Annotated in this window: 52 protein-coding genes (1 of these 52 running past the window's edge); 39 read left to right on the top strand and 13 right to left on the bottom strand. The window is 57.3% G+C overall.

Annotated elements, in window-relative coordinates; genetic code table 11:
* Positions 1-1,186, top strand: partial view of an ABC transporter permease gene (locus EGH23_RS21400; protein ID WP_220582026.1) — the 3' portion only. 44 nt of this gene lie to the left of the window's left edge; 1,186 of the gene's 1,230 nt are visible here — the last part of the coding sequence; its start codon lies off the left edge, out of view; it ends in the stop codon at positions 1,184-1,186.
* A 453-nt stretch (positions 1,187-1,639) separates the two neighbouring features.
* Positions 1,640-2,269 carry a homing endonuclease associated repeat-containing protein gene (locus tag EGH23_RS21395; RefSeq protein ID WP_220582025.1) on the top strand — a complete coding sequence of 210 codons (630 nt, stop codon included), beginning with the start codon at positions 1,640-1,642 and terminating at the stop codon, positions 2,267-2,269.
* Positions 2,270-2,351: 82 nt separating this feature from the next.
* On the opposite strand, the gene EGH23_RS21390 is transcribed toward EGH23_RS21395, so the two are convergent.
* Positions 2,352-3,602: a hypothetical protein gene (locus EGH23_RS21390; RefSeq protein WP_220582024.1), complete on the bottom strand. Its 1,251-nt coding sequence runs from the start codon at positions 3,600-3,602 to the stop codon at positions 2,352-2,354.
* 898 nt (positions 3,603-4,500) lie between these two features.
* On the opposite strand from EGH23_RS21390, the gene EGH23_RS21385 reads away from it, so the two are divergent.
* From EGH23_RS21385 to EGH23_RS21375, 3 genes are all read left to right on the top strand, one after another.
* On the top strand, positions 4,501-5,382 hold the full coding sequence (locus tag EGH23_RS21385) for a ParA family protein (protein WP_220582023.1): 882 nt from the start codon (positions 4,501-4,503) through the stop codon (positions 5,380-5,382).
* Positions 5,382-5,768 carry a DUF7970 domain-containing protein gene (locus EGH23_RS21380; RefSeq protein WP_220582022.1) on the top strand — a complete coding sequence of 129 codons (387 nt, stop codon included), beginning with the start codon at positions 5,382-5,384 and terminating at the stop codon, positions 5,766-5,768. Before EGH23_RS21385 ends, EGH23_RS21380 begins: the two co-directional genes overlap by 1 nt.
* Before the next feature lie 313 nt (positions 5,769-6,081).
* On the top strand, positions 6,082-7,314 hold the full coding sequence (locus EGH23_RS21375; RefSeq protein ID WP_220582021.1) for a phage integrase SAM-like domain-containing protein: 1,233 nt from the start codon (positions 6,082-6,084) through the stop codon (positions 7,312-7,314).
* A 355-nt stretch (positions 7,315-7,669) separates the two neighbouring features.
* Here EGH23_RS21375 and EGH23_RS21370 read toward each other — a convergent pair whose 3' ends face one another.
* The gene (locus EGH23_RS21370; RefSeq protein WP_220582020.1) at positions 7,670-8,632 is read right to left on the bottom strand and encodes a C-terminal binding protein; all 963 of its coding nucleotides are present in this window, start codon (positions 8,630-8,632) and stop codon (positions 7,670-7,672) included.
* A gap of 119 nt (positions 8,633-8,751) precedes the next feature.
* Here EGH23_RS21370 and ggt point away from each other — a divergent pair, with 119 nt between their 5' ends.
* Positions 8,752-10,368 carry a gamma-glutamyltransferase gene (gene ggt, locus EGH23_RS21365; protein WP_220582019.1) on the top strand — a complete coding sequence of 539 codons (1,617 nt, stop codon included), beginning with the start codon at positions 8,752-8,754 and terminating at the stop codon, positions 10,366-10,368.
* Positions 10,369-10,431: 63 nt separating this feature from the next.
* The gene (locus tag EGH23_RS21360; protein WP_220582018.1) at positions 10,432-10,929 is read left to right on the top strand and encodes a halocyanin domain-containing protein; all 498 of its coding nucleotides are present in this window, start codon (positions 10,432-10,434) and stop codon (positions 10,927-10,929) included.
* 358 nt (positions 10,930-11,287) lie between these two features.
* On the opposite strand, the gene EGH23_RS21355 is transcribed toward EGH23_RS21360, so the two are convergent.
* The 3 genes from EGH23_RS21355 to EGH23_RS21345 form a co-directional block, all read right to left on the bottom strand.
* On the bottom strand, positions 11,288-12,052 hold the full coding sequence (locus EGH23_RS21355; RefSeq protein ID WP_220582017.1) for an IclR family transcriptional regulator: 765 nt from the start codon (positions 12,050-12,052) through the stop codon (positions 11,288-11,290).
* A 155-nt stretch (positions 12,053-12,207) separates the two neighbouring features.
* Positions 12,208-12,945 (bottom strand): succinate dehydrogenase/fumarate reductase iron-sulfur subunit, encoded by a 738-nt coding sequence (locus EGH23_RS21350; RefSeq protein ID WP_220582016.1) that lies wholly within the window; start codon positions 12,943-12,945, stop codon positions 12,208-12,210.
* Between the two features lie 25 nt (positions 12,946-12,970).
* Entirely contained in the window at positions 12,971-14,728 is a 1,758-nt protein-coding gene (locus tag EGH23_RS21345) for an FAD-binding protein (RefSeq protein ID WP_220582015.1), read from the bottom strand.
* A 117-nt stretch (positions 14,729-14,845) separates the two neighbouring features.
* Between EGH23_RS21345 and argH the strand changes: the two genes are divergently transcribed.
* Positions 14,846-16,348 carry an argininosuccinate lyase gene (gene argH, locus EGH23_RS21340; protein WP_220582014.1) on the top strand — a complete coding sequence of 501 codons (1,503 nt, stop codon included), beginning with the start codon at positions 14,846-14,848 and terminating at the stop codon, positions 16,346-16,348.
* Between the two features lie 44 nt (positions 16,349-16,392).
* Here the strand turns inward: argH and EGH23_RS21335 are convergent, their stop codons facing one another.
* The gene (locus tag EGH23_RS21335) at positions 16,393-16,650 is read right to left on the bottom strand and encodes a hypothetical protein (RefSeq protein ID WP_220582013.1); all 258 of its coding nucleotides are present in this window, start codon (positions 16,648-16,650) and stop codon (positions 16,393-16,395) included.
* Positions 16,651-16,713: 63 nt separating this feature from the next.
* Positions 16,714-17,481, bottom strand: a complete 768-nt coding sequence (locus EGH23_RS21330) for a sulfite exporter TauE/SafE family protein (protein ID WP_220582012.1) — start codon at positions 17,479-17,481, stop codon at positions 16,714-16,716.
* 225 nt (positions 17,482-17,706) lie between these two features.
* Between EGH23_RS21330 and EGH23_RS21325 the strand changes: the two genes are divergently transcribed.
* Genes EGH23_RS21325 through EGH23_RS21315 form a run of 3 tightly spaced genes read left to right on the top strand, consistent with a single transcriptional unit; the run spans position 17,707 to position 20,208 of the window.
* Positions 17,707-18,030 carry a UxaA family hydrolase gene (locus EGH23_RS21325; protein WP_220582011.1) on the top strand — a complete coding sequence of 108 codons (324 nt, stop codon included), beginning with the start codon at positions 17,707-17,709 and terminating at the stop codon, positions 18,028-18,030.
* Between the two features lie 5 nt (positions 18,031-18,035).
* Complete coding sequence (locus EGH23_RS21320) at positions 18,036-19,208, top strand: UxaA family hydrolase (protein ID WP_220582010.1); 1,173 nt, start codon at positions 18,036-18,038, stop codon at positions 19,206-19,208.
* A 1-nt stretch (position 19,209) separates the two neighbouring features.
* Entirely contained in the window at positions 19,210-20,208 is a 999-nt protein-coding gene (locus EGH23_RS21315) for an Ldh family oxidoreductase (protein ID WP_220582009.1), read from the top strand.
* A gap of 8 nt (positions 20,209-20,216) precedes the next feature.
* Here the strand turns inward: EGH23_RS21315 and EGH23_RS21310 are convergent, their stop codons facing one another.
* Complete coding sequence (locus tag EGH23_RS21310; RefSeq protein WP_220582008.1) at positions 20,217-20,660, bottom strand: universal stress protein; 444 nt, start codon at positions 20,658-20,660, stop codon at positions 20,217-20,219.
* A gap of 222 nt (positions 20,661-20,882) precedes the next feature.
* Between EGH23_RS21310 and EGH23_RS21305 the strand changes: the two genes are divergently transcribed.
* Complete coding sequence (locus EGH23_RS21305) at positions 20,883-21,953, top strand: TAXI family TRAP transporter solute-binding subunit (protein WP_220582007.1); 1,071 nt, start codon at positions 20,883-20,885, stop codon at positions 21,951-21,953.
* 164 nt (positions 21,954-22,117) lie between these two features.
* Here EGH23_RS21305 and EGH23_RS21300 read toward each other — a convergent pair whose 3' ends face one another.
* Positions 22,118-22,438 (bottom strand): hypothetical protein, encoded by a 321-nt coding sequence (locus tag EGH23_RS21300; protein ID WP_220582006.1) that lies wholly within the window; start codon positions 22,436-22,438, stop codon positions 22,118-22,120.
* A 193-nt stretch (positions 22,439-22,631) separates the two neighbouring features.
* Between EGH23_RS21300 and EGH23_RS21295 the strand changes: the two genes are divergently transcribed.
* The 6 genes from EGH23_RS21295 (at position 22,632) to EGH23_RS21275 (ending at position 28,201) form a co-directional block, all read left to right on the top strand.
* Complete coding sequence (locus tag EGH23_RS21295; RefSeq protein WP_220582005.1) at positions 22,632-22,994, top strand: succinate dehydrogenase/fumarate reductase transmembrane subunit; 363 nt, start codon at positions 22,632-22,634, stop codon at positions 22,992-22,994.
* A complete protein-coding gene (locus EGH23_RS21290; RefSeq protein ID WP_220582004.1) occupies positions 22,991-23,311 on the top strand; it encodes a hypothetical protein in 321 nt (106 codons plus the stop codon). Before EGH23_RS21295 ends, EGH23_RS21290 begins: the two co-directional genes overlap by 4 nt.
* Positions 23,312-23,327: 16 nt before the next feature.
* Complete coding sequence (locus EGH23_RS21285; protein ID WP_220582003.1) at positions 23,328-25,271, top strand: TRAP transporter permease; 1,944 nt, start codon at positions 23,328-23,330, stop codon at positions 25,269-25,271.
* 148 nt (positions 25,272-25,419) lie between these two features.
* Positions 25,420-25,554 carry a hypothetical protein gene (locus EGH23_RS26935; RefSeq protein ID WP_268899496.1) on the top strand — a complete coding sequence of 45 codons (135 nt, stop codon included), beginning with the start codon at positions 25,420-25,422 and terminating at the stop codon, positions 25,552-25,554.
* 1 nt (position 25,555) lies between these two features.
* A complete protein-coding gene (locus EGH23_RS21280) occupies positions 25,556-26,554 on the top strand; it encodes a YeiH family protein (protein WP_220582002.1) in 999 nt (332 codons plus the stop codon).
* Positions 26,555-26,842: 288 nt separating this feature from the next.
* Entirely contained in the window at positions 26,843-28,201 is a 1,359-nt protein-coding gene (locus tag EGH23_RS21275; RefSeq protein ID WP_220582001.1) for a class-II fumarase/aspartase family protein, read from the top strand.
* A 703-nt stretch (positions 28,202-28,904) separates the two neighbouring features.
* Here EGH23_RS21275 and EGH23_RS21265 read toward each other — a convergent pair.
* Entirely contained in the window at positions 28,905-29,615 is a 711-nt protein-coding gene (locus EGH23_RS21265) for an IS5/IS1182 family transposase (protein ID WP_220581999.1), read from the bottom strand.
* Positions 29,616-29,806: 191 nt separating this feature from the next.
* Between EGH23_RS21265 and EGH23_RS21260 the strand changes: the two genes are divergently transcribed.
* The 3 genes from EGH23_RS21260 (at position 29,807) to EGH23_RS21250 (ending at position 32,627) form a co-directional block, all read left to right on the top strand.
* Entirely contained in the window at positions 29,807-31,768 is a 1,962-nt protein-coding gene (locus tag EGH23_RS21260) for an archaea-specific SMC-related protein (RefSeq protein WP_220581998.1), read from the top strand.
* A gap of 54 nt (positions 31,769-31,822) precedes the next feature.
* Positions 31,823-31,987, top strand: coding sequence for a DUF1931 domain-containing protein (locus EGH23_RS21255; protein WP_220581997.1), 165 nt, complete (start codon positions 31,823-31,825; stop codon positions 31,985-31,987).
* Positions 31,988-32,066: 79 nt separating this feature from the next.
* Positions 32,067-32,627: a TATA-box-binding protein gene (locus EGH23_RS21250; RefSeq protein WP_220581996.1), complete on the top strand. Its 561-nt coding sequence runs from the start codon at positions 32,067-32,069 to the stop codon at positions 32,625-32,627.
* Between the two features lie 24 nt (positions 32,628-32,651).
* Here EGH23_RS21250 and EGH23_RS21245 read toward each other — a convergent pair whose 3' ends face one another.
* A complete protein-coding gene (locus EGH23_RS21245; protein WP_220581995.1) occupies positions 32,652-33,083 on the bottom strand; it encodes a hypothetical protein in 432 nt (143 codons plus the stop codon).
* A gap of 301 nt (positions 33,084-33,384) precedes the next feature.
* Here EGH23_RS21245 and EGH23_RS21240 point away from each other — a divergent pair, with 301 nt between their 5' ends.
* The 8 genes from EGH23_RS21240 to EGH23_RS21205 all read left to right on the top strand — a co-directional run bounded on the left by EGH23_RS21240 (position 33,385) and on the right by EGH23_RS21205 (position 45,601).
* Positions 33,385-33,771 (top strand): hypothetical protein, encoded by a 387-nt coding sequence (locus EGH23_RS21240; RefSeq protein WP_220581994.1) that lies wholly within the window; start codon positions 33,385-33,387, stop codon positions 33,769-33,771.
* Between the two features lie 6 nt (positions 33,772-33,777).
* Entirely contained in the window at positions 33,778-34,812 is a 1,035-nt protein-coding gene (locus EGH23_RS21235) for a TraC-like domain-containing protein (RefSeq protein WP_220581993.1), read from the top strand.
* Between the two features lie 161 nt (positions 34,813-34,973).
* Complete coding sequence (locus tag EGH23_RS21230) at positions 34,974-37,049, top strand: VirB4 family type IV secretion system protein (protein WP_220581992.1); 2,076 nt, start codon at positions 34,974-34,976, stop codon at positions 37,047-37,049.
* Positions 36,976-41,241, top strand: a complete 4,266-nt coding sequence (locus EGH23_RS21225) for an ATP-binding protein (RefSeq protein ID WP_220581991.1) — start codon at positions 36,976-36,978, stop codon at positions 41,239-41,241. Before EGH23_RS21230 ends, EGH23_RS21225 begins: the two co-directional genes overlap by 74 nt.
* Positions 41,238-42,131: a bifunctional DNA primase/polymerase gene (locus EGH23_RS21220; RefSeq protein ID WP_220581990.1), complete on the top strand. Its 894-nt coding sequence runs from the start codon at positions 41,238-41,240 to the stop codon at positions 42,129-42,131. Before EGH23_RS21225 ends, EGH23_RS21220 begins: the two co-directional genes overlap by 4 nt.
* On the top strand, positions 42,128-43,633 hold the full coding sequence (locus EGH23_RS21215) for a primase-associated protein (RefSeq protein WP_220581989.1): 1,506 nt from the start codon (positions 42,128-42,130) through the stop codon (positions 43,631-43,633). Before EGH23_RS21220 ends, EGH23_RS21215 begins: the two co-directional genes overlap by 4 nt.
* 1,006 nt (positions 43,634-44,639) lie before the next feature.
* Positions 44,640-45,152 carry a winged helix-turn-helix domain-containing protein gene (locus EGH23_RS21210; protein WP_220581988.1) on the top strand — a complete coding sequence of 171 codons (513 nt, stop codon included), beginning with the start codon at positions 44,640-44,642 and terminating at the stop codon, positions 45,150-45,152.
* Entirely contained in the window at positions 45,149-45,601 is a 453-nt protein-coding gene (locus EGH23_RS21205) for a toxin-antitoxin system TumE family protein (protein ID WP_220581987.1), read from the top strand. Before EGH23_RS21210 ends, EGH23_RS21205 begins: the two co-directional genes overlap by 4 nt.
* 480 nt (positions 45,602-46,081) lie before the next feature.
* Here the strand turns inward: EGH23_RS21205 and EGH23_RS21200 are convergent, their stop codons facing one another.
* Entirely contained in the window at positions 46,082-46,315 is a 234-nt protein-coding gene (locus EGH23_RS21200; RefSeq protein ID WP_220581986.1) for a hypothetical protein, read from the bottom strand.
* Positions 46,316-46,541: 226 nt separating this feature from the next.
* On the opposite strand from EGH23_RS21200, the gene EGH23_RS21195 reads away from it, so the two are divergent.
* The 8 genes from EGH23_RS21195 to EGH23_RS21160 all read left to right on the top strand — a co-directional run bounded on the left by EGH23_RS21195 (position 46,542) and on the right by EGH23_RS21160 (position 54,861).
* Positions 46,542-46,793 (top strand): DUF8069 family protein, encoded by a 252-nt coding sequence (locus EGH23_RS21195; RefSeq protein WP_220581985.1) that lies wholly within the window; start codon positions 46,542-46,544, stop codon positions 46,791-46,793.
* Between the two features lie 91 nt (positions 46,794-46,884).
* Positions 46,885-47,220, top strand: a complete 336-nt coding sequence (locus EGH23_RS21190; protein WP_236044998.1) for a DUF7344 domain-containing protein — start codon at positions 46,885-46,887, stop codon at positions 47,218-47,220.
* Positions 47,221-47,387: 167 nt separating this feature from the next.
* Complete coding sequence (locus EGH23_RS21185; protein ID WP_328766729.1) at positions 47,388-49,259, top strand: ABC transporter substrate-binding protein; 1,872 nt, start codon at positions 47,388-47,390, stop codon at positions 49,257-49,259.
* A complete protein-coding gene (locus EGH23_RS21180) occupies positions 49,256-50,224 on the top strand; it encodes an ABC transporter permease (RefSeq protein WP_220581983.1) in 969 nt (322 codons plus the stop codon). Before EGH23_RS21185 ends, EGH23_RS21180 begins: the two co-directional genes overlap by 4 nt.
* Complete coding sequence (locus tag EGH23_RS21175; protein WP_220581982.1) at positions 50,224-51,396, top strand: ABC transporter permease; 1,173 nt, start codon at positions 50,224-50,226, stop codon at positions 51,394-51,396. The genes EGH23_RS21180 and EGH23_RS21175 overlap by 1 nt, the downstream gene beginning before the upstream one ends.
* Complete coding sequence (locus EGH23_RS21170) at positions 51,396-52,448, top strand: ABC transporter ATP-binding protein (RefSeq protein ID WP_220581981.1); 1,053 nt, start codon at positions 51,396-51,398, stop codon at positions 52,446-52,448. The genes EGH23_RS21175 and EGH23_RS21170 overlap by 1 nt, the downstream gene beginning before the upstream one ends.
* Complete coding sequence (locus tag EGH23_RS21165; protein WP_328766749.1) at positions 52,348-53,727, top strand: ABC transporter ATP-binding protein; 1,380 nt, start codon at positions 52,348-52,350, stop codon at positions 53,725-53,727. The genes EGH23_RS21170 and EGH23_RS21165 overlap by 101 nt, the downstream gene beginning before the upstream one ends.
* Positions 53,728-53,901: 174 nt before the next feature.
* Positions 53,902-54,861, top strand: coding sequence for a zincin-like metallopeptidase domain-containing protein (locus EGH23_RS21160; protein WP_220581979.1), 960 nt, complete (start codon positions 53,902-53,904; stop codon positions 54,859-54,861).
* A gap of 221 nt (positions 54,862-55,082) precedes the next feature.
* On the opposite strand, the gene EGH23_RS21155 is transcribed toward EGH23_RS21160, so the two are convergent.
* Positions 55,083-55,880 carry an alpha/beta fold hydrolase gene (locus EGH23_RS21155; RefSeq protein ID WP_220581978.1) on the bottom strand — a complete coding sequence of 266 codons (798 nt, stop codon included), beginning with the start codon at positions 55,878-55,880 and terminating at the stop codon, positions 55,083-55,085.
* A 394-nt stretch (positions 55,881-56,274) separates the two neighbouring features.
* Between EGH23_RS21155 and EGH23_RS21150 the strand changes: the two genes are divergently transcribed.
* Together EGH23_RS21150 and EGH23_RS21145 are read left to right on the top strand one after the other, a co-directional pair.
* The gene (locus EGH23_RS21150; protein WP_220581977.1) at positions 56,275-57,213 is read left to right on the top strand and encodes a DUF6610 family protein; all 939 of its coding nucleotides are present in this window, start codon (positions 56,275-56,277) and stop codon (positions 57,211-57,213) included.
* A gap of 55 nt (positions 57,214-57,268) precedes the next feature.
* Positions 57,269-57,409 (top strand): hypothetical protein, encoded by a 141-nt coding sequence (locus tag EGH23_RS21145; RefSeq protein ID WP_220581976.1) that lies wholly within the window; start codon positions 57,269-57,271, stop codon positions 57,407-57,409.
* Positions 57,410-57,671: the final 262 nt, after the last annotated feature.

The following is a 57,671-nucleotide window of genomic DNA, read 5'->3' as shown; positions in this document are numbered from 1 at the left end:
TGCACAGCTACGCCACGAACGAACCCGAACAATACTTGCGGTATTAGGTGTCGCAATGGCGGTACTGGCATCAGTTCTCCTCGTAAGCGTCGGTCTCGGTGTCATGAATACGGGCGAGGAGAAATTCACCCAGGCAGGTCGAGATATTTGGGTGACTGGCGGCCCCGTTGAACTCCGACCGGGCACTGTCGGTGGGTTCGAAAATTCGCTCATTGATGCTCATTCACTTGAGGCAGAATTAAGAGCGCGTGAGGACATTAGAACAGCACATGTCCTCATCTTTCAGACGCTCTATATTAGCACAAACAACGAGGACTTCGAGACGGTTATCGGCGTCGGCGCCCAGACACGAGGGCCGAACGTAAACTACGTTGCTGGTGGTGGCGTTGAGGGGGGCGATGCCCATTACGCCGATGGCAGTTACGATGGACCGATGCAACATGAAGTAGTCATCGACCAGCGAACTGCCAAGCAATACAATCTCTCTGTCGGCGATACAGTTTATCTCGGTGGGACACTGGCAACGGCTAGTAATAACAGATTCACTGTTGTGGGTATTTCGGGCACCTATTCGCAGTTCGTCGGCGCCCCCACAGTTGTAATGCCCCCCAGTGAGATTCAGGAGATCACTGGCACGACAGCCAGTGATCGGGCGACGATGATTTCAGCGAAGGTTGCAACTAATGCAGACCCTGAGTCGACGGCAGCAGAGCTGCGGAAGGTCTATCCAGGGTATACCGTCCGAACGAATCGTGAGCAGTTACAGGCGACGCTTCAAAACCAATCCGTTGTTCTCGCAAGCGGACTGAGTCTTGTTATAATGGCCGTCGTCGCTGGTATACTCTTATTGACGAATCTGCAACTCTCATTCGTTGCCCGCCATCGTGAGACGTTTGGTGCACTTACCGCCATTGGGACCTCACAACGATCCTTAGCTGTGATACTACTCGCGAATACCCTTACCGTTGGAATACTTGGCGGCGTAGTAGGTATTGGACTTGCTGTTCCTAGCATCTGGGGGGTAAATCAAATTGCTGCCGCATTAAGTGGCTTTGAAGACGTTGTCTCTCTCTCAGAGCAGGTGTTAGTAGCTGGGTTTAGCGTCGCATTTGTCGTGAGCGCGATTGGAGGAGTTGCCGCAACATGGTACCTTTCTCGTCTTTCACCACTATCTCAGCTTCGGTGACTTTTACGAAATTACGAAATTGAGTCTGTTTTAAACAACTCTGCGGCACTCGGCCTATCGGTCTGCGAGGAGAGAATCCCGCCGTTTACGGCGAGGAGGATGTCACCGGTCTGTATCAAACCATTCTTCATACTCTTCGCAGTTGTCACACTCAGCTCGAGTTGACCACTCCTCATGCTCCTGTTCCTCTGGCGGTACTTTGAATATTTTCACGCCGAGTGACCCACATTCGGGACATTGTGATGGAATCCCCATAACCCTTAGATAAAACTGATAGTATGCCATCATAAAAGTAATTCCCTCCCTACTCGGCATACTGCTCCGAATCCCACCGCTACAGTCGATCGATGAAAGACCAATTGATGGTTGTCTAAATATATTGATATAAGCGAAAAATCAAAATTGATAATATAGGGGTCACATTTATGCTTTCCAAGACTAGTTCAGCTATAAATGACGGTACGTGAAGAACTAATTGCGGAACTCAAACGACTACAGGCTGAAACCGGCCGAACGCCGACAAAAGCGCTTATGGTGGGAAAGGGGAAGTTCGACCCTGAGCAGTATCGCGAACAATTTGGGTCATGGGAAGAGGCACTCCGTGTAGCTGGGTTCGATCCAGAAGCTCGTGATCGGGAGCGATATGATACGCTCTCACAACTTGACCAAGAATCTCAAACGAAGATACAGATGTTGTTAGAGTCGAATGAGTACGAACTCTTCTTTCGCGGTCAATTATTAGCTGAAGTTAATCGACTTGCTGTCGAATTAGACGAGGCTCCATCGATAACTGATTTGCGGAAATATGGACGCTACTCAGATAATAATTACTTCAAGTACTTCGGATCGTGGTCAGAAGCCATCAAGGAAATAGGGGTTTCGCCAAACGAAGTACCCACACGTATTTCCGATCTTGAATTGCTTGCTGAACTCCGACGAGTAGCAGAAGCAATCGATGCCAAGCCTCGGACTAAGGACATCCGTGAACGAGGCAAGTATTCCGTCCAAACCTACTATTCTCACTTTGAGTCTTGGGACGCAGCGTGTGAGCAGGCTGGTATCTTGTCAACTACCGGCGGCTGAAAAGGGTTGTCCACTGTGGCAGGAATGTTGCCTCCGGGGAATCATAGACTGGCTGAGACTCCCACAGAGGAAACTCCGTCGTTCACCTGTCGTCGGTGTGTGCCGAGTCGGTAGCTGGAGTCTCGAAAACATTGGCTAGCGAATCTTTGAATTCAGTGAGTTCCTGGATGTTTGTCCGAAGATCAGATAGTTCTGCACGCATGGAAGCGATATTATTACTCATCTCAGATAGGTCATCTTCAAGGCTACGAGTGGTTTCACGAATATCTTGGACATCGTCATCAATCCGGGAGACTCGGCCATCAAGTGTCTCAATTTCAGCCTTGAGTGTATCACCCTGCTTCGCTACGGTGGTATCAATACGCTCGACTTTCTTATCGAGGTCGTCTCTGACATTATCGAGTTCCCTGTCAAACCTACCACGGGCCTCATCTAGCCGCTGGTCTAGGTCATCCGTTTTTTGATGGAGGTCTTCGACGGCTACATTCTGTGTCTCTTGTACTGTCTCAATCTCTGTTTGGACTGACTGGAGACCAGCTTCGAGAGTGGTAAGGTCATCTTCTATTCGGTCGATGAACTCTGGAGCGGGTCCGTGTTTGTCTATGAGGTCCTCTAAGGCAGTCGCATAGGCAGCAAACTCATCGACACGAGCGCTGAGCCAGTCGAGTCGAGCGTCAACACTTCGTCGAGGATCTAAGTTGTCTTCAGGTGTGGTAGAATCTGAACATGTCTCGTCGTCCTGAGTCGATGACCGAGGATCAGTGAGCTCGATCGGTTTGACGTTGGCAGGTGCCTCAGTCTGATTCGTTACTTCTTGATCGCCTTTCTGTTTACCTGCAGTCTGTTCACTCTCGTCGTTGTCATTGGCTTGTCTGATCGCTTCCTTAATAGCAGCTGAAGATGCATCTGTCCTGTCCCACCCTAAGGTGTCTGTCGATGAGGATTCAGAGTCGACTGCCGTATCCATTGAAAACTGCGCAGGAGATGATTCTGACAACGTAGACTCTTCGGATTCGGTTCCCGGTATGTTGTCACTATTGTCACAAGCGGTACCTGACCGTGTGAAGGCAGCAGGCTGCACCTCCTGTAGGTTGGGATCATTGAACGTTATCTCCTCTATGTGTTCAGCTAGCTTGATCCCGTAATGAACCGTAGCCGGCTCATCGTCAACGATCTGTGAGATTGACGCCTGCTGCGAGGATATCTCACCCATCGCCGGCTTATCTTTGTGTCTGAAACCACCCGTCTCAAATTCTACATTATCTGGAAATTCTTCAACGACGTGAACTAATACTTGATTTTGGTGGCTTGACTCGATTGTTACAGTCCCCATGATCCAGCTATCTTCGTAAGTGAGAGTACGCGTCACTGCAATATCGTCATCTGATACAGTTGTTTTCTTATTCCGAATGCTTATATTGTCCATCCCAATATACCCATTTACACATGTTGTTTGAAGATACATAAATACCGACCAGTATATTCTGAGGCTGAGAATGGTCTACAGAAGAAACAAGGCGAGTGCCTCGGGGCTTGACCCTGAGGCGGTTCGCAACAATAGAGCCAAAGATACCTCCCCACACCCCGTGTGCGATATGAAATTCGATCTTTCGAGTACCCTCTTCAAAACTGAGTTTCAGGAAAACAGTACAAGAGACGCTCTTCCGCAGATACAGTAGTTTTCAGGCGGAGTAGACCGGGGTGGTTCATCCCATCTATCAGGGGCTTTGATGTCTCTCTTGTCTTTAGAAGTCTGGTCGTCGTTGAGACTCGTCACCAGCGTTTCGACCGCGACGACCGCGTCCGCATGGACTGTCTCCACCTGCTCGTCGTCGGGATTGATATCTTGCAGTGTCTCTAGTGCTCGCTTTGCTCGATCAGCGTTATTCCTGTGCTAACCAACAATATCCGGATCAACAGGCGTTGTGCACGCTCCTGGCCACTCTGTGTTGGTTAGCTTGATAGCTACCACAGCACACCACTGTTTTCACCAATGTAGTTCTCGAGCCGTAGGTAGCTTGGGTAGCTTAGGCAAGTTAGGCAACTCAGGTAAATCAGGTGGTTGACCCTAATTTGGCACCTAATCTACCTTAGGCTACTTAGGTAGCTTGTATATCTGAGCTGAGTCAGGATATTAGGGTGGCTTGGGTGCCTAATCTAACTCATGCTGTTGGGATACCTTGGGTGACTAAGGCACAATAGCTAAGTCACCTAAGGTAGACTGACTGACTATGGCCGAGAACCAACCTGAACCGCGTGCTGTCGCGGTCGGCGTGCTGAAAGGCGGCTTCGGCAAGACAACGACTGCGATCAACCTCTCGCGGGAACTCGCGTATCGAAACGAACGCGCGTTGCTTGTGGATCTCGACGACAATGGCCACATGACATTAATTCTCGGTGAAGATGAAGCATACCGAGGGGAGCGATGGGGGACGAACCATGCCGCCGATGTCCTTCTCGACGGTGATGACCCATCACAGTACATTGTCAACATCGCTGAGGGGTTGGACCTATTCCCTGCCCACGTTGAGCTGGAAGATGTCCAATCTGGGCTCAAGGAGGCGACAATGGGAACGACCCGCCTCAAACAGGAGCTCGTTGACGAGGTCCTCGGCGATGCATACGATTACGTTGTAATCGACTGTCCGGCTAACAGGGGGAAGCTGAACGATAATGCGATGTACGCGACGGGGAATATCATCATCCCATTGCGACCCGAGAACGGCTACGAAACGGGTCTTAGCAACACGGTTCAGCGACTCGTCATGGAGGCCCGCGAATACTTCGACCTCGATATTCTTGCAGTCACACCGACCGACCTCTCCACTCGGATCGACCAAGATACGCGCGACCGTGCATTGCTACAGGAGATGACGACGCGCGAGGCCGTTGCGAAGCACGTCCCAAACTATGCCTATCTCTCAGCAGACGACTGGGATGCCATTGATAATGGCAACTACGCTGGCTCCCTACCTGGGATTCGCCACCGGGCAGCGATAGACAACGCGAATGACGAGGGGGTCCCGCTCCGTGATTACGATAGCGAATGCGATCAACTCGCTGCCTACGACGAATTGGCACAGATAGTTGAGCAAGGGGAGGTGGTTCGCTAATGGGATTCGACGACCTCAACGATGCTATCAGCGAGCAGGACGCCAACGAAGAGGAATCTGCAGACGACAGCTCTGGCTCCGATGAAACCCAAGCAAAACGCATGACTGAGACCACTTCAGACACGCCAAAATCAACGGAGACGACAGATGACTGGAAGCGTCAACCGGCGTTTCCATACGACGACGCATCGCAGGAGGCAATTTATCCACGTTCGAGCACCTGGGACGAGTTTGAGGATGTTCTCGACTTCGAAGTTAAACGTGAGCTCCGAGATGCGGGTATCCGTGATATCCCGAAGCGAGAGTACCATGATGCACTGCTGAAACTCGCCACGGAGGAGCCAGAACGACTCGCAAAATTGGTTCTCGAAGCACGTCAATCCTAAATCTCTATTTTTCACGTCTGACGCTGTCTAGAGGCATATCGTATCTAGAAGAATATGAGCCAATTTAGTATAGCGGAATATAATTTATAGAATGGCACAAGTCTGAAATTCAACGGGTAGTAGGCTCTAGATGCCTGAATACTGGCGAAGTCTCGGCCCAAGTAGCTGGTCGTGATTACACTGGTAATCACGACCAGCTTTTAGTACCCCCACGCCGTCCGGTAAGCACGAATGCTGCAACCCACTCAGGACGCCGCTTTACTCGGGGGAGAGCCGCCGAGACCGGGCTCGCAGGAACAGGGGGGCTTGGACGGTGTCTGACCGAGGACTCTCAACATCGCTTGCGGACAGCTTCGAGCGATACCTCCAGGACAAGGGAAAGGGGCGCGGTGGCGACGGCGGGAACTATCGACGTAACGCGGCACGTGAACTCGAGCGGTTCGTCGAGTGGGCTGCCGGCGACCGCAGTGACGGTGACTGGACCGGAATCGTCCCTGACGATGTTGACGGGGAACCTACCTTCGAAGAGCTCGACGAACGCGTCTTCCGAGAGTATGCTCGCCATCTCGCCGGCGATCGAGGACTCAAGCAGAATACCGTACAAACCTATTACCGCTATATCTCTGCGTGGTGTGGCTGGTGCGTCAATGAGGGGTACCTTGAAGCGCACTACGCCCAGCGGGCGAGTGCGATGGCGCCGCTGCCCGAGGACGACGGTCGCAAGCCTGGCGACCAGCAGGCCTGGACGTCCGAGCAGCGCCACGAGCTCACTCGACACGTCGACAAGCAGGCGCGTGAGGCCATTGAAACGTATACAACACTCCCGGAAGATACTGATCCCCTCGATAAGCAGCGAGCGCGATACACCGCTCTGAAGGCGGCTCGTGACCGGGCACTCGTGTTCGTGCTCGCGTACACAGCTGTCCGTGTCGGTGAATTGCTTCGGGATCCGAATGATCCACGCCGGCGCGGAGTTCGGTGGGAGGATCTCTCGCTTGAAGATGGGAGTATGGATGTCTACCGAAAGAAACAGCAGTGGGATGCCGCCAGTCTCCCCAACCCAGTGATTTCGCCGCTGCGGAGCTATCGAAAGCTAATGGACCCACCGACTGAGCGCTGGCCAGTGTTCCCAACGTTTGACCAGCGGACACTTGCAACGCTCGTGCAGGACGAACTGGCTGACCGCGGGGAACGCCCGAGTGCAATCGACGAGCGACGTGACAAGTACGCTCGCGACCTGTTACTGGCGCTTGGGGTGGACGCTCGACCGCCCTCGATTACAACGGATGGAGCACGGTCGATTCTTCAGCGGCTCTCAGATGCGGCAGCAATTGCCATCAACCATCCGAAACACGACTATCTTGCACCGCATGGTGGGCGACGGGGAATGGGTGAAGTGCTTGTCCGTGCGTTCGGGTATACGGTTGCCGCCCGTTATCTCGACAACTCCGAGGAGATGGTACGAGAGCGGTACTCACATATCGAAGCCGGGGAGCTAGGGGATGTTGCGACAGAAGCCCTCAATGAGATCGATCCTGACGTATAAGTAGCGAGTCGAATAGCGATTCTACTTTTCACTTCGCACTCGCCCTGCTTGTTCTATTCGGTCGTGTCAGGCACTGTTTAGGACTGATGACTCCCCCGCTCCTGAATGGCAACAGCGACATCACAGAAATAAGGCTGTGGATAGATATCAGGAGACACTCTGAGATATGGCGAGTGAGTACAATGGTATTCCTAGAAACGATCGACTTGGACTGAATCATCCAGCTCGTTGAGGATTTCGCAGACTATGCCGAGTATCTCGTGGTTCGAGCCGTCGGTATGGGTTCGTATAATCAGATGGGGTGCTGAAAGGACTGTTGCGGGGAAAAACACAAAACAGCGAGCGGCAGTTGCGCCTAGTTCACGACGTTGTACGGCTCCTCACCCAAGAGTACGGATCGGACGATGTCGGTGACGGTACAGCGGCGCTGGTCGTTGGCTTCCTCGCTGTACCACGCGACGTGGGGCGTCGTGAACGCCTTCGGGTGGTCTCGAAGCGGGTCATCCTCGGCGGGCGGTTCCCCGGGGAACACGTCAAGGCCAGTGCCGGCGATCTCGCCGGCTTCGAGCGCGTCATAGAGCGCGTCGGTGTCGACGATCGGGCCGCGCGCGACGTTGACGAAGTAGGCGTCCTCGCGCATGCGGGAGAACGCGTCGGCGTCGAACAGCTCGCGCGTATTGGGCGTCAGCGGGGAGTGGACGGTGACGAAATCGGCCCGCTCTAGTACCTCTTCGAACTCGACGAGGTCGGCGGGGTCGTCGGCCACGTCTTCCGCGGAGAGGAACGGGTCGCTGGCGATCACGTCAGCACCGAGAGCGTCGGCGCGCTCGCCGACGGCGCGGCCGATAGCGCCGTAGCCGACGACGCCGACCGTCCTGGTCGAGAGGCGGTGGACGGGCGCGGCGACGGAGCGGTCCCAGCCGCCGTCGGCCACGTCGGCGTCGTAGGGCTTGAGGCCGCGGGCGAGCGCGAGATACAGCGTCAGCGCGTGGACCGACACCTCCTCCAGACAATAATCCGGGACGTTCGTGATCGGAATCCCGCGGTCGCTCGCCGCGTCGACGGCGATGTTGTCGACGCCGATGCCGTACCGGGAGATGACCCGACAGTCCTCCAGGGCGTCGATAGCAGCTTCGTCGAGATCGTAGCGGAGATTGATCACCGCGTCCGCCTCGGCGAGCGTCTCGTGGGCGTCGGCGGCGTCATTACCTACATCGCCGGTGAGTTCGACGACATCGGCGACGTCAGCGAGCCCTTCGCGTTCGATTGATAGGTCCTCGAAGTCGTGATCCGTGACGATAACGGTGTGCTGTGACATTGGGGAAGAGTGGATGCCCCGGGGTTAAATAATCAGGTCGTGCCTATCGTCTCGACCAATAACAGGATATATTTGCTTTTACCTAATGGAATTTCAATCTAGGTTCGCTCCTCTCTGCAATGCGAACTAGTAACACGGACGCGCTCGTCTCGGAGCGCTCGACGGTATACGCGCCACACGGCGTCGTGGCGACGAGCCAACCCCTTGCGGCCGAAGCGGGGCTTGATACGCTGCGTGCGGGCGGCAACGCCTTCGACGCGGCGGTGGCGACGGCCGCCGCGCTCAGCGTTGTCGAACCGGTGAACACAGGGCTTGGCGGGGATGCCTTTGCATGTTTCCGAACTGCGGACGGCGAGGTCGGCGGGATGCGAAGCTGTGGGTTCACCCCGGCCAAGGCGACCCGCGACCGAGTTCGCGCGCTCGCAGCCGAACACCAGGGTGTCTCGCCGGGAGATGCATCAATGCCGTTTCGTGGGCCGCTCGCCGTGACCGTGCCGGGGGCGGCTAAAGGGTGGGAGCTGACCGTTTCGGAATTCGGGAAACTTACGCTGGCGGATGTGCTGCAACCCGCGATCGACTACGCGACGGAGGGCTTCCCAGTTACAGAAGTGATCGCCGATGACTGGCAGGCCGCGAGCGACCAATTCATCGATGCGAACGGTCGCGAACAGTTCCTTAAGGACGGACGCGCCCCGCGTGCCGGCGAGGAGATGCGGCTCGAAAACCTCGGTCGGTCGCTGCAGCGTATCGCTACTCACGGCGCGGAAGCCGTCTACGAGGGCGAAATCGGGCAGGCCATCGCCGAGACGGTCCAGTCCCATGGCGGCCTACTGACGACCGAGGACCTCGCCGCCTTCGAGCCGGAACTGGTCGATCCGGCGAGCACGACCTACCGCGGCGCGGAGGTCTTCGAACTCCCGCCGAACAATCAGGGCCTCATCGCGCTTGAAGCGCTCAATCTCGCCGAGGAAGTCGACGCGGGAAGCCATCGGTACGACGCCGCCGAGCGCGTCCACTACTTCGCTGAAGCGCTCAAGCTCGCCTTCCGGGACGGCCACCACTACATTACCGACCCGACATTCGAGAAAAGTCCTCCATTAGCGTCGAAGACCTACGCCGCCGAGCGAGCCAAACATATCGGCAAGACGGCGCTCACAGATGTGCCGCTCGGTGTTCCACAAGCGGAACACGCCGATACGGTGTTGCTCGCCGCCGCGGACGCCGAAGGGAACGTGGTGACGTTCATCAACTCCCGCTACAAACAGTTCGGCAGCGGCCTTGTCGCCGGTGATACCGGCATCGCACTCCAGAACCGCGGCGGCTCCTTCTCGCTCTCGTCCGACAACCCCAACTGTATCGCGCCGCGGAAGCGACCGTTTCACACCCTTATCCCCGCGATCGCGCGACTCGGCGACGACGACTGGCTCGGATTCGGCGTCATGGGCGGGTTCATGCAGCCACAGGGCCACCTCCAGATGCTCTCGAATATCCTAGATTACGACCACTCGCTACAGGAGGCCGTCGAACAGCCCCGATGGCGATACAAGGCTAACGGCCGCCTCGCGCTCGAAGAAGGGCTTGCCGGCCGAGTCGGCTCGAGGCTTTCCAGCCGAGGACACGACATCGAGGTCCTCCCTTTCGGCGCGTTCGGCGGCGGTCAACTGGCCCGGTACGACGACGGAACGCTTTCGGCGGCGACCGACCCACGAAAGGACGGGAACGCCGTCGGATTCTGAGAAGGGACGACTCTCTTACCGATAGCGTTCGTTTTTTATACTCTGAATAGGAAGGTCAGCCACATGACGAGCCAGCTGAACAGACGTAGCTTCGCCCGTCGCATCGCCGCCGTATCGAGTGCCGGACTCCTCGCCGGCTGTGGTGGGTCCGGAGATGAATCCAGCAGCGGCGAGTCCGGCGGGTCGGCACAAACGACACCGGCCAGAAGCGAGGTCTCGGAGTACCTCGGCAACTCAGCGAACTTCGACGGGAACCTCACGGTGAAGTCGTCCTCGGACGCCGTCTCGGTCAAGGTCGGTGCGGAAGGCAACGGCGGGGCGTACGCCTACGCTCCGGTCGCGATTGAGATTTCGTCCGGGACGACCGTCTCCTGGGAGTGGACCGGCAAAGGGAGTACGCATAACGTCGTCTCGCAGGGCGATGGCCCGCTCGACTCTGGGTCGCCGGTTGCCGAGGCGAGCACCACCTATGAACACACCTTCGAAGACAGCGGGACGTACCTCTACTACTGTACGCCGCACAAATCAATGGGGATGAAAGGCGCAGTCGTCGTCAAGTGACAACGAAATCGCACGGCGTTCAATCTCAGTGAACATCAGTCAGACAATACCGAAAGGCCAACTGTATTCTTTTAATATTTGTGTATAATTTTCTGATGTGACAGATGACTGCCGATAACATACGTACATCAGTTATATCTGGCGTGTGTTTCCCGGACGGGATCGGCGTCGGTCACGCCTCCCCGTTCGGTACAGCCTCACCCGAGCGGCGTGTAACCGATATGCGTTCACTTCCATCTAACGGCGCTCGAATAGAATTGGATCGACGGCTGGTACAGTCTCGTGGTGTATAATGCACGTACATATATTATTTAACTCGAATGCGAGTACAAGTAGAATCGGAAGTAGAGACGTGTATTCAGCTGTATCTGATGTTTATCTCCAGTTCGTTCACCGCGCCGAGCAGGAGCTTCGGCAACTCCGATTCCAGCTTCTCCCCCGTGAGCCGGTTCGCCGGCCCCGAGATGACTAGCGCACCGTAGACGCCGTGCTCGTCCTTCTTTATCGGCGTGCTGACCGCGTGAAGGCCCAGAACGGACTCTTCACGGTTGAAGGCGTAACCGCGTTCACGGATGCGTTCAATCTCAGCGAACAGCGTCTCCTCGTCCGTGATGGTGTGTTCCGTCGCCGCCGGAAGGCCGTGTTTGGTCACGATTTCGCGGATTCGCTCGTCGGTCAGACACGACAGCATCGCTTTCCCGCCCGCGATCTGGTGGAGGTGGGCGCGCTCACCGATGCGGACGGGCGGTTCGATGTGGTGTTCGCCTCTGGCCTCGCAGACGTAGTACGCCATCCCGTTCTCCTCGACCTGCGCCCAGACGCGTTCGCCGGTTTCCTCGGCAAGTTGCTCGGCCTTCGCACACATCGCTTCGTACTCGTACTGGTTCCTGACAGGGATACCATGTCGGAGGAATTCGAGACCGAGGCGATACCGGCCATCATTGTTGACGACGAACCCTCGGCCTTCGAGCGTCGCCAGATGCGCGTGCACGGCTCCCTTTGAGAGGTCCGTCGCCTGGGCCAGCTCGGTGACGCCGGCCGTCGAGCGCTCGTGGAGCGCCTCGATCAGGTCAAGTAAGCGTTCGTCCGAGAGAATCGTTTTCGTCTCGTTTCCGTGTGCCATACCTCTCCATACCCTCCCCCGGGATAAATATCTTGTTCACTGTCATCAAACAACGTGACCACCGGCCACACGAGGCTCTGACGGCGCTACGGTCGGTTCTCTCCGTGGAATTCGATCGTTAGCGGGGGAAAAGACCAGGAACAGAACGACGTGCCTCAGTCGCTGCTCGGGAACAGCGCGTCCTTCACGCCGTGTTTGATCGCCTCCCGTTTGAGGTACTGTATCCCCTCGGAGATGGGGATGTCCTTCGGGCAGACGTTCGAGCAGTTCCCCTGAGTGTGACAGCCCCAGACCCCGTCTTGCTCCTGAAGCCGTTCGAGTCGCTCCTCGGTCTTGTCGTCCCGGGAGTCCTCGATCAGCGTCAGCGCCTTGTTGATGGCTGCCGGGCCGAGATACGTCTCCCCGGCGACGCTACAGCCGGAGAAACAGGCTCCACAGCCGATGCAATCCGTCCGCGGCGCGATGCGCTGTCGCTCCGTTGAGTCAGGATCGATTACCGCTGTGTCCGTCGTTTCGTCGAGCGATTCGGACTCGAACGAGGGGTCGATCTCGACGAACTTCTCGAAGAAGTCGTCCATGTCGACGGTGAGATCCTTGATGACCGGTAGATTGTACAGCGGGCGGACGCGGATGTCATCGGGGTTGTCGAGGTCGGAGACCGCGGTCTGACACGCGAGGCGCGCCTCCCCGTTGATCTCCATACCACAGCTCCCACAAACGCCCTGCCGACAGGAGAACCGAAAGGAGAGGTTCTCCTTTTGCTCCTCCTGAATGTGAAACAGCGTGTCCAGCACTGAGGTCGCCTCCGATACTGGCACCTCGTAGTTTTCGAACGTCGGTTCGTCGTCTATCTCGGGGTCGTACCGGTGAACGGTTACGTTGCTCGTAGTCATCGTCGAGTCCTGTGATAAATCGCGTTCAGTCGTCTCCCTGTACTGCGTCGGTGTTCGGAATGGTCGGCTCGACCTCTAACTCGGAGGGGTGAATCCGCGTAAAGCGTACATCTTCGCGCGATGTTTCCATGCCGTCGTCGCCCTGTTGGACGTAGACGTTCGCCAGCCAGTTCTCGTCGTCGGGTTCGGGGAAGTCGTTGCGGTAGTGCGCACCGCGGCTCTCCTCGCGGAAGAGCGCGCTGCGGGCGACCATCTCGGCGGCGATAATGAGATTCCGAACGTCCATAACCTCGTTCCACGTCAGGTTGTATCGCTTGCTCCCCGGGACCGAGACCCGCTCCAGCCGTTCCTTGTACGATTCGATGAGATCGAGGCCCTCCTCGAGCTCCGACTCCTCGCGGACGACACCGACGTACTCCCACATCGTCATCTCGAGGTCCTCTCTGAGTTCGTAGATATCTTCGCCGTCCTCCCGCTCTAGGGGCGCGGTGACCCGATCGATGATGTCGGTCACCTGCGAGTGCGAGATGTCACCTATTTCGTGGTCGTGGAACTCCTCGGCCATCGCCTCGCCGGCGCACTTCCCGAGGACGGTTGAGTCGACGACACCGTTTCCGCCCAAGCGGTTCGCTCCGTGTGCACCGCCAGCGTCCTCGCCAGCGACGAACAGCCGCGGGATGTCGCTGTGACACTGTTCGTCGATGACGGCACCGCCCATGTGATAATGAGAGGTTGGCGAGACTTCCACTTGGGTCTGTGAGAGGTCCTGCCCGACGTTTCGCGTCCGCTCGGTCATGCCGGGGAACTTCTCTTCGACGATGTCCGCACCGAGATGCGTCGCGTCGAGCCAAATGCCGCCGTTCTCGGTCCCACGGCCCGCCATGATCTCCTTATAGCTCGCAATGGAGACCACGTCGCGACAGGACCGCTCCATCGTCTCTGGCGCGTACTCGCGCAGGAAGCGCTCGTCCTCGCCGTTGTAGAGGTGTGCGCCCTCGCCACGGATGCCCTCCTCGATGACGCCGCCCGTGAGCTTCGTGTCCCCGGCGAGGAGCCCGGTCGGGTGGAACTGCATCATCTCCATGTCCTGAAATCGGGCACCACGCCGGTAGGCCATCGCCTGCCCGTCGGCCGACTTCTCTAAAGCGGGCGTCGAGATGTTGTACATCGTCGCGCCGGCACCGGTCGCCAAGAGAGTCATCCGCGATGCCATCGCAGTGAACTCGCCTTTCCGCATGTCCAATAACAGCGACCCAGCTGCGCCGGTTCCGGATTCGTCGGTCAAAATGTCGATCGCCCGCGTCTCCTCGAGGAACTTGACGTCGCGGGTGAGCAACTCGTCGCGCAGCTTGGTCATTATCTCGATGCCGGTGAGGTCGCCCTTGTGGACCGTTCTGTCGAAGGACTGTCCGGCGAAGGGTTTCTGGTGGATGTGGCCGTCCTCGTCCCGGTCGAAGAACACGCCAAGTTCGTTCTCCAGCTTGTGGATTATCTTCGGCGCGCCCTCGACGAGTTCGCGGGCGATTTCCTGGTCGTTCAGGAACTTCCCGCCCTTGATGGTGTCCTCGTAGTGGCGGTCGATGGAGTCCTCGGGGTGTAACACGGCGTTGTACCCGCCCTGTACCATGCGCGTACAGCCGCTCTTGCCGGCCAGTTTCTTCACCACGACCGTGATGTCGGTGTCCTGGGGCGTGTTATCGTCCGCGTACAGCGCCGCGAACATACCAGCGCCCCCGGCACCGACGATCAGGATATCTGTCTCTCGCTCCTCGTACGCTGCCATGGCCGGAGTTACGTTCGTGCCCACTTTAGTCTATTGGGTAGTGTGAACAGGGAGGACGAAATCCCACTCGACGTGGGACCCATATTTATATACCAATACCCCGAACTCCGGATGTGTATGACAGGAGATGACAGTATCTCGCGGGAGCGATTAGAGGCGTCACCCGGAGAGATATACACGGAAACCATCGAAGAGCCGGTCTACGAGTTCAAACGCGAGCACTACTTCGATCACCTGGTTGAGACAAACAAAGCGTGGGTCCTGATGCTCGTTGAGACAGACCTCGTCCCCGAATCGGAGGGCGCGACGCTCCTTGAAGCGCTCGAAGACCTCCAAGCGGAAGGTCCCGAGGCTCTCGGGGAGTACAATCCGGACTACGAGTACTTCTACTCGCACATGGAGCAGGTGTTGATAGAGGAGACGACCGAGGAGATCGCGGGCAACATCAACATCGGCCGGACTCGGCCGGAGCCGCTCGCCCGTATGGAGACGCGCGAGCGTCTCATCACCGTCCTTGACCAACTGAACGACCTCCGTGACACGTTGCTCGACATCGCCCAGCGCGAGGTCGAGACCGTCATGCCTCAGTGGACGCACTACCAGCACGCGCAGATATCCACTGTGGGCCACTACGTGCTCGCCATCACGAGCGCGCTCGAACGGGACTTTGATCGACTGTACGATTCCTACGACACCGTCAACGAGTGTACGCTCGGCTGTGGTGCTCTCGCAGGAGCGTCCTATCCGCTGGACCGCGAATTAGTCGCCGAACTGCTGGGCTTCGACGGGTTCAAGAACAACACCATTGACTGTGTGGCCGGCGGCGACCACCACATGGAACCGGCTTCGGCGATGGCAAACATGATGACGACGCTCAGCCGTTTCTGCCAGGACGTCTACACATGGCACACGCGCGAGTTCGGCTTCGCCGAAATCGGCGACGAGTACGCCGGGTCCAGCAGCATGATGCCACAGAAGAAAAACCCCTACCCCTTCGAGTACGTCCGCGCCCGGTCGGGCCACGTCACCGCGAAGGCTACCTCGGTCCAGGAGACGCTCCACAACACGAACTACCAAGATATCAAGGACGTCGAAGAGGACGCGGTCTACCCCCTCTTCGAGGCGTTCGACGAAACGAGTCGGTCACTCCGGCTCCTGAACGGGACCATCGAGTCGACCACCTTTGACGCGGAGGCGATGATGCGGGAGGCCGAAGACGGGTTCGCTTCCTGTACGGAACTGGCCTCGCGGATTCACCGGAACACGGACCTCTCCTATCGGACGGCCCACCGCATCGTCGGCGACATGGTGCTCCGGGCAATCAACAGTGACATGACTGCCTCTGACGTCGGGAGCGACCTCGTCAACGAGTCCGCCGAGGAGGTCATCGGCAAGCGGTTGGACATCGACGACGAGTTCGTCCAAGCGGCGCTCGATCCGGAGGCGTTCGTCGAAGTCCACGATGGACCGGGCGGCCCCGCACCCAAGGAAGTGCGTCGACGGATTCAGGACCAGCGCGCGACCGTCGACGAACACCGCGTCCGGGTCAACGATCTCCGCGAGAGCCTCGACTCGGCAGAAGAGATGCGCACGCAGCGTCTCGAAGAACTCACGCAGTAGCGATATCGCCCCGACCGCTCACCACCGCTTTTCGCGGTTCGTTCTCAGTCGCGGAAGTGTCGGACGTAGACGAGAATGACGAACGTGATCGCGAAGACGCCGAGTCCGACTCGAAGTTCCGCGAGGACGTTCGGGATTACCTCTCCCCCCTCTAGCATGGTAATCACGAACGTCGTCAGCCCGCCGAGCATCGCCGCTTCGAGTAACGATAGCCACGCGTGAATCAGACTGTTCGGAAACGGTGAGTCCGACCAGTCACCGCCCGACAGTTCGGCTTCTTCCTCTATCGAATCCGTTGACATGCGTGGTAGCACGTGATACGGGGACAAATAGCTTGCCCACAGCGACGAGAGGTCGCGACGGCGCTACAGGGACAATCCGTTCATCAGCAACCGAACGCCGATGATCGCGAGGAAGACCTTGATCGTCTGTTCGAAGCGACGGTCGGGAATGTAATCCCGGAACCGAACGCCGAGGACGACACCGATCCAGATGGGGATCGTCAGAAGAACTCCGATAATGAGTCCTCGAACCCCGAGTAATCTGTCGCTTGCGAGGATTCCGATACGGAGGAGGTGTGCAACGAGAAAGAGCGAGGAGACACCGGCGACGAACTCCGTGTTCTCCTCTGCGACCTGAATGTAGGTGTGGACCACGAGGGGCGGTCCCGGGACGCCAATGACACCGCCGAGCAACCCCGCAAATAGACCGCTGCCGACGCTCAATCCGGTCTTCTCGGCGTAGGCGACGAGCCTGTCCTGGCTTATCGCGAGGAACATCGCGATATAGGCCGCCAGCAGGAGATACAGCACCTGCGAGGAGATAATGCTCAGGAGGATGACGCCCAGAACGAGACCGACGAACAGCGCGCCGATAAACGGGACCTGCTGCCTGAGAAAGCGGGACGGGACGCCTTCTTCTTTCAGGACGATCACGTTCGACAGCAAGAACGGGACCGAGAGGATGATCGTCACTTCCTTCGCGGGGAAGACCTGGATGAGTCCGGCGACGACGACCAGTCCGACGGCGAACCCGACGGTTCCCTTCACGAAGCCGCCGAGGAGGAGGACGGCGAGTCCGTACGCGATAGTCTGCGGTGAGAAATTGCTCACTCCGGCCAGTGGGGCAGCCATATTGGCCGGACTACAAGAGAGGTGAGTAAAAAGATTCCGTACGAATTCTGACAGACGCGGCGACGCTGGCACGTCAGGGTCAAAGCGCGCCCGGCGACACGCCCAGAGCGAACGGTCCGTGATTCTCCCGCCGCGAACGAGCCTGAGAGTAGTCGTCGACTGACCCCTCGAACTGACCGCTACCCAAAATTATTTAATCGAATCTCGTAGACGTATGAACGAGCCATGGTAGAAAGGCACGTAGCAGTCGTAGAGCCGAGCGACAACGTCGCGACGGTACTGCGAGACATGCAAGGCGGAGAATCGATCGAACTGAACGTCGGTGGCGAGACGAAGACCATCGAGATAGCGGAAGATATCGGCTTCGGGCACAAGTTCGCTATCCAGCCGATTCCGAGCGGCGAGACGATTACGAAGTACGGGAAAAGCATCGGTAACGCGACCGAAGATATCGAACCCGGCGACCGAGTTCACGTCCATAACGTCGAGTCGAACTACGGCCGCGGCGACCTCGCTGGCGACGACCAGGCGAAGGTAGTGAGTGAGTGATTCCAATGAGCGACAACCAATTCCTCGGATACGAACGCGACGACGGCAGTGTCGGCATTCGCAACCACACGGTCATCGTCTCGACCGCCCCCTACGCCAACGACACAGTCAAACGCGCGGCCGACATCGTCGAGGACGCGATTCCGATCACGCACCCGCTCGGACGCTGTCAGACCAAACCAGACGTCTTCCAGACCTATCGAACGCTGCTGGGTTACGCGACTCATCCGAATACGTACGGCGCGGTCGTGGTCGCCCACGCGGGCGAGATCGTCGACGGTGACGAGCTCGCCGAAGACATCGCCGAGACCGGCCGCCCCAGCGACTCGGTTAACATCCACCGCGAAAAGGGCGTCATGAACGCCCTGAAACGGACGGTCAACTCCGCCCAAGAGATGGCCCAAGACGCCAGTGCCCAGAAGCGCGTGCCTTCGGATATGTCGAACCTCACCTTCGGCATCAACTGCGCGACTTCAGACACCACGAGCGGCCTCTGCCAGCACAAGGCGACGGCAAACGCCGTCTGGCGACTCATCGACGACTACGGCGGCCGCGGCTGTTTCGCCGAGACGCCCGAGTTCTTCGGTGGCGAAAACGAACTCGCAGAGCGCGCGGTCAATGACGAGGTCAAAGAAGAGATCCTCGAACGCGTCGAACACTGGGACGATCGTCTGCAGGCGACCGGCTACGACGTCCGCGGTGCCCAACCCACGCCAGACAACATGGACGGCGGACTCACCACCATCGAGGAGAAATCGCTCGGTGCCTTGGTCAAGTCCGGCGACGGGCCCATTCAGGATATCATCGACTACGGGGCGAAGATTCCCCGCGACTCGGGGATGTACATCATGGATACCCCCGGACACGGCGCGGAATCTGTCACCGGTATTGGCGCGGGCGGCGCGCACTTCATGGTCATCTCGACGGGACAGGGTCACACTCTCTCGAATGCGGTGATGCCAACCATCAAAATCACCGGGAATCCGGGCAGCGCCGAGCGCGTGCCCGAGGAGACCGACGTTGATGTCAGCGAAGCCTTAGTCGGCGACGAGTCCTTCGACTGGGCGACCGACCAGCTCTGGGACGAAGTCGTCGACGTCGTCAACGGGAAAGTCACCCTGAGCGAGGCGCTGGGCGAGAGCCAGTTCGCCATCCACCGCATCGGCCCGTCCACGTAAGATGGAACTCGACCGGTCACGTGCGGTTTCGATCGCTGCCGAGGCCTTCCGCGCACACGGTATCAGCGAGGCCGACGCCGAGCAGACCGCCGAAGTGCTGGTGAGCGCGGACGCTCGTGGGAAGCACTCTCACGGCCTGTTACGCCTGCCGCGGTTCGTCCGCGGCATCGAGTCCGGCAACGTCGACCCCGAAGGCGACATCGAAGTTGTCTCCGAACGCGGCGGCGCGGCGACGCTCAGTGGCGGGTCCCGTCTGGGCCCGGTCGTGGCGTCGGCGGCGACGGGCGAGGCGATGGACCGCGCCGACGAGTTCGGCGTCGGCGCCGTCGGCGTCCACGACTCGAATCACCTCGGGATGCTGGGGTACTACACCGATCAACTCCAGCGCGAGGGGTACGTCGGCATCGCGATGACGAACACGGAACCGGCGATGCCGCCCTACGGCGGTGCAGAGCCGGTGTTGGGGACGAATCCCATCGCCATCGGCCTGCCGACAGACCCCGTGTTTAACCTCGACATGTCCACCTCAGCTATCGCCCGCGGCACCGTCCTCGAAAAGCGCGAGGCGGGCCAATCGATTCCCGAGGGCGTTGCGCTGGACGCCGAGGGCGAACCGACGACGGACCCAGCGGCCGCGCTGGAGGGAACCATCCTTCCCTTTGGCGGGTCGAAGGGCTCTGGACTGGCCATCGCCGTCGAGGTGCTGGCTGGCGGCCTGGTCGGGGCAGCGATGGGCGAGGACGTGACCGGCACGTACCACACAGAAGACCCCTGTACGAAGGGCGACCTCTTCCTCGCGCTCGACCCCGAAGCGCTGGGTCCACAGGGCGCTGCCGATCGGATATCGGCGTTTCTGCAGGAATTGAAGCGGACGGCGACGAACGCGACGGTCGAAGAAATCCGCCTCCCCGGCGAACGCTCCGTCGACCGTGACCGTACGCGAGAGCGTATCGATGTCCCCGCTAACCTCTGGGAGCAAGTCAAAGAGTTACGCGAGTAGGCCGCCTCCTATTTCGACTTCCCGCAGACGGTCACTGGAACGTCCGTCCCGAAAATGACTGATTGCGTGACGCTTCCGAAGATCGCCTTGCCCGCAGGCGACGTGTTCTTCCCGCCGATGTGGATGTTGTCGACGTCTCTGGCCCTCGCGATCCGAGTAATCTCCGAGGACGGCTCCCCGCTCGCGAGCTCCAGTTCGACGGTCGCTGCCGACGCTTCGAGTGCTTCCGCCGTCTCTTGAACGCTGACGGGAATCTGGTGCTCGAACTCCTCGTCGTCGTACCCGCTCGCTAGCTGGTGGATCGAGACACGCTGTGAGATTTGGGCGTTTCTGAACACGTGAACGAGCGTGATTTCACACCGATCGACGGCGTCGATTAGCTGCTCGATATCATTTACGAGGTGGTTCGCGGTCTCTCGGTCGTCGTCTACGGCGAGTAGTATGCTGTACATCGTTTGCTGTTGTGACAAGAATAGCTATTAAAGCATAGGGTAATTCTGGGCTCCAGACGACCACGCGCCATATATTCGTCCTGTATCGACTCGAATAATCTCTCGCGAGGGTCGTTCCAACCGATAATATTATTATTATTGTTTGTGTGTGTCACGGTGTGTCGTGTCATGACAGGAAGAAAGCAATCGGTAGACAGGGTATCGCGCCGTCGAGTACTGAAGTTGACCGGAGCGGCAGGCATCGCAGGGTTGGCGGGTTGTACGGAAGATAGCACTGGTGATGGCGGTGACGGTGGCGGCGGAACGAGCGGCGGCGACGGCGGGACGGGGAACGGGACCCAATCGGGCGACGGCGGCGGCAGTAGCGGCGGTCAGATCCTGCTGGAGACGGCGGGCGGGTCCCCCGGTGGGACCGGCTACGCCATCATGAACGCGATGTTGTCGGGTGCCTCCGCCGAGTATCCGAAACTGACCTACAACATCCTCCCCGGTGGCTGGGTCGGGAACAACACACGGCTCCAGAACCAGGAGATCGACCTCGGGCATACGACGCTCGCCGCGGGCACGCTCGCGAAGAACGTCGACGGTCCCTACTCCGATCAGGACTGGGAGCAACCGCCGAGCAATCTCCGGAGCGTCCTCGCAGACCAGAGCGAGCTGTTCTTCTTCGTGGTTGCACAGGCCGACTTCCCGTACGACACGCTGACGGCGGCCGCAGAAGACGACTATGCTATCAACGTGACGAACCAGCCGAAGGGAACCTTCGGCGGCTACCTGTGGGACACCGTTCTGGAGAATCTGAACTACTCCCAGAGCAAGATACAAGAACTCGGTGGGTCCTACCGCCGGGTCGGCTGGAACGACGCCGCACAGCTGTTCTCCGACGGGCAGGTCGACGCTATCCTCGCCGTCGGTGGTCGAGATCTTGGCTGGCTCAACAACATCGCGTCGGGTTCGGAGGTGAAGTACCTCAACTGGAAAGAGGAGTTCCGAACGCAGATCAAAGAGCAATACGGTGTCCTGAAAGCCGACCTCGAGGGCGTCTTCCCCCAGCAACAGGGAACGCTAAAGTGCATGCAGGATAGCGGCCTGATCAACACACACAAGGGCGTCTCCGAGGAGGCCGTCTACACGGTGACGAAAGGCGTCATGGCGAAAGCGGACCAGATTCAGCAGTCGACCGGACTGCTCAGTCCATTCGAGGTCGGGAGCGATATGATCAATCCGTGTCCGTTCGAGATTCATCCCGGTGCTGTGAAAGCCTACAAGGAAGAGGGTGTCGGCGACTTCTGAAAACGGACGTTCTCTCGCTATTCGATTATTTTCGCGCTGAGACACTGGTTGCGACGACTGGCAGAGAACACCATCAAATTCGAACACGACCGCCGGCTGAACGGGCGAAACCGGAAAATCTGGTCGGATCGATTCTACCGTTTCGAAGAGAAAATTGAGTCGGCTTAGCTGTAGTCCGTTCCGCCGCGCTCGACGGACTGCTCGTCGAAGCGGTCCTGGCGTTTCAACTCGCGCCGATAGAGCAACAACCCGACCGCAGAGATCGACAGCAGCGGCCAGAGGTACGTCTGCATCTGGATACTCGTGACCGTGTTAGCGACGACGTAGGTGAAGAGGACGCCGAGAAAAAGCAGTCCGAATCCGACCCAGCTCATCGTCGAGATATTTTTGTAACCGATTTCACGGAGCGTGAGAGCGATGGGGAGCAGGCTGAAGATGACGACGAACAGTATCTTCATCGGGACGAGCTCGATGATGTTGACCATGCACATGGATGGCCGTTACGCCACCATAAATCTACTGCTGGATGTGAGCACGCGTCATACTCTGTCTCGTTTTGTTCCGTGATGGGGCGCGTCAGCGACGCTACTCTCACAACTGGAACAGCAGACTACAGGTGTAATGACAGGTTCCTTAGCAAAACCTATATTATACTAACGTTGGATGTGGAAGTATACCATGGGAAAAGAGAGCACGAAGGTGTACCGCCGAGAAGTCTCTAATATCGGATCGTGGCGGGAGTTCTCCGTCCCGCACATCGCGTTCGCGTTTCATCGAGTAACGGGCTGGCTGTTGCTTGGCTGGGTCGGCTATCACCTCGTCGCCCCAATGCTCACCGGTGCCTCGACAAGTGTTCAGCCCCCATCGGGTAAACTGTTCACCGTCACGGTGTTGAGCGTCCTCTTCTTCCACGGCATCAACGGACTCCGACTGCTCGTCGTCGAATCCTCCAGTTGGGGCGTCGACTACACCGAGCAACTGTTCAAAGGAACCGTCGTTGCCACCGGTCTCACAGCCGTACTGACGTGGGTGGTCATATGAGTGGTGCAACGGCTACTCGGTCGCCCGCGACGGTAGGGTACGCACCCTGGATACTCCACCGCGCGACTGCGGTCTTACTTGTGCTTCTCTTAGCGGTCCACATCGCCGTGCAGGTCTTCGGCTTCACAGCGCTCTACGGGCTGGGGATCTATCAACCGCTGCTCGACCTGACGCTCGTCGCCGTGTTCATGCACGGGTTTCTTGGGCTCAGGGCGACACTGCTCGAGACCACGTGGAACCGGGGGACGAAACGGCTCGTAATCTGGGCGCTCGGCGTCGCCTTCGCGGCGATCGTCCTCGTCCGAATCATTGGCTAACCGAACGGAGCTATCCATGACAACGACCACGCAATCGACGACCGACGACGCACTATCCGGCAAACTACGCATGAGCGGCCAGTTCGCTATCTCGCTATTGGCGATCGTTACGTCGCTGTTTCACCTCTATACGGGCGCATTCGGTATCTTCGGCTCGCTTGTCCAGCGTTCGGCACACGTTTATCTCCTGGCTGCGCTCACCTTCGCGATCGTCCCGTTCATGGGACGACACGAGATCAAGTATCGGCTCATTGATCTCGTCCTGATAGCGCTTTCCCTGAGCGGGATGGCCTACGTCATCATGAACTACAACCGGATGCTGAACAAAACGGCGTACGTGACGGCCCCGGCCCAACTTGACTTCGTCTACACCGTCATCTCCATCGTCCTCGTCATCGAGGCTACGCGACGGATCGTCGGCCGACTGCTCGCGGCTATCGTGACGATGATTCTGGTCGGCGGGTTCTTTTCGAATATGCTCCCCGCGCCGTTCACCAGCCCAGCCGTCCCGACGTCGAACTGGGTCGACGGCCTGTTCGTCACGACTAACGGCCTCTGGGGCATCCCGACGCGCGTCTCTGCGACGTTCATCTTCCTGTTCGTGGTCATGGCCGCGTTCCTGGAAGTCACCGGAGCGGGTCGATTCCTCCTCGACTTCGCGAAGGCGTTGGTCGGTCGACGGCAGGGCGGCGCGGCGAAGATTGCCGTCGTCGCCAGCACGCTCTTCGGCAGTCTCTCAGGGAGCGCGGCGGCGAACGTTTACGGGACCGGTATCTTCACCATCCCGACAATGAAGAAGTTCGGCTACAAGAACTCCTTTGCCGGGGCGACCGAAGTCGCCGCCTCCTGTGGAGGCCAGATCATGCCACCGATCATGGGAGCCGGGGCGTTCATCATGGCGCAGTTCCTCGGTATTGACTACATCGTCATCGCCCTCGCGGCGGTGATACCGGCGGCATTGTACTACCTCTCGGTCTACTTCTCCGTCCACGCAGAGACAATAAATCAGGGGATTCAGCCGATCCCCGAAGAGGAGATTCAGACGCCGACGGAGGTGCTGAAATCACAGCCCGGCTACGCCGCCTCCTTCTTCGTCACCATCCTTGTTCTCTTCTACATGCTCTTTCAGGGATACACCATCTACCGCGCTGTCTTCTTCAGCGTCATCGTCCTGATGTTCGTCGCCGCGCTACAACCCCAGTCTCGGGTCGGCGTTGACGAACTGGCGATTGCGCTAGATAAGGGTGCTCGCAACGCGACCCAGATCGCGATGGCGACGGCGTGCGCATCGATCGTTCTCGGCACGCTGAACACCTCCGGACTCGGCGTCATCTTCGGACAGTGGGTCGTCGCGCTGGCCGGCGGTGTCGTCATCCTGCTATTGGTGCTGGTCGCCGCCTTCTCCATCGTCCTCGGATTCGGGATGCCCACGACCGCGGCTTACATCCTCGCAGCCGCGCTGCTCGGCCCAGCGCTCGTCGCTGTGAACATGGGCGGCCTGAAAGCGCAGTTCTTCATTTTCACCTTCGCGGTGTACTCGACGATCACTCCGCCCGTCGCGCTCGCCGCCTTCGCCGCGGGACAGGTCGCGGACGCCGACCCAATCACGGTCGCGCTTAAGGCGATGAAGATGGTCCTGCCGACGTTCATTATACCCATCCGGTACGTCTACCGCCCGGCCATCCTGCTGCAGATGCCGGTGACCGACATCGTCATCGACACGCTGGCGCTCGGCCTGGCTGTCATCCTCATCCAGATTGGCCTGTGGGGCTGGCCAGTCGAGAACAAAGTCGCGCGCGGGTTCGCTATCCTCAGTTCGGTCCTGTTGATGGTCCCGCCGCAGATTATGCCAATGGGTCTGCCCATGCTCATCCTCGTCGGCCTCCTCTGTGCCGGGCTGATGGTGCTGACCGAAGCCTACGACCGAGACAGAGCACTCCCCCGACTCAACCTGAACTAGTCGGTATCGACTTGGATCGGTTTTTCGGTCACTGTCGAGCGACCTCCGCTCTCGCATGGCCGCTTCGAGATGACGCTATCACATCGAGCGAGCGACTCTGTGCAGTAAATTAAAGTATTGCCGTCTCATTTGTGCGAGTAACGGTATCATGAAAGTCCAGCAGAATCTCCCCACCGCAAGTAGCGTTAGCACTGTTCATCGCTGGTGGCACGAGTTAGAACGAGGCTGGCAAGCAACCATCCTCGGTCTTGCCCTCTGTCTCGCCGCGCTCATGCTGGTGTGAGATGGGTGACGAACCTCGGTCGACGCGGACGCTCCTCCCAGGACTCTTCTTATTGGTGAGTCTCGGCGTCGCCGCGAAACTCTCCGCGTCGTTTCTCGGGTGGGGGACACCGCTCATCTTCGCCGTGCTGTTCGGCGCGCTCCTCAGTAACAGCTACGGACTCCCGGGGTCGCTGGAACCGGGCGTCAACGCGTACAAGCTCCTCTTAGAAGTTGGCATCGTCCTATTGGGGGCCAGCATCTCACTGACCGACGTCATCGATGCCGGGCCGCGGATCCTCGGCTTGACCGTCGCCGTCGTCGCGTTCGGAATTCTCTTAGTCGAGTTCCTCGCTCGCTACGTTTTCGGCCTCACTGGACGAACCCCAGCACTGTTGGCGACCGGATCGAGTATCTGCGGCGTCTCCGCGGTCCTCGCCGTCGCAGGGACGATTGACGCATCGGAGAACGACATCGCGTACGCCACTGCGACGATTCTCGTCTTCGACGCGCTCACGCTGGTCGCGTTCCCCATAGCGGGGAGCGTCTTGGATATGTCCTCAGTGTCGTTCGGGATCTGGTCCGGACTCAGCATGTTCAGCACCGGTCCGGTCGCCGCCGCCGGCTTCGCCTACAGTCAGACCGCCGGTGAGTGGGCGACGCTGACGAAGCTCACGCGGAACTCGCTTATCGGACTAGTCGTCCTTGCGTACTCGTTTTCTTATTCGCTCAACAGCGACGAACGGGCGTCCCCGCGGATGTTCTGGGAACAGTTCCCGAAGTTTCTCGTCGGTTTCTTCCTTGTCGCCGTCATCGCCAATCTGCCCGGTATCTCGACGGGGTTTGTAGACACTGTCGGGACGGTCTCGGACTGGCTGTTCGTCTTCGCCTTCGTCGGACTGGGCTGTGGGATCCAGGCCAAGAACCTCCGACAAACCGGTGTCCGGCCGTTTTTGACAGTGCTGTTCTATCTTCTTATTATCAGTACCGTGAGTCTCTTCGCTATACGAGTGATATTTTGACGGCTTAATAATGAACCCCGGAATCAAGAGAGGTCTCTGGTTTATTCTATTTCTACCTCCCCCTCCTACTCAAACACCTTTTGTTCGCCAATTCGACTTCTCACAGCGATATCCTATTGCAAACCATCGGATATACCATCTATATGCTTAATATAGTGTCTGTATATATGTAAAATAAGAGAGTAATGTTAGGAGCAAGAAATAGAGATTTAGTGAACGACTAGAGAAATCTTCTCTCTTAAGTAATTTAGCGAAGAGAATAAGACGAGAGCGGTTGTCAAAGTAAATGTGAACCCCCTACTTGGTGGTGTCCTCTTTAGGGATACGTTCAGTACGAGTGAGATGCGGAATATTTTCCACGAAGAGGCTTTCATCACGAAATTCCTAGAAGTAGAGGCTGCACTAGCGAGAGCGGAAGCGAAAAACGGGATAGTTCCAGCTGATTGCGCTGAGGCGATTACCGAGAAATCATCACTCAAACATCTTGATCTTGAACAGGTTGCAGCTAATGTTGCGGAAATCGGTTTGTTTTCCATGAGTATAATTGAAGCGTGGAAAGAGGACCTTGGAGCTGCAGGCGAGTACATTCATTGGGGCGCCTCGACACAAGATATCTCTGATACTATCATAGTTCTACAACTGAAGGAAGCTTACGAGTGCATCATACACGATGTCCTCTCGATTCGTGATCAGTTGGTTGAGTTGGCAGAAACCTACCGTGACGTACCGATGGTTGGTCGAACCCAATTTATGAACGGTCCACCAATTACGTTTGGTCACAAGGTGGCGACGTGGGTGGATGAAATAGAGCGGCATATTTGTCGACTGGACAACCTCGCCGAACGGCTATTTGTCGTTCATCTTTCTGGTGCGAGCGGTACGCTTTCTGCAATTGAAGATAACGGGTTTCAGATAGTGGACTCGTTTGCCGACGAGTTAGGGTTGAACGCGCCACGAACCAGCTGGACAGCTACCCGAGACCGATTTGCAGAACTGCTGAACATGTTCGCGATGATCGCTGGCCTACTAAGCCGAATGTCGCGAGAGATACTCTTTCTCAACCGGCCAGAAATCAATGAGCTTGACGAAACGATTCCCGGAAATACGTTAGGAAGCAGTACAAACCCGCATAAACAAAATCCCGTGTTCTCGCAGTTGAATGTGGGGCTGGCACGACTTGTGCGATCACACGCAGATACAATGAACGAACTAATGGAACCGATGGGCGATCGCGATCGCTCAGCGTGGTACGCTGAGTTTGCTATCATTCCGACATCCTGCTGCTATCTCGGTCGGATGCTCAAAAATACGAAAGAGAATCTCAGCGGACTTGAGATTCACCAAGATACAATGGAGCAGAACCTTCAAGAAGTGGGTTCACTGGTGATGTCCGAAGCGATCATGATTGCGCTGGCAGAACACGTTGGCCGCCAGACTGCACATAGTGTGGTTCACGACAATGCGATGCAAGCGATTGAGACAGAACGAGATTTCCAAAACTGTCTACTAGCGGACGACCGTGTCACTGAACATCTTTCTGAGAACCGAATCGAATCGCTCACGGACCCTACGGCGTATACTGGTCTCTCAGAGGCACTCGTCGACTCAGTCCTTGAGTCCCTCAACTCTCGACCATCGAACTCGTGAATCGTCTCGAGACTCGCCTCCAGACACTTGGCTTACTTTAGCGGAGAAATAGATCGCCTTAGACGTCGCTTGCCAGTAACTGATATTCTCTTCAGGTTACCACTATTCGTGACTCGGAGTTCTACTACCTACTAATTCAACCACCCACAGCTTCTGGAGTCCGCTCTGTCTTACGGTGAGCCCGGTCCCAGTATGTGTTGTAGAGATCGAGAGTCCAGTCAACGACTGTCTGGTTGGTGCTGATAAGCATCGCAATATGGTCCGCAGCACCGGTTTGATTGTAGGCTCTAATGGCGACTTTCCGATCATCGTACAGTCCAATGCCGAGCGTTAAATTGCTCTTCAAGCCATCCAATATCGAAGTCCGCAAACTTTGCATCGTCGAGAAAGTGCTGGAGTCCCTCTTCATGGAGTTCCTGATAGACAGACTGGTCAACGATTGCTTCTCCTGGAAGTCCCCTTTCGAGCAACTCATTGTAGGCATTGAATAGAGTGCCGTGTTGAATAGATACTGAGTCACGGTTACAGAGGCTCACAGGAAGGTTCTATGTTTGTGATGGCGAACATGAGAACAATTTCACGGAACTGTGGTTTTGTTGAAATCCTCTCGCTGTCTTGCGGTTTGCTGAGAGGCCAGTTTCGTAGCGGATCCGTCCCAGCCGGTTGGAAGAGTCGCTCTGCTCAATGTCAACTTTGAAGGATTTCAACAGAGCCGGAACTGTCGATACCAGCCGAGCGCTTGCACGGCATCGCCGAGCGAGCGCTTCGTTGTCGAATACGACGGTCCCGATCCACGCTGTAAGATGACTGATTCAACACCGAGTGCGTAGAACTTGTATTTCGTGATCCAGTTGTGGAACGGTTTGTCAGCAGCGACGGACAGCAGGTCGTCCGCGTTCCGGCGGACGACCTGCGGCCCGGTCTTGGTACCGTGTTTCCATCGGGCCGAGATATGCACGTCAAGGACCGCAAGAGAATCTCTATCAGTTAGCGTCGTTACTTTCAGCGTCTGAACGTTACTTCCCGACCGCTGACGGTAGTACGACGAGGCTGAACGGCGGTCGAAGAACGTGCTGTCGAGTGCAGCGTGGCCAGACTTCGGGTGTTGATGCGCTGAAACGCGCAGCAACGCCCGCCAGACCCACATTCTCAGCCGGTCGATCGATTTGTAGAGAGTGGTGAAGTCAGGAAGATCGTCCGGATATAGGCCAAGTGCGTCACAAATCTCGGTCATATACTTCAGCCGATTCGGTGTTTCACGGTAGCTGTGGCCGTCTTCGAACCGGAAACAGTGTAGCACGACATGCTTCCAGCGGGCGAACCCGCCGCTGGCGGGCTCGCCCGCGTACTTTCCCAACGCTTGTTTGGCTAGGTCGCGACACGTCTCAACGAAGTCAAGGAGATCGATTTCCATAGTCAGAGTTGAACTCCTCGACTTCATCCTTCTAACCCGTGATACCAGCCGATTAGATTGCTATTCAACACGGCCCTTTGAACAGGTTTGCATATCGTAGGGGCACTTCTTCCTCCGTCCTGTTTACTTAATCAGTCAGCTAGACAGTGTGAGATACGGGATTTTAATAGCTGGAGCAACTTTTTGACTGTATGGCAACCTCCGAATCCGTCTCTGAAACTGCGGAGTTCGAGGTCGAAAACATCGGTGGCATCGATAGTACGCAGGTTTCGATTCCACCTGGCGTAACTGTCTTGACCGGTAAGAATGCGACTAACCGAACGTCGTTCCTCCAGTCGATCATGGCTGCTATGGGCAGCAATCAAGCAACACTCAAAGGTGACGCCGAAGAAGGGCGCGTCCAGTTGGATCTTCAAAGCGAGACCTACGAACGGACGCTTACCCGAGCAGGTGACTCAGTCGCGTTCGATGGCAAAGGCTACCTCGACGATCCCGAGGTAGCCGACCTCTTTGCATTCCTGCTGGAGACTAACGAAGCGCGCCAGTCTGTCGCTCGTGGCGACGACCTTCGTGAAATCATCATGCGTCCCGTCGATATCGAAGATATCAAAAACAGGATTCGCGAATTAGAAGAGCAAAAGGACAATATCAACGATGAATTAGCCACTATCGAAGACAGAAAGACGGATATCCCCGAACTTGAGCAACGCCGACAGCAGATAAAGGATCAGATACAAGACAAAGAAGATGAGCTTGAAGCTAAAGAAGCTGAGATAGACGAAAGTAATCAAGATGTCGAATCGAGCCGGGAGGAACAGGAGGAGTTAGAAGCGAAACTCGACGAACTTCGCTCGACGCGTTCGGAGCTCGAATCGACGCGTCGCCAAATCGAAGCACAAAACGAGAGTATCAGCTCGCTCAAACAGGAGCGGAGTGACCTCGAAGATGAACTCGAGGACCTGCCCGAGACACTGATGGGCGATCACCAGCACCTCGAAACCGAAATCGAACAGCTCCGCGAGAAACGCCAGACGCTGAATTCCCAGATTTCCGACCTGCAGAGTCTCATCCAGTACAATGAAGAACGACTGGAGGATGAGGACTACGAGGTCCTCGAAACACTCGACGACACTGACCAGTCCGAATCGAATGGCTCGCCGACTGACGAACTGCTCGGTAATGGCGATGAGTCGGTCACCTGCTGGACGTGTGGCTCGACGGTCGAACGTGACCAGATCGAAGACACTGTCGAGCGTCTTCAAGAACGCCGGCAAGACCTGGTGCAGGAACTCAACGACGTCAAGTCCGACCTGGAGGACCTCAAATCGACCCAGCGCGAGGCCAAACAGCAACAAACTCAGCGTGAGCAAATCGAGCGCAAGCTCGCAGACATCGACGACGAGCTCGAGAGCCGCGAAACACAGCTCGACTCGCTCAAATCACAGCGTGAAGAGCTAACCGATGACGTCGAATCGCTCGAATCTGACGTCGATGACCTCGAATCCGATGACTTCGAGGAGGTGCTCTCGCTCCACAAGGAAGCCAACCAACTCGAATTCGAAATCGACAGTCTCGAATCTGATCTCGAAGACGTCTCCGAGGAAATCGAAGACATCGAAGACATGCTGGACCGAGCCGATAATCTCCGAGACGAACGCGACGAGTTGCTTGAACAGTTGACCGACGAACGGACGAAGATCGATCAGATCGAAGCCGACGCTGTTGAGGAGTTCAACGAGCATATGGATGCAATGCTCGAGATTCTGGACTACGAGAACCTCGACCGCATCTGGATCGAACGCGTCGAACAGACCGTGCGTGAGGGCCGACAGAAAGTCGACAAGACCGTGTTTGACCTCCACATCGTTCGGACCACGGAGAATGGCGCAGCCTACGAAGATACGGTTGAGCACCTCAGCGAGAGTGAGCGCGAGGTCACGGGGCTCATCTTCGCACTGGCTGGCTACCTCGTCCACGATCTCTACGAGACGGTCCCGTTCATGCTGCTGGATTCACTGGAAGCGATTGACTCGAACCGGATTGCCCAGCTGGTCGAGTACTTCGAAGATTATGCGGAGTATCTCGTGGTCGCCTTGCTCCCGGAAGACGCACAGGCCTTGGACGACAGTGTGAACCGAGTTACTGCGATTTGAGCGGCAATCACAGCTCAAACTCTTATATAGGAGACACGAATAGACCTCATCGGAATGTCTCTCATTGTCAAAGCCGCGGTGAAGGATGCACTATCGGAGCACAATGTCTCGGCGGATTTCTACGAGGCACTTGACGAGGAAGTCGCCGAACTACTCGAAGACGCTGCTCAGCGAGCTGAAGCCAACGACCGAAAGACGGTCCAGGCACGCGACCTCTAAGGCACACTCGGACCAATTTTTGTCTCGTTCGTGCTGAATCAGGCCCTGTTTTAAGAGGACTGTGGAGCACAGTCACACTATGAGTGTCTCAGCGGAGTCAATCAAAGTAGAGAATGTCGTCGCATCGAGCGATATCGGCCAGGAACTTGATCTCGAAACGCTGGCAATGGATCTCGAACCAACGGACTACGATCCAGAGAATTTCCCCGGCCTCGTCTATCGGATGCACGATCCCAAGGCTGCGGCGCTGATTTTCCGCTCGGGCAAAGTCGTGTGTACCGGGGCGAAAAGTGTAGACGACGTTGAAGTGGCTCTCGGACAAGTCTTTGATGAACTCCGTAATTTGGGCGTCGAGGTTGACGACTCACCAGCGATCCATGTTCAGAATATCGTCTCGAGTGCTGATCTAAAGGCGAATCTAAATCTGAATGCGATTGCGATCGGCTTGGGTCTCGAGCATATCGAATACGAGCCAGAGCAGTTCCCGGGGCTTGTCTATCGACTTGACGACCCAGATGTCGTGGCACTGCTGTTCGGCAGCGGGAAACTCGTCATCACGGGCGGCAAACAGTTGACCGATGCCGAAGAAGCACTCACGGTAATCAAAGATCAACTGAACGACCTTGGACTGCTGGAGTGAGGAATTGAAGAGTAGGGTCAGTGCTCACTCACGGCGAGCACGTCCCTTCCAGTCGAATTCCTGTTTCCGTTCGGCAGCATGTCGTAGGCCATCAGCCACCTGCTGGGTTACTGTTTCCCCGAAGTCAACAAGATCTGCTAGAAAGACATCCTGATAGTTCTCAAGGAGATCGTAGGACCACCGACCTGCGTGTGTATCATCAGCTGTGTTGTTGGTCACGACGCCGCGGGGGAGATATTCATCTCGAAGTTCGTCCGCCAACTCATCATATCCGCATTGACGGAGGTCATCTTCGGCGTCTGCTAGGTGATCCATTGCCCGACCAGTATCGTGATGAAAACTGACGAGGTGACCGTGTGCCCGGTGAAGGTGCGCGATTTCCAACTCGACCTGATGCAATGCCTCACGCTCTTGGTCGCTCAACTGGTCTGAATGGTCTTTGCTATCGGATACCATACAGGAGATACTAATAGTGGACAAATACGGGTTTCGTTGCCTATAAGGTTCTAGAACTCTGTTTAGGCCGTCCATCTATGCTTCCGGTGGTTCCCGCTTTGGACGAGATCCGTTATACCACACTGGTCGCTCCTCTGACGGGCATTGTGGACTGCCATGTTGAGACAGCTATCTCGGTAGAGTTGATGGGATGCTCAACAATTCATTTGCTAATTAATCATCTTAGAGATACATTATATCTTACAAATATAAGATATTAGAAACAACTATTAAGTTTCTATACTAGTAAAAAACGCAGTATATGGAGACTTTTCCAATTGCTGGCCGAATCATCAATACAAAGCTCATTTTCGGCCTCACTGCCCGCGAAGTTGGTGAAGTCCTCATCATCCCATTTCTTACACTCGGGATCGCTCAGAGCCTCGGATTCACCGGCACATTGTTTCTCATTGCTGGCGGGATTGGGCTTACGCTTGGGCTCCTAATCCTGCTCATTGCTCCCGCTGGGCAGCGCCCGATCCGTTATGCGCGGGCTGCTGCTGAGTACTATCTTTCTTCGAATGCCTACCACAACCGCCGCACCCGACCTGCCGATGAGGCTCCGGTCGTTCAGGATGTTGTCGGCGTCCGGCAGGAAGGCCTTGATATCGAGACTATCGAAACCGAACACGAAGCTGATTCCGGGTAACCACATATGCGTTCTGCTTCATCCAATGAGACTACAGAAGCACAATCCGATGATACAGAGACAGAAACTACCGACGCCATCGAAAACGATGGCTCACCAGTAACCGGTTCTGAATCCACGTCTGCGACGGAGTCACGAGCGCAGACGGCCACGATTAACGGTCAGCCAACAGGGGCGTCACCAACCGAGGAATCACGGGTTCCGCCTGACTCGGACCTCGAAGTGCTTCGCGCACTCGATGCCTTCCTTGATGACATCGACACAGACCTGCCGACCGCTCGCGAACGTGCCCGTGCTCGTGATCACTTCGATCTAGAAGACCGCCTCGGTGGCAAGACTACGACACAGTCCACACTCGGCTTCGATTATGTCCGTGATGACGGGATTGCTGTTGATGGCGACAGCTACATCGGTCTGTTGAAGGTCCACCCACAGAACTGGCTCTCACTTAGCGACGAGGCCAAGCGCGAGACAATGAGCGCGTACATGTCCTTTCTTATGTCGCTAGAATCCAGTGTCGCTGTTCCCTGCTATCCTAAAACGTTCGACCTGACCGGGCATCTCGAACGCTTCTACACGGCGGGGGCAAATACAGATCCCCAGAGTCAGTCACCGATTCTCCAGTATGGTCGCAAGTTCTACATCGAGTGGGCTAGCACGAATATCGAGGACGAGGACCTCAAACAACGCGATTTCTACATCGTTACTCGCGTCAAAGCGAACCAAGTTCACAAAGATCTCGAGACCGGCAGCGTGCTGAGCCAGTTCAGCACGCTTCCTATTATTGGGACGGTTTGTTCGCGACTCGCCGAGAAAGCCCCCATCGGTGAGTCACACGAAGCCGCCCAGACGGAACTGTGCATTCGTGAAGTCCAGCAGCGCCAGCGCCGCATCATGAACAACCTCGGACGAACAGACGTTTCTCTCGAACGTGTAACCGAGCGCCAGGAAACGATGGAGATTCTCTACCACTACTACAATCACGTCGACCCGCAGTTCGAGAAATTTGACCACGCGACCAAGACGGAGGGTGAACACTGATGGGCGACCGACTCGATCGGCTCCGCTCGAAACTTCCGATAGGGAGCAGTGAACCGAGTATCGAGGACATCGACGACGAAACGTTCGACCGGGCCGCAGAAATCCTCGAAGCGAACGGTGATGACCTCACAAAAGAAAACATTCGGGAACAGGCTGAATACTTGCTTGAGGTCGAGGATGTCGATGAGGGCGAACTCCGGCTCGGTGTGGTGCAAGACGAAACCGAGCAAGCGCTAGCTGATCGGGACGTGATTGCACCCCGCCAGCTCCGAGAGGTATCGAATCTTTTCGAGTCGGGCTATATGGTCCGCAACGATCAGTTCGTTCGAACGTTAACTATCCACGGCTATCCCGAACGGGTTCCGTTGGGCTGGCTGGAGGAACTCTATACGACTAACGATCAGGTTCGCGTCACCCAGCACATTGAACCACGGGATACGAGCTCTGTCTTGCGAAAGCTCAAAAAGCGACTCACGCAGTTACGTGCCCGCCTCCACAAGAAAGATCAGAAGAACCAGACCGACACCCACGAAGTCAGAGCCGATCGCGACATGGTCAAAGACCTAATCTGGGATATCATTCTCGGCGAAACCAAACTCTTCGACTTCGCGATCTACATCGAGATTATCGCCGACACCGAACAGGAACTTGACGACGCTACTGAACGCGTCGTCGACTCACTTGGGGCAGCGAATGCGGAGGCAGTCACACTTGACAAACGCCAGGTCGAATCTCAGGATGCACTGGCTCCACTCGGTGACGATCCGATTAAGGCTACACAGCTCATGCAGGAAACGGCCATTGGGACGATGTTCCCCTTTATCGAGCCAGCCGTCGCCGATCCAGAGGGTGTTTTCTACGGGTTCGATGGAACGAACACGCCCGTACTGCTTGATCGCTACCAACTTTCCTCGTACTCGAAAGCGATTGCTGGAAAGATGGGGTCGGGAAAAACGTTCGCCGAGAAACACGAGATGTACCATCGGCTAATGATGGACCCCGACCTCGAGATGCTCGTTCTCGACCCGCTCGGGGATTTTGTCGACTTCGCGAACGACCTCGGCGGGCAGGTTATCCGCTTTGGCGGCCAGAACACGGTCAACCCCTTAGAGATTCGACGCGGGATCGACGATGTCGTCGACGACCCGTTCAAGAAGAAATTCCGCTCGGTAATGGAGCTATTCCGGACGCATTTCTCGTCGGTGGCCGACCAGTCGCTGAGTAAGGAACAGGAGGGAATTCTCCGACGAGCCGTCCGACTAGCCTATCTCAAGCATGGTATCACCAACGATCCAGCGACCCATACGAATACGAGTCCGACCATACAGGATGTTCTCGAGATCCTGCACGCCCTTACTGACGGTAAACAGCCCACAGAGTTTCTCGAATTACACGAGGACGCTGACAGAGCGCGAGTTTGGCCGGAAATCGAACGACTAGAAGCGCGATTCAAAGAAGCCGACGAGAAGTATGCCTATCAGCTACTACTCGGGTTGGAAGCCTTCCAGAAAGGCGGCGAAAATGACAATCTGAACGGCCAAACGAACGTCGAACTCGACAACCAACTTGTCGTCATCGATATGTCGATGTTCGCCGATACGGGTCAGGCACCGCTGTTCATGCACGTCATGTTTGACTGGATTTACCAGCGGGCCCAAAGCAGCGACCGTCGGACGCAGGTGACTATTGACGAAGCTCATTATCTGCTGCGGCGAGCAGCGACGACGGACATGATCGACCTGTTCATCCGGCACAGTCGTCACTTCAACACGGCGATTACGCTCATTTCACAGACGGTCGATGAGTTCATCGCCAACTCGAACAAGAAATCCGAGGAGGTTGCCGAGCAAGCCCGAACAATCTACAGCCTCTGTGATATCAAACAGATCTTCCACCACGAGTCGGTCAGCGATGAGATGGTTGATTTCCATGACCTCACGCCTTCCGAGCAGAATTTCATTGCTACTGCTCAGACTGGTGAGGACGGCGGCTATTCGGAGTGTCTGCTCACCGTAAACGACTGGACCAAGTCACTCTCCCTCCACGTCAACGATTACGAAGTCCACATCCTTGACGACGATCTTGACCCGTGGCAGTATCTGACCGAGCAGCGGTATCTCGACGCTGGAGATGTTGCTCATCTCGCCGAGGAAGGGCGGGTTGATGAGTACGATATTCCGGACACACTGCTCGAACAAGCTGGCGTTCAGCAATCTCCACAAGAGGCCGATGACTAACATGCGTCACTACGTGCGGATTGAACCCGCTCATGAACGCGTCGAACCAGCAGATATCGTCTCCCGTCTCGCAGGTCTCCGGAAACTTAAGACCGGTTGGGAAGTGAAATACGATCCGCGAAAGAGTGCGCCGACCTTCGAGTTTCTCGCACTCACGCAGGGAGCCGATGCACCAGTTCGGTTCTATCTCGGCGCCGACGACGAGGACATGCTTTCGACGCTCAAGTCTGAACTCCAGACCGCGTATCCCGCGAGCTACGACATTACTGAGGAAGCAGTCAATCTGGAGGCGGAGCTCTGTGGCCGGGATGGTACTGATGAGAACGATTCGAATGCGGAGACATCACTTAACGGCCGGACCCCAGTCGCTGCTCGCTGGCAGGGAGTCGGTGACCGCAGCCGTGACTGGATGACACCGATCAAGCAGTACTCCAATGTACAGGAGGATGACCAGCATTCGGAGAACCCGGCTCGCGCACCACTTGCAACAGCCGTTGAACGACTCACAGAGGCCACGGTTCCCACTGCCCTCCAAGTGTTATTCTCTCGGTATAGCAACTGGCAGAAAGCAGCCAAGAGCCGCAAAAAGCAAATCGCAACCAAACACGATGGTCCGATTCAGTCAGCGAAAACCAGCCTTGCGGATATGGTCTATGGCGCCGATCAAGAACGCATCCGAGACCGGCGACGTGGTCGTGACCCACCGAATGTTGGCGAGAGTACACGGCAGACAGCGAACGCAGCCAGTGGTGAAGTGGCCTCCCGACAGGCACTTATCGACCAGAAAGGACCCTCCCAGACGTTTTTGGCGAATCTTCGTACTGTCTCGGTCCTGCCCCCAGATCCCGACGATACTGCCAAAGCACAGGCAGCGAACAACATTGAGACCCTCGCAAACGCGTTCAACCACCTTGATGGATACTTCTACCATCTCGATGGCTCCCGCGTTACGAAGGGGCTCACAAACGTCCGTGACCCGGTACAGAAAGAGCTAGACAGACTGTTGAATCGGTCGTTCAACCAGTCTTCAATGGGGAAACGGCGGCCACAGCTCATCTTGAACGCCGATGAACTCGCGAATTTTGTGGCGGTGCCAAGCGCCCAGACACTCACGATCGAGGGAACACGGGGCACCCGAGGCAAGGAACGATTGCGACAGCCACTCCCGTTGCCCGATCCAGATCTGCTCGAAGAGTTCCGTGGGCCAGGCATGGCAATTGGGAAGCCACTCCAAGACCGGGACGATCAACTAGACGACCCAATCCGGATTCCGCCGGGGCTGCTAACTACGAGCTATATCCGGGCTGCCTCGACGGGTAGTGGGAAATCGAAGGCCACCCAATCGGAAATGCTCTCACTCCACGAGCATGTCGACGGCCCGACGGTCCTTCTCGAAGGGAAAGGCGATGGCATGGTCGAGAACTATCTTCATGCGCATTACGCACGGACTGGGAATCTCGATAACGTGTACTACTTCAACGCACCAGAGACTTTGCCCGCCGTCTCGTTTTTCGATATTCGACCCGCATTGGCGATGGGACGAACCCGTGAGGATGCCGTCCAAGACAAGGTCGAGCACTTCCACGAGATTATGCGGTTAATCCTCGGCGAGGAACGCCACGACCAGGCCTATGTCGCTAACGAAATTCTCACCTTTCTCATCAAAGCGCTGTTCGACCGCGAGTATGGACAGGACGCGTTCAGCCTCGAAGACTTGAGCGAAGCAGTAATTCATATGAGTGAAGACCGGACCTTACCCGAACTCTGCGAAGCGAATGCGCATATCGAACGGTCACTGGCACAGAAATGCCAGGTTGACGAACAGCAGTTCCAGCAAACGATGGGAGCGGCGGCGAATCGCCTGGACAAACTCGTCGAACACGAGCACCTCTACCGAATGTTCACGCATGTTCCCGAGTGGGATGACGACGCTGAGGCGTACGCCGACAACGCGTTCGACTTTCGCGAGTTTCTCAGCGACGACGCTGTAGTTCTCTTCGACCTCGGAGAGTTCCGATCGGAATCACAGCATGCCCTGACGATGATCCTGTTGAGTAATCTCTGGGATGCTGTACAGGGCCGCCGTGGTGGTGGGCAGTCGCTGATCAACGATGCTGATGAGACAGATACAGAGGACGGCGACACGATTGTGAATATGATTATCGAGGAGGCGGCGCCAGTGGCGACGTCCTCGCTGGTCTATGAGCAGTTCATTCCCCAGGGACGAGCCTTCGGCGTGAGTCTCGGCCTCATTCTCCAGTATCCTGAGCAAGTTGCCCAGTTTAGCACGTCCGACCGGCCGTATACCGAGATTCTGAACAATGTCAAAACGAAGATAATCGGTAATATCGCGACTGATGCGAAGCTCGCGGAATCGATGGCCCATGAGAACCTCAGTACCGAGGAATTCCGCAATCGGGTGAGCCGGCTGCCAGCCGGCGAGTGGATTGTCCAGTTGCCAAGTCCCCACTTCAGGGAAACGGGGCCAGCACCGTTCTCGCTCGTCTCGCTACCGATTCCAAAGGGCCATCCGGAAAGTGAGACACCACTATCGGGTGACGACAAGCACCTCTTCAAGGAACAGCAGATTCCCCGCGTAGTGCGACGGACACAAAATGAGTGCAGTTTGCCGGGGCGGACGAGTCGACTTGCTCGCGAGGAAGTCCGGGAGACGCTCGACGAGGTCGGTGATGATACCGGTGGTAAGTCTGCGACGGCCAGTGGGAGCACAGCGGGCGCTGGAGCGGCAAACGGGGGCACCTCATTGGATGCCCCCTTCTTCGGCACGGACGACTCAAGCGGCGATACAGGTGCCTCTGCGGAGAACGAGACAGCGACCGCAACGGCTGCCACTCCATCTAAGACTTCCGAGAGTGAGCAGCGGGAGATCGGGAGCGCACCCATGTTCGGCGCTACTGGGCGCGCTCCACAGGACTCCGGGGAGAATTCACAGTCTACGTCCGCCGAGAATGGAGCAGGAGCAGCCCAAGCGGACCACAACGACAATTCCGGTACCAAGGATACGGACGTCGACAAAGCTACAATGGATTCGGAAGAAACGACGGAACCCTCGGGTGGAGAGTCGCTGCCCGAGCACGTGAGTCAGGATGCAGAAGCCGAGTCCTACGTCTGTGATTTCTGTGGCTCCGCGTATCCTACGTCCGAGGAGCGAAAGGCCAGCGCATGCTGCCAATTCGCGTCGAAAGACGACGTCTTCGTCGCCGCCCGCAGAGCGCGTGACACGGCCGAGACCTCTAGTGAACTCTTCACGCGACTCGGGAACATCACCGAACACGCTGAGGAGTACGGTATCGAGGTGACGATTCAGGACTTTGTCTCTCTCGATGAATCCATGGACGAGCCCACTGCAGATCCCAACGGAGGGGCAGAAGGAGCCTCAAAGTCCGATCAAGACCAGAATACAACCACGTCGGATTCGCTGCGCTTCAGGGAGGCAACGACGGACATCCCCGATGACATGCTCCGTGCCGAAGGTGTGACACGCGACGAAGCGGCGTTCCTCGGGTTGGTACTGGATGCGATGAACCACCAGCTCGAGGAGTATTCACTCTTGGAGAGCATGACCGACTTAGAGAAGTCCTTCTCCAATCTGGATATCGAGACCCTCAAAGAAAAGGAGTTCCTCGAACAGCACCGCTCGTTCCGACAGAAGTACTACACCGTGTTACCGGCCGGACGCACCTTCCTCGATCGCACGCTCGATTGTAGTCCCGGTGTCGGCGATCTCGGCGAGAAAACGCCCCACAAAGCGGGCGTCGTGTTTCTCGAGACATGGCTGGTTCAGCAGTACGACGATGTCGAGCGAACTGAACGGTACTTCCAGTACGACGCAGAGACCGTCTTCGACGTCGCGGGATTCGACACCACGGATGACCTCTGCTGGGTCGGCGAGGTAGAGACGAAGAGCCATAATCTCGATGCTGCGGTCGCAGACTATGAGAAGCTCGCGAGCGTCGACGCCAAGGCGGCCTGGGCATTCGAGGATCGCGAGTTGAGTATCGACGTGGTCGATGCACTCATCGATGCTGACCAGATTGATATCTCGCTGACCGCGACTGAGCAACAGACCGTGAGCGCGCTTCGGGCGGCCATCAGCGACTCCGAGCTCCCTGGGCTGACGGCTCTGAACACATTCCGAAGTCTCAAAACGGAGGTCGAGCACGAATCATGACTGACGCGTGGCGAGAAGCAACTCGCGAGGAACTCCACACCTACTACACAGAGACGTTTCCAAACCGGCTTGACGCCCTCCCATCGTTCGCTACGATCGACGGACCGAAGCAGTACGCCATTGCCTTCCGCGAGGCATACCCAATCCGGAAGGAGAACGCCCCCGATCGAAATTTCATCCGCCGCGACACCTGGCAGACCACCAGCTCCGGTGATCGCACAGTTCAACAGTTTGAGTCAACCACGGACCTCATCGACTTCATCCAGTATCCCGCCCGCTACGACCCTGCACAGGGGAGTGAGTATGCACTCGCGGGTCCGGGCCTCCTCAACCGTCCGGAACCACGTCCTGACGCGGTCTACTACGCGCTCGATCACTGGGAGCGGCCGTGGGTGCTGGCGGTCGATATCGACGCAAAGGACATCGCCGCACAGCGCGCTTCTAGTGGACCCACCGCTGGTGAACCCGCCGACGTCGACACTGAAGCGCTGCAAGAGGCGGGTATCCTCGACAGTCCGCCCGAAGGGTATCCTTACGCATTCGAGGATATCGAGCACGCCCTCGAGTATGGATTCACCGTTCGGGACATCTTCGAGGACGACTTCGCGGCTCAGGAAACGATGGTCGTGTATTCAGGACAGGGCTGCCACGTCTACCTGCTCGATACAGACCGCGAGCACCGCTACGACGCGAAAAGCCGCGAGGTGATCAACGACCTGCTGCTCGACGAGTACGGGGTTCCCATCGACCCGGTCGTCACGGCCGACCGGCGCCGGGTGATGCGGCTGCCGTACTCGCTGCACGCCGACGTCTCTCGTGTCGTCCAGCCCATCGACGATCCGGGATTCGACTTCCGCACCGAGGCAACACCCGACTTTCTCAATTCATGAGTCGAGACACGCCCACAGACGACGAATATACGGCGTATCGCGTCGCGGCACTCCCACACGACGAAGGCGAGTTCCAGCTCACCCAGCTGTTCGAGCGCGGGTACGACCGCTGGACGGTCGATGGCGAGCAGCAAACAAAGAAAATGCTCGCAGACATCGAGCGGTTCACCACCGACGCGTTCGCGCCCAGCACACGGGAGGAAGCAGTCGAGCGGCCCTATGTGGACGATCCCGGAGTGCTTGCAGTTCTGACGACTCTTGGTGCGGTCTGTATCATGGACCATCCCAAACTCGAAGATACACCATCTCGGCATCTCGCCCTCCTCGGTGATCTGCGCGAACTCTACGTCAACAACATCGGGTCACTCGTTCGGGAGTACGAGGACTGGTCGCTCCACCAGGAGATCGCCGAAACCCTCTACGCGAAAGACCCCGGGGAGGACGGCGTCCATCCGGGACGCGTCTGTACGGACGTCACGACCCGCCCCGAGTTCGGTGAGGGTTACTATCTCGAGATCCCGTTCGTCGCCGCCTCGCGAAAGTGTCTGGCCCGTGCGGATGGCGACGAAGAGCAGCAGGGCGAGATCCAAGCACACGTCGCTGACAACAATTTGTACGTTCCCGTCTCGGACTTCATGGCAAAGTACCGCGAGTACGCAGAGGACGCATTTGACCGGCTACTCGCGGTCCAAGAAGAGTCGTTGACGGCGGAACAGCGGAGCTGGCTGACGGCAAACGAATCGGCAATCACCGACCGCATTGACCGATTCTTCCAAGCTGGCCAAACCCACCGCGTGTGGGAGAACTGGAATCGACAGAAGCGCGATATCAGGACGATCATCAACGCCGTTAAAGCCGCGGACGACGATACGGCACAACTCGATGAACCTCAATCAGCACGCGCACTCTACGAGGCGCTTAAGACGTACGATTCGGGTCAAACATGGGAGCAGCGTGCCTGCGACTCGTTTTCGACGCCACGGAGTGTCGGGAACACCGTGACCGCGATGGGGAACCACTCGAGCGTGTCTATCGAGCATAAGTGGGAGAACCGTTATACGCTCACTGAGTACAGCGATGGCGCGCGGCCCCTCCACGTCGACGACCTCGAGGATCTTTTCGAACTGCCTTGCATGGCCGTGATGGACGAGCGCCTTCAGGAGAAGCAACCCGTCCGGAAAGACCTCTTCAATCTGGTCCGGCTGGCGTGGTGGCTCCCCCAGTATCGAGACGCCACGACGGAGGAATTCATCAGCGACGTGAAAGACCTGTTCTCGCGGTGGCCGTGGTACGACGAGGATACGACGGAGTACCAGATCCGGTACGAGCTCAACAACGATATTGGCGGCGAGATTCCCTTGCCGATGAATTGTGAGAATAATGATATGCAGCGGTATTGTATTGGTTGCGACCAGTGCCCGTACTCGATCTATGGGAGCTTGCCGTTCCCGGATGAGATGTATGAACAGATCGACGATCAACCTAGCCCGTCGACCAATTGAGTGGAATCAGCTGCGCTATCATAATAAAGTAGATATAATTTAGGGGAGCCTCGCTGAGGAGTGGAAATCGCCCAAACCTGAGGCTGGATGCAGTAGCTCTGCGGTAGTATATTAACCGTTTCAGCTGTTTTCACCTCTAATCCTGAGGTTGGATTAGTAACAGGAAGTCTCGGAGTCTGAGGTTGGATTAGTAACATTATCGCACATCGCAATGATAAACGCTCATTTCACCGGCTTGATGCCCCTCTAAGGCTTCATTTATAATTCCTGTCTCCCGGGCTCATTCCTGAGGCTGGATTTTACGGACAGAATCCAGCCCTAAGTGACTCTCCAGCATTCTCAGCCCGTTATAACCCCCACCTGTACCTCGAAAATCGTCCAAAGAGAAGGTGGGGTGCAGGTGGGTGGATGGATGGTGTATGAAACGGGATTGGGCTAGCGTGGGGACGACGGCTGGAATCATAGACCTATCAGTATTTAGAGTTGAATTGAAACGACGATTGAGGGGGAGGGTACCAAGGAAGGTGAGAGACAGCGAGCGCTGGAGAGATTTGAAAGGGGGAGCAGCTGACCCCAGTCAGAAGACAGCCAGTCTCTTTCTATTGGGAGCTACCACTATTCTAAGAGGTTGGGTATGAGTGCGTAGTGCCTGTGTCAGTCTGAGCGATGAGTAACCACTGGTTTGCCTGTGTCGTCAACAACTGGAACTGCTACCAAGATAGCTATTTCTCGTCACGTTATATCAAAGTTAGATTATATAGTGGGAGGTTACTATGTCCCATGAGACTTTATTGCGCTGACGAAGGGCGACAGCGTTCAGCGTGCCCGGTACGCGGGTCGAATTCTGTCTTGGTACGGATGCCGTGGTCAGCTGAGTGTGTAGCCAGAGAGTGATTCACTGTCCATATTCAGTGACTCCGTATTAGTGACGATACTCCCGTACAAACACTACCGTTAGATAATTTCCTCAGGAAATTATTTGTTTATCGAGCGCGTAGCACCCAGTATGACCGAAACATGGGACGACGTCAACGAGCAGGTCAAAGCGGACTGGAAAGACGACACTACACCGTTTGAGCGAGTGTATGAAATCGTCGAACAAACCCACGACGGACAGTCGGCCGCCGAGATTGCCGACCGCGCCCTCGTGAGCGAGCCGACGGCACGTCGACACTGCAAGGCCCTTGTGAACACCGGGTTCGCCGAGACGAACCAAGATGGCCAAACAACGCTGTACAAGCGAAACAGCGACCGGATCTTGATGTCTCGGATCCGTGAGCTTCGTGACGAAGTCAATCGACCGGAGTTGCTCGACAGCATCAAGGAGATGAAGGCGGAAATTCGGCGCTACGAGGACCGGTACGACGTGGTGTCACCGGAAGAACTTGCTCAGCAACTTGATGCTGGCGAGACGGAGGGCTGGGACGACCTCACGGCGTGGCGAACGACGCGGCAGAATCTCGCCGTCGCCCAAGCAGCACTCGCCTACGACGAAGCCAGCCACCAACTTGCGGTATGAGCGAGGACGACCGTGCCGGCGAGTTCGGACCGATCTATCTTCCGGCGCTCCAGCGAATTCGTGATATTTGGCTCGAAATTGAGCCGTTAGTCGACGCCACGGCGTACGATGACGTCGTCGCCCCCACGGAACTGCAGATCAGTCTCACTGACGGGCTTGGCGACGCCGAGAACGCTCGACTCGATATCCAGTGGAGTGAGCTGGGTATGTATTCGTTTCACTACGTCGATGCCGCCGATGTCAACTGGCGATTCGATCGCCACCCGAATACACACTCCCCCGAGATCCATTTCCACCCTCCGCCCGACGCCGCCACGACGGCCGCCAAGCCGTCCTGTATCGACGTGACCGAAGTCTCACTCGTGACGCGTGCGGTCCATGCGATGTGGCGAGCAGCGTATGAAGACGATGAGCCGGATCGGCTGAATAGTACGTCAAACCCGCCGTAACGAGAGGATTAGCATATAGTGCGGTCAGCCACGTTGATCAGCTGTTCGCGAGCGGCGACGACGTTCTCGGTATCATCCACCTGATTGTTGAGTTGGCCACGTTCTACGGTGCTGTCGCGAGGGATGGCGCCGTCACAAGCCGCCCCTGCCAACGAGGCGGCGTCGGCCGTCGACGACTACACGCTCGTCTACGAGCTTGAGGAGGCGCCTATACGCCAGCTGACCGATCAATGGCCTTCGCTGACGCGACATAGTTGCCTCAGCGACAGGTGAATGGCTTCCCAGAGCCGCCCATGGCCGAACAACGGGCAGGGAGCATCTGGACATCAGCAGCCCCACGACGCGGCTCCATGACCAACGTGGGAACGGTATCCGCGACGCGTTGCGTCTCGGAGCGGTCCTCGACGACAACGACGACTTCGTCCGCTAATCTACCTTCGGCCTCCTGGTATCGCAAAACACCATGTTTGAGCTATCCAGTCAGCGCCGAGGCGGAATCCGGAGTTCGTTATCAACCTCGTAGAGATAGCCCTTCAAGAGCAGCTGCTTGATCCGTGCGTTCGCGTCGGCTTGTTCGATCCCATCGTCGACGAGATGCGAAACAGCATCCTCCCGCGAGATTCCCGATTGCTCCGATGACGAGTCGACACACTGTTCGATGAGCTCTAGTGCGGCCTCCTCGCTCGGGTTAATCGGCGTCCGCGGGTTCTCCATTACCAGTGGTTTTCGGGGCCTTCGATTTGACGATTGGGGTGGTCGCCAGAGATTTTTCTAAGTACAAGATTACATCAGAACTGCTGACCTAACCATGCTATCGGTCGAAAAGCTCCGGACGCAGTGGTGTGTTGCTAACCAACATATGATAGATAATTCATTGGCCGTTGGTTAGCTCCATTTTCTGTCCCCTGGCAGAGTAAGAGGGCCAACCTCTCGTGATATCATGGACGAGATGATTCCAGAGTACGAACGATTCGAGTGCCGTCAGCTAGCCACCAACCGCGACAGAAGAACGGATTCACTGTGTATCGACGAGTCGCTCGCCCACGATCTCGTCGAAGACCTCCGTACTGCGGGAGTTGTCAACGGTATTCCAGCGGCGCAACTACTCGCCCATTCGCCGTCGGGAGCAGTGTTCGAGTCGAATCAAGCGCTTGTGTATTTCCATGTGGGCTGGGAGGCTGCAAGTGGGTAGTCTTGCTGCGTTTCTCCTGTATATGACGTGTCGTTTCTACGTGTTATCTAGTCGAAATGTTTATAACTATAGCTATTAATCACGATAGACTATGGGTGAGAGTGTTTCACGGGGTGTGCTGGAAGCATCGAACATGGACAAGGTCCTTGATATGTTCGCCAAGCGTCAGCGGCGCTTGATTCTGTTCACCCTCCAAGATGGAGCGACAAAGCACGAATCTGACTTCGTATTTCGTGGCACAGACAGCACAGATGATCCACACCTCCAGTTGATCCATACTCACCTCCCCAAACTGGCCGAGGCGGGCTATATCGAGTGGCACCGTGAGACCGGTGAGGTTTCGAAGGGACCCCGGTACGACGAGATCGAGCCACTACTCGATTTGATCGACAATCACGCAGATGAACTTCCGTCTAACTGGCCTTGACACGTAGCGAGCGGAAGTCCTCTGGTTAAAGAGGAGTTGCCTCCGTGGATGCGGCGTAGCTAATATCTCCATCGGAGGATCCACGGCTTCAGCCGGGAGAGGTTGCCAATGAATCTGAGTGCTCTACAGGCGGAATAGTTAATTATCTCACAACTCGTCTGTGCTAGATGATGGCACCCAATGGCGGAGTGCCCTATACACTCGCTCGTCCGACTCGCCGTCGATTGCTGCAGGCGCTCGGAATCAGTACTGCGGCCTCATTAGCGGGCTGTGGATTATTCGGCAGTGACAGCAGTGAGAACGCGGCCTCAACGGCGGCGGATAGCGAGTCTACATCGTCGGGTCCGGGAGAACCGGCCGGGGAATTCGTTGGCGTCGTTGGTTCGGATGCTAACTCACTGAACTGGCTCTTTACGAATGACACGACATCGGGGGCGTTTGTCGGCCTGACATTGGACGGGGCCTGGGCGGTCGACGATGATCAGAACGTGTTCCCACTCTGGGCAGAGCCATCGACGGACGATGGACAGACCTATCGGATTACACTCCGAGAGAATCTCCGGTGGGGTGGCGGGTACGGGCAGATGACCGCAAGTGATTGGGTGTACATGATTCGGAACGTCTTCCAAGGGGAAGACAACTGGGCTGGCTACACGAGTGCGGGTGATTGGTTCCGGCAGGGTGAGCCGATTCCAGTCGAGCAAATCGACGACCTCACATTCGCGATCCGCCTTCCCGAAGTCGATCCGTCGTTCCCGCTGAAACCCATCTTGTGGGGACAAAACTGCCTTCCACGAGGGATACTGGAAAAATACGTCGCAGAGAAGGATGCAGCGGGACTCCAGCGAGATGAGGAGATCACTACGCTCCAGTATACGGGCAATCTCGGTCCGTACACTTTCGACCGATGGCAGCGGGAATCGCAGTTCGTCGCCACGCGAAACGAGGACTACTACATCCGCGAGGTAGAGGGCCTCGGCGAGGAGTGGTACAATGCGCCGTATTTCCAGTCGTATCGAATCCAGGTGATCGCCGAGGAGTCTTCCCGACTCAACGCACTGCGAAACGGGGAGGTGACGACTGCTGGAATCCCACCGAAGAACGCTCAGGAGTTTCGGGATTTCGACGGCGTCGACGTCTACGTCCAGCCACAGCCGTTCATCCAGGCCATCAAGTTTAACATGCGCGCAAATGGGTGGCGGCCGTTTCGAGAGGTCGCGGTTCGGCAAGCCTTCGCCTGTGCAGTCGACAAGCGAGTCCTCGCAGAGAACCTCTATCGCGGATTCGCCGAACCGGCGTTTACGATGCAGCCGCGCTTCTCAAAGTGGTACGTCGAGGAGGGAATGCAACAGTATCTGTTCGGTGTCGACGACCTCTATGGGCAGGAACCGGCCAGAGCTCGCATGCGGCGGGGCATCGCGGGGACAGGCTATCGCTACGATGGGACGACTCTCGTGGGTCCCGACGGCGCGCCGGTGCGATTATCGCTGTATGCCAGCTCGGCGAGCGAGACGAATCAGACGCTGGCCGAGCTCCTAGCGCAGGAGGTCGAATCGAATCTCGGTATCGCCGTCCGCATCGAAACGATCCCCGGCAACACCTTCCAACAAAAGTACGCCGTGAACTCGCCCCCGAAGGGACGAGAGGTCTCATGGAGCGCGGGGACGTTCAACGGTGGGCCGCGCGACATCTCGGTCAGTCAGGAACCGTGGGACATGTCCGTCGTCCTCGGGTTTAATACGTATCCACGCACACCGAGTTCGAGTGCCACGTTCTTCGACGAGCGGGGGAACATCAACTACTACGGCTACGTTCCGGAATCGAATATCCCGGAACTGTACGCTAAAGCGTCTCAGACCATCGATGAACAGCGACGGCGTGACCTATTCGGGGACGTCTTTCGAAATCTCGCCCGCGAACAACCCTTTGGCTTCCTTTTACTACCGTCGAACATCGTCGGCACACAGGACGAACTCGTTGGGCCGACGGAGACTTTCGCCAGCGGGTGGAACGCCCAGACGTACTATTTTGAGCGATGAGGTGGTACGTCGCTCGCCGGCTTCTCTGGGCCGTCGTCGCGACGTTTATCGTTCTCTCTATCACGTGGGCGCTGCTGTACGCGACCGAACAGCAGGCGCTCACCGCTATCCAGTTTGACGCTGCCGTCGCCGGTAGTGATGCCGAGGCCGCGAGGGAGGCCTACGAACAACAGCGAGGCCTGGACCGCCCGCTTTGGCGACAGTACACCGACTACATGACTAGTATGGCGACATTCAACTGGGGCTACAGTCTCTCCCGAGGCCAGCCAGTGACCGCGGCAATCGCCGAGGCTTTGCCATATACGATGATGTACTCCGTTCCGTGGACGATTTTCACGGTCCTATGCGGGCTGTCTATCGGGCTATACTCGGCGACTCACCAGTACTCCCGGTTCGACTACGCCGCGACGTTCATCGCCTTCTTTGGATACGCGATTCCGAATTTCTGGTTTGGCATCGTTTTGCTGGTACTGTTTGGCGTCCAACTTGACTGGGTTCCGATCGTTTTTGACCCGAACGTGCCCGTGTTCAGTTTGGCTAATGGAAGACAACTCGTTCTTCCCGTTTTCGTCCTGACCACGGGGTCGATAGCCAGCCTGACACGATACACGCGGGCAGAAGCTCTAGAATACGTTGAAGCGACGTTTACGAAGACGGCGAGAGCGAAAGGCGTCTCGGAGCGACGGATACTGCTGTTGCACGTTCTCAGACCCGCGGCCGTCCCGCTCTCGACGATTCTGGTGGCCGACCTGCTCGGACTGTTCATCGCCAGTTCCTACCTCGTCGAAGTCGTCTTCGGCATCCCCGGATTGGGACAGTTGAGCTTCAAAGCCATCCAGAATCAGGACACACCCCTGGTCCTTGCGACGACGCTCATCGGCGTCTTCATCGCTATCGTCGGGAACTTGCTCCAAGACATTGCCTACACTGTACTGGACCCCCGCATCGAATACGGTGACCGTTGATGAGTTCGGATACGCCTCGGCGACGATTCGAGGACATCGACTGGGACGCCAACGGTGGCTTCACTTTGGACAGGCAGACTATGGGATTGCTGCTGACGCTGGGCGGGCTCACTGTCGCGTTCGTCATCGATTACTTCCAAGAAGGGCCGTTATTCGCACCGAATCCAGTGCTCCGGGAGGGGTGGGACCTCACGCAGTTGGACTGGCTGTTCATGCTTTCACTCACGCTATTCGCGTTTTACGTTGTCGTTCCGTTAGTGCGACATCGGCGGATGACTGCCTACTACTGGCAGGAGTTCCGAAAGAACCGGGCGGCCGTCCTCAGTCTCGCGTACTTACTCGTCATTTTCACGCTCGGACTCGTCGGGCCGTTGCTCGTCACGAGACCACAGGTAGCGCTGCTACAGAGTTACCAGCCACCGGTCGGATTCGCTGTCGACAGTGCTGTCCCGTTGCAGTGTGTCGGTGACGTCGGCGACGGCCGGTGTCACGGGAGCTGGCAGTTCCCGCTCGGCACCACCGGCAGCGGGAAAGACATCCTTGCCCTCGTGGTTCTCGGGATGCGGGTGTCGATGCGTATCGGGCTGATAACGTCGTTTCTCATCGTCGGTATCGGTGCGACTGTGGGCACCGTTGCCGCCTACGTCGGTGGACTGGTCGATGAAGTGCTGATGCGCTACGTCGACATTCAGCAGGTCTTCCCGTCGTTCCTGCTGTACCTGCTGCTCATCTACCTTTTCGGCGGGAGCCTGCTGATGTTCATTCTCGTCTTCGGTCTCTTCAGTTGGGGCGGGACAGCGCGCCTCGTCCGTAGTGCGTCACTCCAGCGGTCCCAGGAGGCATACGTCGACGTGGCGCGATGTGCTGGTGCGGATACGAAACACGTCATCCTGCGACACATCCTTCCGAACATCTCGGGCACCGTCATCACGAACCTAACGTTGCTCATTCCGGGCCTAATTCTGTTCGAAGCCGGGTTGGCGTTCCTCGCGCTCGGGGATCCGACGATTCCATCGTGGGGACAGACCATCGCCGCAGGGCGCTCTGACCTTCGGACCGCGTGGTGGGTTTCGACGATTCCCGGTGTCTTCCTGTTTCTCACTATCTTGGCGTTCAACTTCGTCGGCGACGCGTTCCGGAACGCGCTTGACCCGCGCTCGGAGGTGGACTAGTGAGCCAACAACAGGAGACAGCCGACGACACTCGGCGCGAACCACTTCTGTCGGTCCGGAACCTCTCTGTCGAGTTCGAGACCGACCGGGGGCGACTCCAAGCGATAGACGGCGTAGACTTCGATGTGCAGCGGGGCGAGACCGTCTGTATTGTCGGCGAGAGCGGGAGTGGAAAGACCGTCACGGCTGAGACGATAACCAAACTGATTCCGATGCCGCCCGGTCACGTTACGAGCGGCGAGGTGTTTCTCGATGGGCGGAACCTATTGCCGCTCTCAGAGCGTGACCTGCGCGCCGTTCGGGGCGCCCGTATCGCCCACGTGTTTCAAAACCCCGAGGATGCGCTCAACCACTGCTTCACTATTGGTTGGCAGATACGTGAAGCGATTCAAACCCACGAGGACGTCGGTGATACGGCGGCACGAGCACGTGCCATCACGCTCCTTGATCAGGTCGGTATCTCCGATGCCGCGACGCGGTACGACGACTATCCCCACGAATTGTCCGGCGGGATGAAACAGCGCGTTGTCATCGCGATGGCGCTCGCGGCGACGCCGGACCTGCTCATCGCCGACGAACCGACGACCGCGCTCGACGTAACCATTCAAGCACAGCTGTTGGACCTCTTTGACTCTCTCCAGGACGAGTACGGGATGGCGATCTTGCTCATCACGCACGATCTCGGCGTCGTCGCCGAACTCGCCGATCGGATGGTCGTCCTGTACGCCGGGAAGGTGATGGAGCGAGGGAATGTCTACGACGTGTTTGACGGGCCCGCTCACCCGTATACACAGGCGTTGTTCGACTGCCTTCCCGGTCGGGGGTGGGCCCTCCGAACTATCGAGGGGCGGCTACCTGACCTCTACGACCCCCCCGCAGGCTGTCGGTTTGCCAGCCGCTGTGAGTATGCCCGTGAGGACTGCCGTACTGGCGACCAACCCTCGCTGTACGATGTCGGAAATGGTCAAGCGGCTTCCTGCGTATACTACGGGCCGAACGGTGACCCTGAGGTGCTTCGAAACGGTCGTTCGGGTGGTGACCCCGATGCGTGACGTGCCGCTATTCGAGGTGACAAATCTCACGAAACACTTCCCGATTACGAAAGGCATTCTTCGACAACAAGTTGGGGCCGTCAGAGCTGTCGACGGTATCGATCTCACGGTCCGGCGTGGTGAGACCGTTGGCCTCGTCGGTGAATCTGGCTGTGGGAAATCGACCGCTGCACGGACGATGCTTCGCCTCGAAGAACCAACGAGCGGCTCGATTCGGTTCGATGGACGAGAGGTCACCGAGATGTCGGACGACGCGCTCACGGCGTTTCGGCGGAACGCACAGATGATCTTTCAGGATCCAAGCGCCAGTTTCGACCCGCGCATGTCAATCGGCGAATCCGTCGCCGAACCACTTGTTATCCATGGTATTACCGACCGGGCCCTTCGACGAGAGGTCGTAGCGGATCTGTTAGAACGTGTCGGCCTATCGGCGGACGACATCGACAGATATCCTCACGAGTTCTCCGGGGGACAGAAACAGCGAATTGCACTCGCCCGAGCGCTCGTCTTGGGCCCGGATCTCCTGCTCGCTGACGAACCGACCAGCGCGTTAGATGTCTCCGTCAAGTCCGAGATTCTCACCCTCCTCGCCGACATTCAACGAGAGTTCGACCTCGGGGTCCTTTTTATTAGCCACGATATGGGGGTCGTTCGGCAGATTTGTGACCGAACTCTCGTAATGTATCTGGGCGAGATCATCGAAGCCGCCCCGACCGATTGCCTGTTCGAGTCTCCACAACATCCGTACACAGAGGTCCTCGTCAAATCGATTCCGACTATCGATCCCCGGAAACGTGGCCACCGAGTCAGATTGCGCGGCGCCGTCCCGTCCCCGAGTGACCCACCACGTGGCTGCCGGTTCCACACTCGGTGCCCGAAAGTCATCCCGCCCGATACATATGATATTGAACAGCGTGATTGGCGAGCGATCCTTGACTTCCGACTTCGGCTTGCTCAGGAGCGAATCGAGCCTGAGTCTCTTCGAGCGGCCGTCGCTACCGAGACCGACCTTCCCGTTGAAAGCGTCGCAGACGACTCGGCCCGAGAGACCGTTCGAGCGTCTCTCGACCTGCCACAGTCCCTTGACGACCCCGAGGCCGATGCAGTCCTTAACGTGGCGGTGAATCGCCTCCTCAACGGCGATGTGACTGGCGCACACAAACATCTCGTCGACGCATTCCCGACAATCTGTGCACGCGACATCCCAGAAGACGTCTGGCTCACCGATGAGCACTCTGCAGCCTGTCACCTTCTAGACCAAGACGATGCACGCTACTAGTCTATTTCAGATCGACTGGTGCCGATCGGTTCGCACCCGCATAATGCAGTTTCCACGTTCGCTTTTCAGCATCGTCGCCGCAGTCTCTCCGCTACCACAGCACTACAGCGTGGATTTTCTGCCCCCCGTGGGAGGTGCGGGGGCGTACCCGAGAGTGCGTCCCGATAGATACCAATGGCGACGATGCAAACCGACTTCTCCGACGCAGCGGCGTCCAGCCAGCAAACCACATACTCCTTCGACGATTCGGATACCCGAGCCGACGACATGCGTGATCAGCTCGATGCGTGGGTTGAGGACCTCGCCGAGCTGACCGATGAGGCCCAGGCCAGCGAGCAGTTCCAGCAGTGGCTCGAGGTGCAGAGCAAGTTCCACGATTACTCGGCCCGGAACACGCTGCTCATCCAGTTGCAGTGTCCCAACGCGACCAAGGTCGCCGGGTACAATACCTGGCAGGAGGGGTTCGACCGACACGTCCAGCAGGGCGAAGATGCAATCTGGATTTGGGCACCCATCATTACCAATAAATGTCCCGAGTGTGGGAATTCGCCCTCCTATCACGCGAATACGGAATGTGAGTACGACGAGACCGAGCCCGACGAGTGGTCCCGAGGGCTGGTTGGATTCCGGCCGACATCGGTATTCGATATTTCCCAGACTGAGGGCGAACCACTGCCCGAACTCGAAACCGAAGCGTATGGTGATGCAGACGGCCTCGTCAAGGACCTGTTGGCGGCGACCGACGCCATCGGCGTTGATGCGACTATCGTCGCTCCCGACGAGTGGAGCCACGGGTCGGCACGCGGGGTATGTGAACGGCGGAGTCCGACGACGACGAATCCGGTCGTGGAGGTGATCGACCGCGAGAACCGGGCTGATCTTGCGAGCACGTTGATTCACGAGTTTGCCCACGCGACCATGCACTTCGAGCGCGAGTCGGGTGAGGAGAAATCCCGCTTGGAGGTCGAGGCTGAGGCGGTGGCCTATATCGTCAGTCGGCACTTCGGCTTGGATCCGGACAACTCAGCGTTCTATCTGGCGGCGTGGGACGAGGATGCGCCGGCGACGGTTCGAGACCGGTTAGATCGGATTTCGAGTACGGCGGCCGAGCTTATCGACGCAGTCGAAGGCTAACCAACAGATAGCAGCTACGTGGACTCTGTGGGGATCTTCAGTCGCTGACAGGATGCTGAGGCCGTGCTGCATACAGGGGGCTCAGTGAGCGTTCAATATAGAGGATCTATCCACCACGAAGATCGTGTTCGTTTCAGAGTATTTGCGCCGGGGCAGCTGCCCAGCAGTTCTTTCCATCTGATAGCCGCCGGAAGGTGAATGGGAGATCGGTTGTGGCTTCGTTAGTTCGATTCACGGATGAATGTGAGTACCTCGTCGACGAAGCGGTCCGGCGCGGTGTTCATCGGCTCGTGGGCGTGCCCGTCGAAGGTAACGAGTCGGCTGTTTGGAAGCGCGTCGGTGACCGCTTCCGTTGCATCTTTGTTGAATGGGGGGCTCTCACCGCCGGACAACACCAAGGTCGGCGTGGTCATTTCTACAAACCGGGCAGCATCAAACTCGTACTCGGCGATCGCTTGCAACTCGCGGGGCAGTGTATTGGCAGCGTTCACCATGTCTTTCCAGATCGGTGCCGAGCGAGCCGCGTCGAGTTCCTCCGGCGTGAGCTGGGCGACTTCTTCCAGGAACAGAACGAGCGCCTGCTCGTGTTCACCGTCTTCCAGCAGTCCTCTCATTTCAGTGATAGCCCCTTCGACGTTGAGTTCGTGGTCACCGACCGCAACGGGAGGTTCGTTCAGGATGAGTTTGCGCAGGTTATCGGTGCGCAGGGCCGCCTCCAGTGAGTAGAGAGCTCCACTGGAATGACCGAGTAGCGTTACTGGGTCGTCAATCGCATTGACGACGGCGGCCACGTCCTCGGCCTCTCGTTCTAGTTCGTACTCGGCAGCGTCACCGCTCTCCCCACGTCCACGCCGGTCGATCGCATAAACCGTACAGTGTTCTGCGAAGGCGGAGCGCGTCCCAGCCAAATCCCAGAACGTGTGCAGGTCGGCGCTCCCGTGCACGAGGACGAGCGGTGGCCCGCTCCCGATTCGTTCGTATGCAATAGGCGTACCATCTTCTGATATGACGGTCTCCATGATACCTCAACTGTACCTATACGCCGTCTGCTGCCCTTACTCTTCCCCACAGTAGTCCTTGGCGACGGGCTTTCCGCAACGAACGGCTGGGAGATGCGCGCTCTGTATTCAGCACGCTAGGAAGAATATCCACTGAGATTGGTGGATGTCTCGGTGGTCAGTACGTACATTCGTTCTAACCGTTGTTTCATTTCTCCTGAGGTGAAATAAGTCGTGTCCCTCTGCTGCAGGTCTCCTCTATATTCAACACGCTACTCCTCTCTCAGCGGACTTCAACAGAGCCGCTACGTGAGATAGCGTTGGTTAGCCTGTTGGCGTCCTCTTCCTGGAGTCACGAGGCGTATTTGTGGCGCGCTGGGCAGCTGGGCGCGCCTCTCAGGGCGTCCATGTTACAATGTCTACAGACGCACGACACTCCTGGTCAGCAGCAGCCATCGACGACGCGAAGCAAGCCGAGTACGTGGGGTTCCTGCATCGGGAACCATTCGTCATCGACGCCTACGCGCTGGGTTTCGCAGTCGGTGTTCGTGAGGACTATTCCTACCAGTCGTCGTTACGGAACGTCGATGTTCCAATCGAGATTTTAGATAACGACTTTCGAAATCCCGACTTGGACCGCTATATCGAGCGCTTCGAGCAGTACGAACCGGCTGTCGGAATGCTGGGGGATGCGTACGACAGTGAGGGAGCCCGGCAATACAATCGAGCGGCGAGAGAATTGAAGCGGAAGTTTCCGGGGACAGAGATCATCATTGTCCCGAAGTGTCGGGAGGCGATTCCTGCGATTGACGATAATATCGTTCTTGGATACCCGATGGGATACTCCGACAAAGTAGCCGAGGAGTACACGAATATTGTGGACTGGCGCGAGCGTCGGGTCCACCTACTCGGTGCAAGTCCACCCAAGCAATACGAGGCGATTCAGAGCCTCACACAGCCGCGTGTCACGGGGGAACCACCAGCCGATATCGTCGGTGTAGACTGGAACGGGATTCATCTAGCGGCGCTGAAGGGCCAGTATTTCACGCCGCATGGTTACGGTGACGCCGACCATCTCTCGATTCGAGCAACCGTACGAGAGAGTCTGGAGTGGATTCGGCGTTATTGGCAGACAACGGGCGTCTGGCCGACGTCGGGAACTGGACAGAACCCATTGGATGAGGAACCGATGGACCCGGTCTTCGTCGCTGACGGCGGTCGCGCGACGACTACTGAGCTTGAGGATGCGATTGTGGTCGAGTACGGGAACGGTCAGACGCTGGCCTATCGATCCGAGCGTGAACGGAAGCGTATCGAGTATCGAGAAGGGCTAGTTCCCGTCAATCGGACGTAAGCGATTTCGAATCGTATCATGATTTTGTGCGCCTCTGACGGGTGAGAGGCTCACCATGAGTACTGACAAGCAGCAGCCAGTTGACGAAGAGGTACAGGACGAGGTGACCGACGACGGCGCGACCATCGCCGCCGAACATCGCCAAGCACAGGCCTCGGGTGAAGTGTTCGAGGGCGAACCGGGCGGAGAGCGCTAGGACTGGTGAGTATCTTCAATGCGGACTCGTCATATCGAGACGGCGGCTGACAGTCAGGTTGGCACGCCACTAGATCGCCAGCGAATTCGAACTACTGAAACGGGGTTTCTGGCCGTCTGTAGCAAGGACTACTCCGGTCAACTGCCCCGCGCACGGTGGCGCGGGGCTTGTCAGTGAACTCGGCCTCTACCCCCGATTAGGGGGACGGGACGAATCCCCGATTCGGCGTCACGGTTCCTGACTTCAGGGCGAGTTGACTGTC

The organism is Haloarcula nitratireducens (genome assembly GCF_019599505.1).
Note: the sequence above shows the minus strand (reverse complement) of the source record. Positions and strands in the feature narration are given on the sequence as shown.

Coding starts and splice junctions, on each gene's coding strand:
- EGH23_RS21395 (WP_220582025.1), top strand. CDS start 1,640: ATGACGGTACGTGAAGAACTAATTGCGGAACTCAAACGACTACAGGCT.
- EGH23_RS21390 (WP_220582024.1), bottom strand. CDS start 3,602: ATGGGGACTGTAACAATCGAGTCAAGCCACCAAAATCAAGTATTAGTT.
- EGH23_RS21385 (WP_220582023.1), top strand. CDS start 4,501: ATGGCCGAGAACCAACCTGAACCGCGTGCTGTCGCGGTCGGCGTGCTG.
- EGH23_RS21380 (WP_220582022.1), top strand. CDS start 5,382: ATGGGATTCGACGACCTCAACGATGCTATCAGCGAGCAGGACGCCAAC.
- EGH23_RS21370 (WP_220582020.1), bottom strand. CDS start 8,632: ATGTCACAGCACACCGTTATCGTCACGGATCACGACTTCGAGGACCTA.
- ggt (WP_220582019.1), top strand. CDS start 8,752: ATGCGAACTAGTAACACGGACGCGCTCGTCTCGGAGCGCTCGACGGTA.
- EGH23_RS21360 (WP_220582018.1), top strand. CDS start 10,432: ATGACGAGCCAGCTGAACAGACGTAGCTTCGCCCGTCGCATCGCCGCC.
- EGH23_RS21355 (WP_220582017.1), bottom strand. CDS start 12,052: ATGGCACACGGAAACGAGACGAAAACGATTCTCTCGGACGAACGCTTA.
- EGH23_RS21350 (WP_220582016.1), bottom strand. CDS start 12,945: ATGACTACGAGCAACGTAACCGTTCACCGGTACGACCCCGAGATAGAC.
- EGH23_RS21345 (WP_220582015.1), bottom strand. CDS start 14,728: ATGGCAGCGTACGAGGAGCGAGAGACAGATATCCTGATCGTCGGTGCC.
- argH (WP_220582014.1), top strand. CDS start 14,846: ATGACAGGAGATGACAGTATCTCGCGGGAGCGATTAGAGGCGTCACCC.
- EGH23_RS21335 (WP_220582013.1), bottom strand. CDS start 16,650: ATGTCAACGGATTCGATAGAGGAAGAAGCCGAACTGTCGGGCGGTGAC.
- EGH23_RS21330 (WP_220582012.1), bottom strand. CDS start 17,481: ATGGCTGCCCCACTGGCCGGAGTGAGCAATTTCTCACCGCAGACTATC.
- EGH23_RS21325 (WP_220582011.1), top strand. CDS start 17,707: ATGGTAGAAAGGCACGTAGCAGTCGTAGAGCCGAGCGACAACGTCGCG.
- EGH23_RS21320 (WP_220582010.1), top strand. CDS start 18,036: ATGAGCGACAACCAATTCCTCGGATACGAACGCGACGACGGCAGTGTC.
- EGH23_RS21315 (WP_220582009.1), top strand. CDS start 19,210: ATGGAACTCGACCGGTCACGTGCGGTTTCGATCGCTGCCGAGGCCTTC.
- EGH23_RS21310 (WP_220582008.1), bottom strand. CDS start 20,660: ATGTACAGCATACTACTCGCCGTAGACGACGACCGAGAGACCGCGAAC.
- EGH23_RS21300 (WP_220582006.1), bottom strand. CDS start 22,438: ATGGTCAACATCATCGAGCTCGTCCCGATGAAGATACTGTTCGTCGTC.
- EGH23_RS21295 (WP_220582005.1), top strand. CDS start 22,632: ATGGGAAAAGAGAGCACGAAGGTGTACCGCCGAGAAGTCTCTAATATC.
- EGH23_RS21290 (WP_220582004.1), top strand. CDS start 22,991: ATGAGTGGTGCAACGGCTACTCGGTCGCCCGCGACGGTAGGGTACGCA.
- EGH23_RS21285 (WP_220582003.1), top strand. CDS start 23,328: ATGACAACGACCACGCAATCGACGACCGACGACGCACTATCCGGCAAA.
- EGH23_RS26935 (WP_268899496.1), top strand. CDS start 25,420: ATGAAAGTCCAGCAGAATCTCCCCACCGCAAGTAGCGTTAGCACTGTT.
- EGH23_RS21280 (WP_220582002.1), top strand. CDS start 25,556: ATGGGTGACGAACCTCGGTCGACGCGGACGCTCCTCCCAGGACTCTTC.
- EGH23_RS21265 (WP_220581999.1), bottom strand. CDS start 29,615: ATGGAAATCGATCTCCTTGACTTCGTTGAGACGTGTCGCGACCTAGCC.
- EGH23_RS21260 (WP_220581998.1), top strand. CDS start 29,807: ATGGCAACCTCCGAATCCGTCTCTGAAACTGCGGAGTTCGAGGTCGAA.
- EGH23_RS21255 (WP_220581997.1), top strand. CDS start 31,823: ATGTCTCTCATTGTCAAAGCCGCGGTGAAGGATGCACTATCGGAGCAC.
- EGH23_RS21250 (WP_220581996.1), top strand. CDS start 32,067: ATGAGTGTCTCAGCGGAGTCAATCAAAGTAGAGAATGTCGTCGCATCG.
- EGH23_RS21245 (WP_220581995.1), bottom strand. CDS start 33,083: ATGGTATCCGATAGCAAAGACCATTCAGACCAGTTGAGCGACCAAGAG.
- EGH23_RS21240 (WP_220581994.1), top strand. CDS start 33,385: ATGGAGACTTTTCCAATTGCTGGCCGAATCATCAATACAAAGCTCATT.
- EGH23_RS21235 (WP_220581993.1), top strand. CDS start 33,778: ATGCGTTCTGCTTCATCCAATGAGACTACAGAAGCACAATCCGATGAT.
- EGH23_RS21225 (WP_220581991.1), top strand. CDS start 36,976: ATGAGTACGATATTCCGGACACACTGCTCGAACAAGCTGGCGTTCAGC.
- EGH23_RS21220 (WP_220581990.1), top strand. CDS start 41,238: ATGACTGACGCGTGGCGAGAAGCAACTCGCGAGGAACTCCACACCTAC.
- EGH23_RS21215 (WP_220581989.1), top strand. CDS start 42,128: ATGAGTCGAGACACGCCCACAGACGACGAATATACGGCGTATCGCGTC.
- EGH23_RS21210 (WP_220581988.1), top strand. CDS start 44,640: ATGACCGAAACATGGGACGACGTCAACGAGCAGGTCAAAGCGGACTGG.
- EGH23_RS21205 (WP_220581987.1), top strand. CDS start 45,149: ATGAGCGAGGACGACCGTGCCGGCGAGTTCGGACCGATCTATCTTCCG.
- EGH23_RS21200 (WP_220581986.1), bottom strand. CDS start 46,315: ATGGAGAACCCGCGGACGCCGATTAACCCGAGCGAGGAGGCCGCACTA.
- EGH23_RS21195 (WP_220581985.1), top strand. CDS start 46,542: ATGGACGAGATGATTCCAGAGTACGAACGATTCGAGTGCCGTCAGCTA.
- EGH23_RS21190 (WP_236044998.1), top strand. CDS start 46,885: ATGGGTGAGAGTGTTTCACGGGGTGTGCTGGAAGCATCGAACATGGAC.
- EGH23_RS21185 (WP_328766729.1), top strand. CDS start 47,388: ATGATGGCACCCAATGGCGGAGTGCCCTATACACTCGCTCGTCCGACT.
- EGH23_RS21180 (WP_220581983.1), top strand. CDS start 49,256: ATGAGGTGGTACGTCGCTCGCCGGCTTCTCTGGGCCGTCGTCGCGACG.
- EGH23_RS21175 (WP_220581982.1), top strand. CDS start 50,224: ATGAGTTCGGATACGCCTCGGCGACGATTCGAGGACATCGACTGGGAC.
- EGH23_RS21165 (WP_328766749.1), top strand. CDS start 52,348: ATGTCGGAAATGGTCAAGCGGCTTCCTGCGTATACTACGGGCCGAACG.
- EGH23_RS21160 (WP_220581979.1), top strand. CDS start 53,902: ATGGCGACGATGCAAACCGACTTCTCCGACGCAGCGGCGTCCAGCCAG.
- EGH23_RS21155 (WP_220581978.1), bottom strand. CDS start 55,880: ATGGAGACCGTCATATCAGAAGATGGTACGCCTATTGCATACGAACGA.
- EGH23_RS21150 (WP_220581977.1), top strand. CDS start 56,275: ATGTCTACAGACGCACGACACTCCTGGTCAGCAGCAGCCATCGACGAC.
- EGH23_RS21145 (WP_220581976.1), top strand. CDS start 57,269: ATGAGTACTGACAAGCAGCAGCCAGTTGACGAAGAGGTACAGGACGAG.